66 protein-coding genes, 1 rRNA gene and 1 riboswitch are annotated in these 56,617 nt (G+C 39.1%); of the genes, 22 read left to right on the plus strand and 45 right to left on the minus strand.

The features are described 5' to 3' along the window. Positions 1-70 (minus strand): 16S ribosomal RNA (locus G6554_RS16845); the annotation flags it as partial. A 420-nt stretch (positions 71-490) separates the two neighbouring features. Here G6554_RS16845 and G6554_RS16850 point away from each other — a divergent pair. Continuing rightward, the gene (locus tag G6554_RS16850; RefSeq protein ID WP_166243931.1) at positions 491-1,312 is read left to right on the plus strand and encodes a YitT family protein; all 822 of its coding nucleotides are present in this window, start codon (positions 491-493) and stop codon (positions 1,310-1,312) included. 70 nt (positions 1,313-1,382) lie between these two features. Beyond that, positions 1,383-1,517 (plus strand): hypothetical protein, encoded by a 135-nt coding sequence (locus G6554_RS26075; protein WP_278187283.1) that lies wholly within the window; start codon positions 1,383-1,385, stop codon positions 1,515-1,517. 57 nt (positions 1,518-1,574) lie between these two features. On the opposite strand, the gene G6554_RS16855 is transcribed toward G6554_RS26075, so the two are convergent. From G6554_RS16855 to G6554_RS16880, 6 genes are all read right to left on the minus strand, one after another. Next, the gene (locus tag G6554_RS16855) at positions 1,575-2,345 is read right to left on the minus strand and encodes a class I SAM-dependent methyltransferase (protein ID WP_166243933.1); all 771 of its coding nucleotides are present in this window, start codon (positions 2,343-2,345) and stop codon (positions 1,575-1,577) included. A 108-nt stretch (positions 2,346-2,453) separates the two neighbouring features. Further along, complete coding sequence (locus G6554_RS16860) at positions 2,454-3,206, minus strand: exodeoxyribonuclease III (protein ID WP_166243935.1); 753 nt, start codon at positions 3,204-3,206, stop codon at positions 2,454-2,456. 129 nt (positions 3,207-3,335) lie between these two features. Continuing rightward, positions 3,336-4,121 carry a divergent polysaccharide deacetylase family protein gene (locus tag G6554_RS16865; protein WP_166243937.1) on the minus strand — a complete coding sequence of 262 codons (786 nt, stop codon included), beginning with the start codon at positions 4,119-4,121 and terminating at the stop codon, positions 3,336-3,338. Between the two features lie 99 nt (positions 4,122-4,220). Next, positions 4,221-4,637 carry a peptidylprolyl isomerase gene (locus tag G6554_RS16870; protein ID WP_166244034.1) on the minus strand — a complete coding sequence of 139 codons (417 nt, stop codon included), beginning with the start codon at positions 4,635-4,637 and terminating at the stop codon, positions 4,221-4,223. 271 nt (positions 4,638-4,908) lie between these two features. Beyond that, positions 4,909-5,352, minus strand: a complete 444-nt coding sequence (locus G6554_RS16875; RefSeq protein WP_242637890.1) for a CBO0543 family protein — start codon at positions 5,350-5,352, stop codon at positions 4,909-4,911. After that, a complete protein-coding gene (locus tag G6554_RS16880) occupies positions 5,285-6,391 on the minus strand; it encodes a DUF2515 family protein (RefSeq protein ID WP_166243939.1) in 1,107 nt (368 codons plus the stop codon). The genes G6554_RS16875 and G6554_RS16880 overlap by 68 nt, the downstream gene beginning before the upstream one ends. Positions 6,392-6,487: 96 nt before the next feature. Between G6554_RS16880 and shc the strand changes: the two genes are divergently transcribed. Further along, positions 6,488-8,356: a squalene--hopene cyclase gene (gene shc, locus G6554_RS16885; RefSeq protein WP_166244038.1), complete on the plus strand. Its 1,869-nt coding sequence runs from the start codon at positions 6,488-6,490 to the stop codon at positions 8,354-8,356. Between the two features lie 187 nt (positions 8,357-8,543). Here the strand turns inward: shc and G6554_RS16890 are convergent, their stop codons facing one another. Then, positions 8,544-9,044, minus strand: coding sequence for a mismatch-specific DNA-glycosylase (locus tag G6554_RS16890; protein ID WP_166243941.1), 501 nt, complete (start codon positions 9,042-9,044; stop codon positions 8,544-8,546). 109 nt (positions 9,045-9,153) lie between these two features. Between G6554_RS16890 and G6554_RS16895 the strand changes: the two genes are divergently transcribed. Genes G6554_RS16895 through G6554_RS16910 form a run of 4 tightly spaced genes read left to right on the plus strand, consistent with a single transcriptional unit; the run spans position 9,154 to position 11,514 of the window. After that, a complete protein-coding gene (locus G6554_RS16895; RefSeq protein ID WP_166243943.1) occupies positions 9,154-9,771 on the plus strand; it encodes a copper amine oxidase N-terminal domain-containing protein in 618 nt (205 codons plus the stop codon). A gap of 16 nt (positions 9,772-9,787) precedes the next feature. Beyond that, a complete protein-coding gene (locus G6554_RS16900; RefSeq protein WP_166243945.1) occupies positions 9,788-10,036 on the plus strand; it encodes a hypothetical protein in 249 nt (82 codons plus the stop codon). Next, positions 10,011-10,958 (plus strand): FAD:protein FMN transferase, encoded by a 948-nt coding sequence (locus G6554_RS16905; protein ID WP_347564324.1) that lies wholly within the window; start codon positions 10,011-10,013, stop codon positions 10,956-10,958. The genes G6554_RS16900 and G6554_RS16905 overlap by 26 nt, the downstream gene beginning before the upstream one ends. Further along, a complete protein-coding gene (locus G6554_RS16910) occupies positions 10,951-11,514 on the plus strand; it encodes a ferric reductase-like transmembrane domain-containing protein (protein ID WP_166243947.1) in 564 nt (187 codons plus the stop codon). The genes G6554_RS16905 and G6554_RS16910 overlap by 8 nt, the downstream gene beginning before the upstream one ends. A gap of 22 nt (positions 11,515-11,536) precedes the next feature. Here G6554_RS16910 and G6554_RS16915 read toward each other — a convergent pair whose 3' ends face one another. From G6554_RS16915 to G6554_RS17005, 19 genes are all read right to left on the minus strand, one after another. Next, positions 11,537-12,775 carry a sensor histidine kinase gene (locus G6554_RS16915; RefSeq protein WP_166243949.1) on the minus strand — a complete coding sequence of 413 codons (1,239 nt, stop codon included), beginning with the start codon at positions 12,773-12,775 and terminating at the stop codon, positions 11,537-11,539. Next, positions 12,768-13,445 carry a response regulator gene (locus G6554_RS16920; RefSeq protein ID WP_166243950.1) on the minus strand — a complete coding sequence of 226 codons (678 nt, stop codon included), beginning with the start codon at positions 13,443-13,445 and terminating at the stop codon, positions 12,768-12,770. The genes G6554_RS16915 and G6554_RS16920 overlap by 8 nt, the downstream gene beginning before the upstream one ends. A 90-nt stretch (positions 13,446-13,535) precedes the next feature. Beyond that, entirely contained in the window at positions 13,536-14,120 is a 585-nt protein-coding gene (locus G6554_RS16925) for a YitT family protein (RefSeq protein ID WP_166243952.1), read from the minus strand. A gap of 109 nt (positions 14,121-14,229) precedes the next feature. After that, on the minus strand, positions 14,230-14,658 hold the full coding sequence (locus G6554_RS16930; protein WP_166243953.1) for a cell wall hydrolase: 429 nt from the start codon (positions 14,656-14,658) through the stop codon (positions 14,230-14,232). 91 nt (positions 14,659-14,749) lie between these two features. Beyond that, entirely contained in the window at positions 14,750-15,163 is a 414-nt protein-coding gene (locus G6554_RS16935) for a hypothetical protein (protein WP_166243955.1), read from the minus strand. 46 nt (positions 15,164-15,209) lie between these two features. After that, the gene (locus G6554_RS16940) at positions 15,210-16,619 is read right to left on the minus strand and encodes a S1C family serine protease (protein WP_166243957.1); all 1,410 of its coding nucleotides are present in this window, start codon (positions 16,617-16,619) and stop codon (positions 15,210-15,212) included. Positions 16,620-16,767: 148 nt separating this feature from the next. Further along, complete coding sequence (locus G6554_RS16945; protein ID WP_242637891.1) at positions 16,768-18,192, minus strand: sensor histidine kinase; 1,425 nt, start codon at positions 18,190-18,192, stop codon at positions 16,768-16,770. After that, the gene (locus tag G6554_RS16950; protein WP_166243959.1) at positions 18,164-18,865 is read right to left on the minus strand and encodes a response regulator transcription factor; all 702 of its coding nucleotides are present in this window, start codon (positions 18,863-18,865) and stop codon (positions 18,164-18,166) included. The genes G6554_RS16945 and G6554_RS16950 overlap by 29 nt, the downstream gene beginning before the upstream one ends. Positions 18,866-19,050: 185 nt before the next feature. Then, a complete protein-coding gene (locus G6554_RS16955; RefSeq protein ID WP_166243961.1) occupies positions 19,051-20,043 on the minus strand; it encodes a phosphotriesterase family protein in 993 nt (330 codons plus the stop codon). A 67-nt stretch (positions 20,044-20,110) separates the two neighbouring features. After that, the gene (locus G6554_RS16960; RefSeq protein WP_166244044.1) at positions 20,111-21,085 is read right to left on the minus strand and encodes a zinc-binding dehydrogenase; all 975 of its coding nucleotides are present in this window, start codon (positions 21,083-21,085) and stop codon (positions 20,111-20,113) included. Between the two features lie 12 nt (positions 21,086-21,097). Next, positions 21,098-21,877: an enoyl-CoA hydratase/isomerase family protein gene (locus G6554_RS16965; protein ID WP_166243963.1), complete on the minus strand. Its 780-nt coding sequence runs from the start codon at positions 21,875-21,877 to the stop codon at positions 21,098-21,100. Positions 21,878-21,908: 31 nt separating this feature from the next. Beyond that, on the minus strand, positions 21,909-22,667 hold the full coding sequence (locus G6554_RS16970) for a 2-phosphosulfolactate phosphatase (RefSeq protein WP_166243965.1): 759 nt from the start codon (positions 22,665-22,667) through the stop codon (positions 21,909-21,911). A gap of 16 nt (positions 22,668-22,683) precedes the next feature. Continuing rightward, positions 22,684-23,760: a phosphotransferase family protein gene (locus G6554_RS16975; protein ID WP_166243967.1), complete on the minus strand. Its 1,077-nt coding sequence runs from the start codon at positions 23,758-23,760 to the stop codon at positions 22,684-22,686. A 42-nt stretch (positions 23,761-23,802) separates the two neighbouring features. Beyond that, a complete protein-coding gene (locus tag G6554_RS16980) occupies positions 23,803-24,204 on the minus strand; it encodes a thioesterase family protein (RefSeq protein WP_166243969.1) in 402 nt (133 codons plus the stop codon). Between the two features lie 111 nt (positions 24,205-24,315). Next, entirely contained in the window at positions 24,316-24,882 is a 567-nt protein-coding gene (locus G6554_RS16985; protein ID WP_166243971.1) for a TetR/AcrR family transcriptional regulator, read from the minus strand. 87 nt (positions 24,883-24,969) lie between these two features. Next, complete coding sequence (locus tag G6554_RS16990; RefSeq protein ID WP_166243973.1) at positions 24,970-26,583, minus strand: long-chain-fatty-acid--CoA ligase; 1,614 nt, start codon at positions 26,581-26,583, stop codon at positions 24,970-24,972. Between the two features lie 37 nt (positions 26,584-26,620). Further along, positions 26,621-27,373, minus strand: a complete 753-nt coding sequence (locus tag G6554_RS16995; RefSeq protein WP_166243975.1) for an SDR family NAD(P)-dependent oxidoreductase — start codon at positions 27,371-27,373, stop codon at positions 26,621-26,623. 173 nt (positions 27,374-27,546) lie between these two features. Continuing rightward, positions 27,547-27,741 (minus strand): hypothetical protein, encoded by a 195-nt coding sequence (locus G6554_RS17000; protein ID WP_166243977.1) that lies wholly within the window; start codon positions 27,739-27,741, stop codon positions 27,547-27,549. Positions 27,742-27,892: 151 nt separating this feature from the next. After that, complete coding sequence (locus G6554_RS17005) at positions 27,893-28,870, minus strand: alpha/beta hydrolase (RefSeq protein WP_242637892.1); 978 nt, start codon at positions 28,868-28,870, stop codon at positions 27,893-27,895. Positions 28,871-29,015: 145 nt separating this feature from the next. Between G6554_RS17005 and G6554_RS17010 the strand changes: the two genes are divergently transcribed. Beyond that, positions 29,016-29,897 (plus strand): VanW family protein, encoded by an 882-nt coding sequence (locus G6554_RS17010; protein ID WP_166243979.1) that lies wholly within the window; start codon positions 29,016-29,018, stop codon positions 29,895-29,897. Positions 29,898-29,975: 78 nt separating this feature from the next. Here the strand turns inward: G6554_RS17010 and G6554_RS17015 are convergent, their stop codons facing one another. Further along, complete coding sequence (locus G6554_RS17015) at positions 29,976-30,242, minus strand: hypothetical protein (RefSeq protein WP_166243981.1); 267 nt, start codon at positions 30,240-30,242, stop codon at positions 29,976-29,978. Between the two features lie 248 nt (positions 30,243-30,490). Here G6554_RS17015 and G6554_RS17020 point away from each other — a divergent pair, with 248 nt between their 5' ends. The 3 genes from G6554_RS17020 (at position 30,491) to G6554_RS17030 (ending at position 31,980) form a co-directional block, all read left to right on the plus strand. Beyond that, the gene (locus tag G6554_RS17020; protein ID WP_207343073.1) at positions 30,491-31,201 is read left to right on the plus strand and encodes a class I SAM-dependent methyltransferase; all 711 of its coding nucleotides are present in this window, start codon (positions 30,491-30,493) and stop codon (positions 31,199-31,201) included. A 172-nt stretch (positions 31,202-31,373) separates the two neighbouring features. Further along, positions 31,374-31,622 (plus strand): hypothetical protein, encoded by a 249-nt coding sequence (locus tag G6554_RS17025; RefSeq protein WP_166243983.1) that lies wholly within the window; start codon positions 31,374-31,376, stop codon positions 31,620-31,622. 106 nt (positions 31,623-31,728) lie between these two features. Continuing rightward, complete coding sequence (locus G6554_RS17030) at positions 31,729-31,980, plus strand: sigma-G-dependent sporulation-specific acid-soluble spore protein CsgA (protein WP_166243985.1); 252 nt, start codon at positions 31,729-31,731, stop codon at positions 31,978-31,980. A gap of 230 nt (positions 31,981-32,210) precedes the next feature. Here the strand turns inward: G6554_RS17030 and G6554_RS17035 are convergent, their stop codons facing one another. After that, positions 32,211-33,128: a YitT family protein gene (locus G6554_RS17035; protein WP_207343074.1), complete on the minus strand. Its 918-nt coding sequence runs from the start codon at positions 33,126-33,128 to the stop codon at positions 32,211-32,213. Between the two features lie 770 nt (positions 33,129-33,898). Continuing rightward, the gene (locus G6554_RS17040; protein ID WP_166243987.1) at positions 33,899-34,507 is read right to left on the minus strand and encodes a hypothetical protein; all 609 of its coding nucleotides are present in this window, start codon (positions 34,505-34,507) and stop codon (positions 33,899-33,901) included. A gap of 219 nt (positions 34,508-34,726) precedes the next feature. Between G6554_RS17040 and G6554_RS17045 the strand changes: the two genes are divergently transcribed. The 3 genes from G6554_RS17045 (at position 34,727) to G6554_RS17055 (ending at position 36,089) form a co-directional block, all read left to right on the plus strand. Next, positions 34,727-34,930, plus strand: coding sequence for a DUF1657 domain-containing protein (locus G6554_RS17045; protein ID WP_166243989.1), 204 nt, complete (start codon positions 34,727-34,729; stop codon positions 34,928-34,930). Positions 34,931-35,001: 71 nt separating this feature from the next. Continuing rightward, a complete protein-coding gene (locus G6554_RS17050; RefSeq protein WP_166243991.1) occupies positions 35,002-35,208 on the plus strand; it encodes a DUF1657 domain-containing protein in 207 nt (68 codons plus the stop codon). A 20-nt stretch (positions 35,209-35,228) separates the two neighbouring features. Beyond that, positions 35,229-36,089 carry a DUF421 domain-containing protein gene (locus tag G6554_RS17055; RefSeq protein ID WP_166243993.1) on the plus strand — a complete coding sequence of 287 codons (861 nt, stop codon included), beginning with the start codon at positions 35,229-35,231 and terminating at the stop codon, positions 36,087-36,089. Between the two features lie 49 nt (positions 36,090-36,138). Here the strand turns inward: G6554_RS17055 and G6554_RS17060 are convergent, their stop codons facing one another. The 3 genes from G6554_RS17060 to G6554_RS17070 form a co-directional block, all read right to left on the minus strand. Next, positions 36,139-37,119 (minus strand): DMT family transporter, encoded by a 981-nt coding sequence (locus tag G6554_RS17060; protein WP_166243995.1) that lies wholly within the window; start codon positions 37,117-37,119, stop codon positions 36,139-36,141. Positions 37,120-37,208: 89 nt separating this feature from the next. Continuing rightward, a complete protein-coding gene (locus tag G6554_RS17065; protein ID WP_166243997.1) occupies positions 37,209-38,438 on the minus strand; it encodes an MFS transporter in 1,230 nt (409 codons plus the stop codon). Between the two features lie 306 nt (positions 38,439-38,744). Further along, positions 38,745-39,377: a nitroreductase family protein gene (locus tag G6554_RS17070; protein ID WP_242637893.1), complete on the minus strand. Its 633-nt coding sequence runs from the start codon at positions 39,375-39,377 to the stop codon at positions 38,745-38,747. A 125-nt stretch (positions 39,378-39,502) separates the two neighbouring features. Here G6554_RS17070 and G6554_RS17075 point away from each other — a divergent pair, with 125 nt between their 5' ends. Continuing rightward, positions 39,503-39,862: a winged helix-turn-helix transcriptional regulator gene (locus G6554_RS17075; RefSeq protein WP_242637894.1), complete on the plus strand. Its 360-nt coding sequence runs from the start codon at positions 39,503-39,505 to the stop codon at positions 39,860-39,862. A gap of 140 nt (positions 39,863-40,002) precedes the next feature. Here the strand turns inward: G6554_RS17075 and G6554_RS17080 are convergent, their stop codons facing one another. Then, the gene (locus G6554_RS17080; protein WP_166243999.1) at positions 40,003-40,827 is read right to left on the minus strand and encodes a YitT family protein; all 825 of its coding nucleotides are present in this window, start codon (positions 40,825-40,827) and stop codon (positions 40,003-40,005) included. 172 nt (positions 40,828-40,999) lie between these two features. Then, positions 41,000-41,190: riboswitch (Lysine riboswitch) on the plus strand. A gap of 104 nt (positions 41,191-41,294) precedes the next feature. Here G6554_RS17080 and G6554_RS17085 point away from each other — a divergent pair. Then, positions 41,295-42,776 carry an amino acid permease gene (locus G6554_RS17085; RefSeq protein ID WP_278187284.1) on the plus strand — a complete coding sequence of 494 codons (1,482 nt, stop codon included), beginning with the start codon at positions 41,295-41,297 and terminating at the stop codon, positions 42,774-42,776. 71 nt (positions 42,777-42,847) lie between these two features. Here the strand turns inward: G6554_RS17085 and G6554_RS17090 are convergent, their stop codons facing one another. Beyond that, positions 42,848-43,066 (minus strand): helix-turn-helix domain-containing protein, encoded by a 219-nt coding sequence (locus G6554_RS17090; RefSeq protein WP_207343075.1) that lies wholly within the window; start codon positions 43,064-43,066, stop codon positions 42,848-42,850. A 161-nt stretch (positions 43,067-43,227) separates the two neighbouring features. Here G6554_RS17090 and G6554_RS17095 point away from each other — a divergent pair, with 161 nt between their 5' ends. Further along, the gene (locus G6554_RS17095; RefSeq protein ID WP_166243929.1) at positions 43,228-43,398 is read left to right on the plus strand and encodes a hypothetical protein; all 171 of its coding nucleotides are present in this window, start codon (positions 43,228-43,230) and stop codon (positions 43,396-43,398) included. A 65-nt stretch (positions 43,399-43,463) separates the two neighbouring features. Here G6554_RS17095 and asnS read toward each other — a convergent pair whose 3' ends face one another. Further along, positions 43,464-44,855, minus strand: a complete 1,392-nt coding sequence (gene asnS / locus G6554_RS17100; RefSeq protein WP_166244002.1) for an asparagine--tRNA ligase — start codon at positions 44,853-44,855, stop codon at positions 43,464-43,466. 341 nt (positions 44,856-45,196) lie between these two features. Between asnS and G6554_RS17105 the strand changes: the two genes are divergently transcribed. Both G6554_RS17105 and G6554_RS17110 read left to right on the plus strand, forming a co-directional pair. Next, complete coding sequence (locus G6554_RS17105) at positions 45,197-45,427, plus strand: hypothetical protein (protein ID WP_166244004.1); 231 nt, start codon at positions 45,197-45,199, stop codon at positions 45,425-45,427. Next, complete coding sequence (locus tag G6554_RS17110) at positions 45,417-45,581, plus strand: BA3454 family stress response protein (RefSeq protein WP_242692153.1); 165 nt, start codon at positions 45,417-45,419, stop codon at positions 45,579-45,581. The genes G6554_RS17105 and G6554_RS17110 overlap by 11 nt, the downstream gene beginning before the upstream one ends. A 115-nt stretch (positions 45,582-45,696) precedes the next feature. On the opposite strand, the gene helD is transcribed toward G6554_RS17110, so the two are convergent. The 3 genes from helD to G6554_RS17125 all read right to left on the minus strand — a co-directional run bounded on the left by helD (position 45,697) and on the right by G6554_RS17125 (position 49,121). Then, on the minus strand, positions 45,697-48,024 hold the full coding sequence (gene helD / locus G6554_RS17115; protein WP_166244008.1) for an RNA polymerase recycling motor HelD: 2,328 nt from the start codon (positions 48,022-48,024) through the stop codon (positions 45,697-45,699). 115 nt (positions 48,025-48,139) lie between these two features. Continuing rightward, complete coding sequence (locus tag G6554_RS17120) at positions 48,140-48,304, minus strand: hypothetical protein (RefSeq protein ID WP_166244010.1); 165 nt, start codon at positions 48,302-48,304, stop codon at positions 48,140-48,142. After that, the gene (locus tag G6554_RS17125; RefSeq protein ID WP_166244012.1) at positions 48,282-49,121 is read right to left on the minus strand and encodes a hypothetical protein; all 840 of its coding nucleotides are present in this window, start codon (positions 49,119-49,121) and stop codon (positions 48,282-48,284) included. The genes G6554_RS17120 and G6554_RS17125 overlap by 23 nt, the downstream gene beginning before the upstream one ends. 169 nt (positions 49,122-49,290) lie before the next feature. On the opposite strand from G6554_RS17125, the gene G6554_RS17130 reads away from it, so the two are divergent. Then, positions 49,291-49,824 (plus strand): YceI family protein, encoded by a 534-nt coding sequence (locus G6554_RS17130; protein ID WP_166244014.1) that lies wholly within the window; start codon positions 49,291-49,293, stop codon positions 49,822-49,824. 51 nt (positions 49,825-49,875) lie between these two features. Here the strand turns inward: G6554_RS17130 and G6554_RS17135 are convergent, their stop codons facing one another. The 5 genes from G6554_RS17135 to G6554_RS17155 form a co-directional block, all read right to left on the minus strand. Beyond that, positions 49,876-50,364 (minus strand): L,D-transpeptidase family protein, encoded by a 489-nt coding sequence (locus G6554_RS17135; protein WP_166244016.1) that lies wholly within the window; start codon positions 50,362-50,364, stop codon positions 49,876-49,878. A 23-nt stretch (positions 50,365-50,387) separates the two neighbouring features. Further along, a complete protein-coding gene (locus G6554_RS17140; protein ID WP_166244018.1) occupies positions 50,388-51,890 on the minus strand; it encodes an aminotransferase class V-fold PLP-dependent enzyme in 1,503 nt (500 codons plus the stop codon). A 443-nt stretch (positions 51,891-52,333) separates the two neighbouring features. Continuing rightward, positions 52,334-52,498 carry a hypothetical protein gene (locus G6554_RS17145; protein WP_166244020.1) on the minus strand — a complete coding sequence of 55 codons (165 nt, stop codon included), beginning with the start codon at positions 52,496-52,498 and terminating at the stop codon, positions 52,334-52,336. A gap of 396 nt (positions 52,499-52,894) precedes the next feature. Beyond that, positions 52,895-53,242, minus strand: coding sequence for a hypothetical protein (locus G6554_RS17150; protein ID WP_166244022.1), 348 nt, complete (start codon positions 53,240-53,242; stop codon positions 52,895-52,897). Between the two features lie 149 nt (positions 53,243-53,391). Beyond that, positions 53,392-54,216, minus strand: a complete 825-nt coding sequence (locus G6554_RS17155) for a DUF2935 domain-containing protein (RefSeq protein ID WP_166244024.1) — start codon at positions 54,214-54,216, stop codon at positions 53,392-53,394. Between the two features lie 249 nt (positions 54,217-54,465). On the opposite strand from G6554_RS17155, the gene G6554_RS17160 reads away from it, so the two are divergent. Next, positions 54,466-55,341 carry a MerR family transcriptional regulator gene (locus tag G6554_RS17160; protein WP_166244026.1) on the plus strand — a complete coding sequence of 292 codons (876 nt, stop codon included), beginning with the start codon at positions 54,466-54,468 and terminating at the stop codon, positions 55,339-55,341. Positions 55,342-55,446: 105 nt separating this feature from the next. After that, a complete protein-coding gene (locus G6554_RS17165) occupies positions 55,447-55,968 on the plus strand; it encodes a MerR family transcriptional regulator (protein WP_166244028.1) in 522 nt (173 codons plus the stop codon). A gap of 89 nt (positions 55,969-56,057) precedes the next feature. Here the strand turns inward: G6554_RS17165 and G6554_RS17170 are convergent, their stop codons facing one another. Next, positions 56,058-56,522: a GreA/GreB family elongation factor gene (locus G6554_RS17170; RefSeq protein WP_166244030.1), complete on the minus strand. Its 465-nt coding sequence runs from the start codon at positions 56,520-56,522 to the stop codon at positions 56,058-56,060. Positions 56,523-56,617: the final 95 nt, after the last annotated feature.

A 56,617-nucleotide genomic window follows, 5' to 3' on the forward strand; every position in this document is an offset into this window, starting at 1 on the left:
TCCGCTCGACTTGCATGTATTAGGCACGCCGCCAGCGTTCGTCCTGAGCCAGGATCAAACTCTCCAAGAAAGTTGATTAGCTCATTTGTTACGTTGGCATAGTTTCATATATATTGAAACTAAAAAAATTGTTTGTTGACGTTTTTGTTTGTTTAGTTTTCAAAGAACAAAACTGTATTTTATAATATTCTGTCTACTAATCTAGCAACATTTATTATAGTAACATAACATTTTTTCGATGTCAACTATATTGTTTAATTGTTTTAGTGAACTAAAACTAATATCTCAACAGCGACATTGACTATCATACTATCTTTTTATTCGTTCGTCAATCATGTAATTTAAAATCTTTATAAGCATTATAAACCTACCTTCCTTACCTTTTCTAAGCGTCACAAACATTTCGCTGGTCAATCTCTTTTTTTCCTTATACACTCTACATGGATACTTGACTTTTCAACCATCAATGGAACAATCGAGGTGCATGAAAGTGAAACAAACTGTTATACAAACTATTGCAGTAACTTTTTTTTCTATCGTTATGGCTTACGCACTCAATACCTTTCTTATTCCTCATCAAGTATTAACCGGAGGAATTGCCGGGGTAGCGATCATCTTACATAATTATTTACCTATAAATACCGGTTGGATCATCCTTGCTATTAATCTTCCATTATTTATCGTGGGTTATTATTATTTAGGGAAAAAATTTATGTTTTTAACCGTTTATTCTGTGATCCTCCTATCCGTTTCAATGAAGATTATTCCTGTCACCGCCTTTAACGATGACATTTTGCTATCAAGTGTGTTTGGCGGTGTTCTATTCGGATTGAGTGTTGGGGCAAATATCCGTGTGGGTGCATCAGCCGGAGGAGTGGATATTATTAGTTTAATTTTAGCCAAGAAAAAGGATATGTCTGTTGGCTTTATTATCACTTGCTTAAATTATTCAATTGTCCTAGTTTCCGCTCTCGTATTTGGGGTTGATAAGACACTTTATACTCTTTTTGCGATATTTGCTTCCGGAAAGGCCGTTGATACGGTTCATACGAACCACATGAAGTTAACAGTAACCATCGTGACAGAAAAATGGAGGGAAGTAAGTGAAGCCTTACTTCAATTGCATCCGCGTGGAATTACGATGACCGATGCCGAGGGGGTTTATTCCCATCACCCCAAAAAAGTTTTAACAACCGTTATAACAAAATATGAATTAGCGGAAACGAAAGAAACGATTAAGAAACATGACTCCGCGGCATTTGTCCATATTACAAGGGCAATAGAAGTAATGGGTAAATTTCGGAGAGATTAAAAGGTTTAGAACATTTTTTTCTAGGAAAAGCTACTGTAGTAAAACATTTTTGAAAGGAGTTGCTGCTACAGTGAGCATGTATTCACGGAAAAAAGAAGAGGATGATTTTGTTACTCCTTTGGAACAAGAGCAGGTAGATAATTCTAGTCAAAATGACAAAATAGCAGAGTTCGATGAATATGGGACTGCCCTAAACGATATTTAATAACCATAAAAAACAGATTGCCATATGAGAATCCCCTCAAATGGCAATCTGTTTTTTTTACCGTTTGATTGCTTTTAAAACAACAGCCTCTCCCTGAAAAGAATTCACTTGATCCGCCTCGAAAACAACTCTAAATTTATTTTTGATTTTCTCAGAGGCTCCTTTCATATATTCCGCTAATTTTTCCTTTTCGTCTTGTGATAGATTCATCCGATTACCCCATGGATCAAAACGGAAGGTCTTTTCGAAACGATGCCATTCAAAAATTTCAAAACCGGCTAGTTCTAGCATGCGAAGCCACTCACTTTTCTTCCAGGCGCGGAAATGACTATAATCCCGCCATTTTTCGATTGTATTATAAAATTGATCGAAATGATCTTCTTCTGGAACGACATTATCGTCGAGTAAAAATTGACCATCGGGTTTAAGAACACGATGTACTTCTTCAATGAACCTTTCTACATTAGGAAAATGATGCGGGGCAATCCTGCAGGTTACCATATCAAATGCTTCATTAGAAAATGGGAGATTCTCCGCATCCCCATGAACAAACTCAACATTTTGATGCCCGTTCCCTTTAATAAACTTTTCCGCAACAGCTAAAATTTCAGGTGTTAAATCAACAGCGGTTACCTTTTTTACATACGGTGCAAAGGCATTTGCAGTATGACCGCCACCGGTTGCAATATCCAGCAGCTTTTCTTCCCCATTAATCGAGGCCATTTCCAAGAGCTTCCCCAAGTCTTTTCCATCTTTATGAATGGTACTGGTTACATATGAATCAGCACTTTTTCCGAATTGCTTTTGTACATCCTTTTTAAAATCCATGTTTCATCCCCCCGAAATTCCTTTATACCATCATTGTATTGCACTAAGGTTATAAAGAAAATGACAGGTAATTTATGAATTTCAATAAGAAAAAGTTATCAAGCCAGTTTATTTAACTTCAAGCACGATCGGGCAATGGTCACTGCCCATCACATTGCAATGAATATCAGCAGATAGTAGGTTCTCACGTAATGCTTCAGACACGATAAAATAATCAATCCGCCAGCCGATATTCCGTTCACGGACCTTCATCATATAAGACCACCATGTATAGGCACCCTCTTGATTTGGATAAAAGTGGCGATAGCTATCCACAAATCCCGCAGAAAGTAAGTCTGTCATCTTTCCCCGTTCCTCATCTGTAAATCCAGAGTTCCCCACATTGGTTTTTGCATTCCTTAGGTCTATCTCTTGATGGGCAACATTTAAATCCCCGCAAAAAATAACAGGCTTTAGTTTATCTAATTCCTGCAAGTGTTCCAGAATTCGATTCTCCCATTCAAGTCGATAACCGATTCTAGCTAAATCTCTTTGTGAATTAGGGGTATAGACATTCACCAAAAAAAACTGGTCAAACTCTAAGGTAAGAATTCGGCCTTCCTCTTCACTCTCATCGGTTCCTACCCCATATCGAACAGAAAGCGGCTCCTTCTTGGTAAATACAGCCGTACCGGAGTAGCCCTTCTTTATCGCATAGTTCCAGTATTGGTGATATCCATCAAGCTCAAGACTAATTTGACCCTCTTGCAATTTTGTTTCCTGCACACAGAAGATATCTGCGTCAACATCCTGAAAATAATCTAAGAATCCTTTTTTCACACAAGCCCTAAGGCCATTTACATTCCAAGAAACTAGTTTCATTTTACTGCCTTCCCCCTTGCTCGTTACTATTTTTATATGTATGGATAGGAGACATTTTACCAGTTTGGGACTATAAGGGGAAGTAATCCGTTTAAATCATAAAATAAGACAGCCTTTACTGCCTTTTTCTCATAGAACCAGTTGTTTTTCAATCAATTTTTCAGCAAGTAGCTTTGAAACCGGGACAATTTTAATCTTTCGTTTTTGAAATTCATCCATTGATTGAAAAACGCCTACCGAACAAACCTTTCCAGTTACTCCTACATGACCAATGGCAATTCCTTGACCCATAAATTCTGCTATCCTTGCTAGTCTGGACATTTGTTTTCTGGTATATGCTGAGGAAGCGATGTCGTCTAAAAATACATCTCTTTTTAACAATGGGACTCCCATTTCCAATGCTAATTCGGGGAATTTACTTTCCGGACTTGTCCCACTATCAACGATATAAAGTCCCCTTTCCTTAGCCACCTCTACGATCACCCTGACGATTTTTTCATCATCAACTGCACGTGAGCCCATGTGATTATTAAGTCCAACAGCATAGGGAACACTTTTAATTGCCTCTTCTACTCGTTTCCTTACTTCTTTTGGAGGGAGATCAACAGTTATCGGCTTGGGCCCAAGCCATGACTTTTTGCCTTTTTTCGGTTCCATTGGTAAATGTATCATGACTTCGAAACCATTTTGATGTGCCCATTCAGCATGTGCTTTGGAATTCTGCGTAAAAGGCATAACTGCGGCTGTGATCGGAATATTTCCTTCTAAAAAATCCCGGACTCCTCCAGTACCGCCGCCAAAATCATCAATGATAATAGCGGCCTTCAGTTCTTTGGTTTCCTTTTTATCCTCCGCGGCATTTGTTTGGAGTGGTAATAATAAAAATGTGGAGAGGACTAGGGCAAACTTTTTCATATTTACCTCCAATAGTAAAGTGTGAAATTAACTTGCCCGTATTCATTTAGTTTGATTCTACACAAAGGGAGAGCTATTCATTAGCTCTCCCTGATTTTACTATTCTTCGTCAAATACCTTAACCTCGACCATTTTGTCGCCATTTCTCATTGCTTTTGCTGCTTCAAGTCCGGAAGTAACTTGACCAAAGACGGTATGAACACCGTTTAGGTGCGGTTGTGATTCGTGGACGATAAAGAACTGGCTTCCACCTGTGTCTTTACCCGCATGTGCCATTGATAATGCACCAGGGATATGTTTGTGTGGGTTCCCTTCCGTCTCACATTTGATTGTGTATCCAGGTCCACCAGTTCCACGGCCTTCAGGGCAGCCCCCTTGGCTTACAAAACCAGGAATAACACGGTGGAAGGTTAATCCATCGTAGAAACCTTTTTTAATCAATGTTTCAAAATTCTCTACAGTTCCCGGTGCTTCATTTGGAAATAAATCAAACTCAATTTTCTCGCCGTTCTCCATTAATATGTATCCTTTTTTCGCCACTTGAAAACACTCCTTTATGTAAAAATCATTTTTATCATACACTTTTCTCTAAAGAAAAGAAAGTTTAGACACCTCAAAAACTTCCTTTAACGAATCATATTCCCCGCATCATTGTGATATAATAGAGATACCCCTTCCGCACATTCGCTTGTTGCGGGACACTTAACCACTGTACGGACGGAAGGGGTCCTCTGTTGTCACTTTTGTGGCATCACGGAAGCCGGGGCTATTGCCCCGGCTTTTTGGTTTAACTATTTTGCTCCCCCCCCCTGTCAAAAAACAGTGTAATAATGGTTAAGAACAGCAAATACCCAAAAAATGTATACATATGATGCCACCTATCAGCATGGACAAACAACCCCAATACTTCTAATAATTTTTCAAAAATCGGCATCAACAAGCTGGCAAAAAGAATGATTCCCCCCTTCCCCCATTTATTTACCTGCGAAATAGCGCGTAAAAAGACCAGCACGAGTATCGGAAGGCCTATTAAGGTAAACGAAATATTGATCGAGAATATCTCAGGAAATGGCCTCTTCGGGAACTGGTAGAGTTCTTTACCGACAAAGTATAGATCTAAATAGGTTCCAAGCAAGGAAGCAAGCACGATACTTGCAAGATACTTAAAAGGTAATCGCTTTTTTTGCCAGGGTTGCAAGCTCGAGCCGTTCAAGTGTTTTACAGTATTCATATTTTATCTCCCCATCAATCATTTCATCGTCTTCTGTTAAATAATCGACAACTTGCCAATCTTCAAACCAATCCCCTTTTTCCGCTACATCCTGGCTAACATTTTTCCAGGCATTTTCGAGGGTTGGACTATAAATCTTTCGTGCTCCTTTCCTAAGCTGGCAGGTTTTTAAGCGAAGCTGATAGGGAAAACCAGGCATTCCTTCATTAACATTATTGAAGATATTCGGCCAGTAATCCTTTCTCGACCCCGTATGCGGCGTGCTTTTCGCCCACTCAAGCACCTGTTGGTGTATTTCCTTGTTTTTAAAAAGAATCGTATACAGTCGTTTTCCCAGTAAAATCCGCTCATGGAGTGATTCAAACTGGTGGAGTGTTTGTCCGCTAAGCTGGTTTTTCCCATATGGAAAAAGGATATGGTTAAAAGAAAGCCAGTCTTGGAGCATAAACTCAAATTTGTTTATGACCTCTTTTTGGTACTGTGGATTTTGTACCACTCGATTTTCGAGGTAGCTCTGTTCATTGATGACCATCGCAATGGTATGGATATAAGTGTCTTGATTTTGCCAAAACTGCTGCCAAATCGTTTCCATAAAGGTTGAAATATTTAAAGCAGTAAATAAGTGAAACAGTGGTTTTCGTTGCCGGATACTTTCCTCATAAAGCAAAAATTGCGGATAAACGTCTTGAAAAATAAGCCAGTTGCCACGCTCCAAAAAATGAAAAAATAAATTCCGATCTTTTTTTGTCATTAGTCTTGTAAGAAATTCACCCTTTAAATCAGTCATATTCCAGCCGCCGTTTCTTGATACCATATGCCCGAGAAAGGCCCATTGAATTTCCGAATGATGGAGGTAAAAGTCAAGATATGCCTTAGTTCTTGTTACATTGTTAAGATTATGTTCCCTTGTTTTGCTTCTAACCCTCTCAAGCAGCATTTCTTCACCTTTTGTTAATTGGATGGCTGATGGAGACTTTTTACTTTTTTTCTTTAGTTCTTCCGTTATACTTTGGAGCGGCGTTTTCACTCGATTTCGCATAAAAAAAATGGCACATTACCTCCCTTATGAATTCTCCTGCCCTAATGAGAATATGTATAGATGAGAATAGTTTATGGGAGAGGAATGAATGTGAATATGACTGCTGTGAAGGCTGGCATCGATTGGATCATAGGAATGCTTCGAAAAGATCAATCTCCCGACGGCTCATGGGACTATCCATTTGAAACAGGAATATCCACAGATGCCTATATGATCATTTTATTACGGACATTGGAAATAAATGATGAGGAATTAATTCAAGGACTGACGAAGAGGATTTTAAGCAGACAAGGGCAAAATGGTGCCTGGAAACTTTTTTATGATGAGGGAACCGGGAACCTGGCGGCAACAGTTGAGGCCTATTATGCGTTGTTATATTCGGGTTACTATCAGAAAGAAGATACCCCCATGCGGGCTGCAAAAAAATTTATCTTAGCAAATGGCGGTTTAGAGGAAGTTGGCATGTATACAAAGGTGATGCTTTCTTTAACCGGACAGTATAAATGGCCCTCTACTTCTCCGCTGCCTATTGAAGTCGTTCTCCTGCCATTACATTTTCCAATAAACTTTTATTCATTTTCAGTATTTGGCAGGGCCAATCTTGCCCCCATTATGATCATTGCCGATAAAAAATTTACGATGAAAACGGATCACAGTCCGGACCTGTCACATTTACACTTACATCGGAATGAGGTTGATCAATGGTCACGTTCCGACGAATACCGTTCGTTGTTTTCTTTTATCGAAGACGGGGTTACAAATTTACTAGGATTACCAGAACAGCTCCATAAGTTAGCCATTGATCGGGCCAAAAAGTATATGCTAGACCGGATTGAACCGGACGGAACATTCTATAGCTATTACAGCTGTACCTTTTTAATGATTTTTGCGCTTTTATCGCTCGGATATGAAAAAACGGATCCCGTTATAACAAAAGCTATTGAAGGGATAAAGTCGATGAAATGTGAAATTAAGGACTTACCCCATATGCAATATACAACAGCCAACCTGTGGAACACGGCGTTAATCGGCTTTGGTTTGCAAACAGCTGGGGTGGTACCTAATGATCCGATGGTTGTCAAGGCGAATCGCTACCTGCTCGAACGGCAGCATCATAAGTTTGGAGACTGGGTGATTCATAATCCGAAAACGATGCCAGGCGGATGGGGTTTCTCTGCTGTGAATACGATTCTCCCGGATGTGGATGACACGACCGCTGCGTTGAGGTCTATATCGAGGATCGCCCCCACTGAATTGCAAGCGTGGGAGCGCGCGATCACATGGGTTCTGTCGATGCAAAATGATGATGGCGGCTGGCCTGCCTTTGAAAGAAAGGCAAATTCTAAATTATTGCAGTTTCTTCCGATTGAAAAAGCAGAGTTTTTATTAGCTGATCCTTCCTGTGCCGATTTAACAGGCCGAACGCTCGAATTCTTCGGTCATTATACCAATTTATCGACTGAGCATACCGCCATAAAAAGAGGAATTCATTGGCTTTTGAAAGATCAGGAAAAGGACGGTTCCTGGTACGGGCGATGGGGAATCTGTTATATTTACGGGACCTGGGCAGCCATCACGGGGCTGTCGGCCGTTGGTGTTGCGGCGGATCACTCCTCTATCCAAAAAGCTGTTGATTGGTTGAGGAGGATTCAAAACAACGATGGAGGCTGGGGGGAATCTTGCCATAGTGATAGTAAAAAATCGTATGCTCCTCTGAAGGCAAGCACTTTAACACATACTGCCTGGGCCATTGATGCTCTGATTACCGTTTCAGAAAAACCGTCGCCGGAGATTGAAAAGGGGATTAACTATATAGCAGGAGCGCTTAAGAATGATGACTGGACGACTGATTATCCAAAGGGACAAGGGATGGCGGGTGGATTTTATATTCATTATCACGGCTATCGGTATATTTTCCCTTTGCTTGCTCTAGTACACTACCGTGAAAAATTTGAATCTAAATAAACATAAGGATGAAGGACTTATCTTTCATAAATTCCCCCGGTTTGTCCTTCATCCCCCTAATGAAGGACTTATCTTTCTTAAAATCCCCCGGTTTGTCCTTCATCACGCTTATGAAGGACTTATCTTTCTTAAACTCTCCCGGTTTGTCCTTCATCCTTTCGTGATTATTTAGGAAATAGCTATTTCCCTATATTAGCTCCCCCAACCGCGAATAGATCTCAACCATTTCCTGCAATTTCATCCGAACTAGCCCGCTTGATGACGGTGCGACAAAATCGATTACCCCTGGGACAACTGGCTCGTTCTGCTTCCCCCATGGAACCAGTTTGCGGCCGCTGTATTGCTGGTAGACACCCTTCCCCACGAAACAAACCACCTTAGGCTGATAGTGCTCGATTTTGTGCCTTAAAACCTCCCTCCCCTCCCTATACTCTTCCTTCGTAATTTCATCCGCTGCCTTCGTCGGTCTTGCCACAATATTAGTAAAACCATATCCAATTTCTAAAAGCTTCGTATCTTCAGCGGCCTCATATTTCCGCGGTGTTAACCCTGCTTCAAATAAAATCCGCCAAAAACGATTGTTTGGGTTGGCATAATGATGGCCCAGTTCACCCGAGCGGATGCTGGGATTAAAGCCAACAAACAAAATGGCTAAATCATTTTTTAAATGATCACTAATTGGTTCCATTAAAATTCTCCTTAAAACATTCTATTTTTTTATTTTACCCTAACGATTTCAGATTTTTTTCAGATTAGACGATTAAACTGCTTGTAAATGAACCAAGGAGGGATTTAATTTGAACAAATATTGGAAAAGGGTCATGATCATGCTTGGTATCGTGCTAACATTGTTATCTCTTGGTACAAATGCAATCGCTGATGATGGTCATGATGACGACGACGAAAAACATGAGTATTACCAAAAATTCAGTGAAGACGATGACGATGATGACGATGATTGGGAAGCACCCCAAAACCAAATCATCAACCAGCAGCAGACAGAATTTTGGAATATCTGGTCAAGGGAACCACAAAACAATCCAGATAACCCGTTGCCACTTGGGGAACCGGGCGAACTGACCGTCAGCTTGAACAATAACGAAACCACCATCTACGTTATTCCGCAAGAAGGCCAATTACTTGTTTCAGCCGAGAAGATAGCTGAAGTCTTGGGGGCGGAAAGTCAGCTCTATTCACAAAGTAAAATTTCCATACTAACGAAGGATGGGCTTGAATTAATTGTCAAAGCAGGATCAAATGCCGCATTTGAAAACAAGGTAAAAAACCCGATGCCCATTCAAGCAGCATTCTACGAAAAATCTGTTTATCTTCCTGTTTCCGTTGCGGCAAACGCCCTAGGTTATCGTGTTACATGGGATGGTAACAAGAAAGCAATAATTTTTCAATCTATCTAAAGGAGCGTGAATTAGAATGGCAAAGTCACAAAAACCAAAATGGGTAATTGGCCTAACAGGTACCGCCCTTACTGCGTTTGTCATCAGCCAAGTGGGTGCGCATGATCAGGCTCAGAACTCGCAGCCCTTAGAAACAACGATAACCAAATCCATGAGCAAACAGGAAAAAGAATTCGTACAACTGGATTGGTCGAATTATGACATTAATGGGATTCATTTTTCAAAAGGTGTTGAGCAAAGTGACCGAAAAACCCGAAGATCTTGATGGATTGGACACGCTATTGATCGCAGCCATGAATACAACTTTTTATTTTGCCGTTACTAGCTGTAAACTGTCAAATTGGAAAGAAGTCATGGAGGGGTGGGTTCGCCACGTTGAAAAAGAATGGTCACGTTTTCGAACTGGGAATGAACTGGGGCGATTAAACCAATTGAAAGTAGGAAGGACGATAACTTTGTCTCCGCCATTTATTGATATTATCCAACGAGCGGAGGAATATCGCCGGAAGACAAATGGCCTTTTTTCACCCTATTTACTACCACAAATGCAATTTCACGGCTATGAAAACTCCTTTCCTTTCGATACCAGCAGGCTCGTCGACAGTGAGATGCCGCCAGTTTATGAAAACGAGATCTCACCTTTTCAATTTAGTCCAAACACAAATTCAGTCACACGAATCACAGATGGTCTAGTCGATTTGGGTGGGATTGGAAAGGGATATACCGTTCAGGCCGCTGCCCAATGGTTAAGGCATGTTGGTGAGGCTTCAGCAGGGATGGTTGACGGGGGAGGTGATATTTCGGTATGGTCGGATGGCAGCAAGGAATGGACAATTGGTGTTTCTCATCCATACCACCAGGAAACGGAAATCGCCCAGCTCCGCTTGAAAAATGGAGGGATCGCTACCTCCAATGTGGTATATCGGAGCTGGAGCCAAGGAGATGAAAAGAAGCATCATATTATAGATGGAAGAACCGGTCTGCCCGCAGATAACCATTATATTCAGGCAACTGTTATTGCTGAAAATTGCCTTGATGCAGAGGTAGGCGCGAAACTGTGCTTGATTGAGAATGATTCAGATATTAAACACCAACTACGTAATCTAGATACCGCCTATTCCTTTCTGCTTGTCAATAATCAAGGAAAATTATTTGCTTTCGAAATGGAGGAACCTACCCATGAGTGATTTCTTTTCAGTTTGGACCTTAATTCGTGTGTCCGGTTTTTTAGCGTTTTATTTTATGACACTCTCGCTTGCAATCGGGCTGTTTAGTTCATTTTCAATCATGAAGAAAAAGAAAGCACGGTTCTTATCCTATCATCAGACAAGCGGCTGGTATGGGCTCTTAACTATTCTTTTTCATATCCTTTTAATCTGGCAGGATCAGTACGTTCCCTATTCCTTAAGGGAGCTATTCGTCCCTTTTATGGCAAAAAATGAACCATTGTTCTCCGGACTTGGAACCCTTTCGTTTTACTTATTTTTGATCGTAATTGGTTCCTCTGACTTTTTCATTAAAAAATTGGGAGTAAAAAAGTGGAAAAAGATTCACTTTGCTGTTATCCCTGCATGGATTTTTATGCTCGTTCACGGACTGGCAATTGGGACAGATTCATCAGAGCCTTGGGCATTATTGATTTACCTGTTATCCAGTTCCTTTATCCTCGTTCTGCTATTTATGAGGATAGTGGAGTCCATAATGCTTCACCAGCCCATAGGAAGAAATAACTCCCAAAAATAAAACGACAGCAACCGCTGCCGTTTTATTTGTTTACAGAGAAAATCACCGTAAGGATTGTTCCGCTTCCTATCGTGCTCTCTGCCTGAATGGTTCCACCATGGGCGTTAACAATCGTTTGAGCAATCGAAAGCCCCAGGCCCGAACCTCCCTTTCCCCTTGATAAATCCGCCCGATAAAAACGATCAAAAATATACGGTAGATCATTTCCTGCGATGCCGCAACCCGTGTCTTCTACGGCTAAGAATATTTTACAATTGATTGCCTTTAATGATAGGGTTACCTTTCCTTCCTTTGTGTAGCGAAAGGCATTATCTAGCAAAATATAAAGCAATTGCTGAATTTTCATCTCATCGCAGACTATATAAACATCCTTTTGAATCTTTTGATCAAATTGAATAGGATTAATCATTTTTCTTGAGAATCTAGTATAGACAGAGGCTGCTAACCTTGATAGATTGACTTCTTTCATTTCTAGCATCCATTCTTTTTTGTCACTCCTCGCTAACACGAGGAGATTGTTAATGAGATTGCTCATCAGCATTGCTTCTTTTTTAACATCCTCAAGGACTTCTTGTCCAAATATACTAAGACGGTCTTTTTCCTCTCGCATCAACAAATCCACTGAACTATAAAAAATACTGAGCGGCGTCCTCAATTCATGGGAGGCATCGGAAACAAACTTTTCTTGCTTAAGATAGGAATTTTTAATTGGTTTCATCGCTTGACCCGCAAAATAATAGCCAAGGAAAGCAAATAGCAGACTAAAGAACAAGGTTAGGATAAAAAGTGTCCAAGTAATATTTTGAATTAGGTGCTGTTCACTTGTGATATTCATGCCAATAACAACAAAGCCCCGTGAACCCCCATTACTCATGAGTGGTTTCTTCACAAGTAAGAGATGATTTTGTTTCCACTCAGTCCTCCATGTGAAGAACTCTCCTTTTGAAGAGATACCTTTTGCAACCCAACTTGAAAGGTCCCGGACTGTTTCCTCCCCGTATACAAGTTCATCCTGCTGATTAAATACAAAGTAGAATATTCTTCGATTCGGATCAAATTTCAGGCCATGATGATCCCTTTCATCAAGATCCTCGATAAAGTCCCATTTTTCTTTATTAAAATAAACTTGTAATTCATCTAGTTCCTTCTCATTGATTTCATGTGAAATCAATAGGTAAAGGACCCCGATAAAGAGGAGCAGTAAACAAAGGAGCGATAAGGTATAGAGCAGGGTTAACTTTGTTTTTAGTTGATTAAACATCGTAAGGTCTCACTTTATACCCGATTCCGCGCACATTTTGAATAAAGGAAGGTGCTCCAGGCTGGTCAATCTTTTTTCGTACCAATTTTACCAAAGCATCCAAGGCATTTTCCGATACTTCGGTATCATAGCCCCAAAGTCTTTCAAACAGCACTTCTCTTGTCATGACCTGATGATGATTTCGCATTAATATTTCAATGAACTGGTATTCCTTTTTCGTAAGTTCTATCAAGGAATCATTTCGTTTTAACTCATGAGTGTTTACATTGAGGGTAAATTCTCCGGCGGTTATCAACTCTTCGAGCGGTTTTTCTTTACGGCGGCCTATGGCCCGAATCCGTGCTAATAACTCTGTAAATTCGAAGGGTTTGACAATATAATCATCGGCCCCTGAATCAAGTCCTGAAATGATATCCTCATTGGCATCTTTAGCGGTGACAAATAATATTCCACTTTGAATTCCTTTTTCACGCAGCCGTTTACAAACCGAAAGCCCATTTTCTCCAGGCAGCATCCAGTCCAAAATAACCACGTCATATGTAAAGAAACGGGCATTGTCGTAAGCGTCCTTTCCATTTTGCACCCAATCCACCCGGTGAAACTCTCCTTGCAGTAAGTGGGTCACCAGCCTTCCGAGTTTAACATCGTCCTCAGCCAGTAATATGTTCACGTTCTCCCCCCCTTTTTTATAAAAATTCCTATTACTATTATCATAGCAAGCTTAACTGAAAAAGGAGTGAAAAAACGGTGAACATATCAGTTAGTCATGATATATTTCAATTTTATGAAAGGAAGTAATAATCGTAGCTAGCAGACCGACAATGGAAACTATTAGAAGTGAATATAATAGCCTTGGATCCTTCAGGAGCAAGATCCCGGTTAAGATGATGAATGCATCAATCACCACCATAATCACTCCCACATTCACCTTTGACCATTTTGCAAGTAATAAGGCAAGTAAATCCATGCCTCCGGGGCTTATATGATTTCGAAGCATGACACCAACCCCGATGCCAATCAACACAGCCCCAAAAATCACACTGCTGATAATCGGCAGTTGGACTATTCCATTTAATGGGAGTAGTAATTCGATCATCATTCCCGAAATAATCGCCCCAATCAACCCATTGAAAAAATAAACCGGATCTGATTTATAGGCAAACATGTATACTGGGATATTTAGCAGGATGAATGTTAAGCCTGCCTTAAAGCCCCATATGTAATTCAGAAGGAGGCTAATCCCAAATATTCCCCCATTGATTAAATGAAAGGGAAGGATAAAACCGTTAATGCCAACACCAATCATCGTGCTCCCAAATCCAATAATCGCTAATTTTCTCAACATCCCATCATTCCTTGTCCAAATTCTTTATTACTACGTATATGATAAAAGTCGGTGCTTCATTCGATAGGGAGGCATAAAAATAGGCCGCAAATGCAGCGACCTAAGAAAATTAAAAGGTATTAAAAACATTTGCGCATGTTTCGGCAGTTGGTTGATAAAAGCAGTGGCGTTTATGCCTCGCCACAAATGGCTGGTTATACCATGTTGCCGGACAATCGCCGGGTGGTTTGAAATACCATAAACTAAATTTCGCCGGCCAGAATCTTTGCCCATCAATTACTTTCCTTGCTAAACGCCTTTCTGATTCCCTGGGTCTTTGATAAAAGTATCCATGTGTTACTGCTTCAAAGGCATGTGGTTGATGAACCATTTGCGAAATGGTTCGCAATCCCTTAAAATCAGAACAGTTGGCGCGAATCCGATTTATTCCTACATTACCGACTAGAAGCATCCCCATTGTTCCTTCCCCTTCAGCTTCTGCCCTAAGTAATCGAGCCAACAGATCAACATCGGACTTCCTTGCCTTCACTACTGCCACTCATGTCACCTCCATACTTGCTGCCTTATATCTTATTCTAGACGTGGTAGGTGTTGACATAGAATTCGAAATATCACATTTTCATCACACTTTAATGAAGGTACTTTTTCCGGGATGCAAACCTTCTTCGATAGACAAACCTCCTCAAGTCGTCATCCTTTAAATTCCCATCATAAATTAAAAACAGTAACGAGCGAAACTCCGGATACATCTCCATGACGAAAAGGGCGAACTCTTTCCGTTCGCCCTTCAATTTCCGATTAAAATCCTCGCCACTCACAATTTCATTCAGCTTCTTTTCATAAAAAGCTTTTGTATCTTCCCATTTTACCTGCCGTTCTTTTAAAATATCACGGGCATATTCCGGTAATTGATCAATAACCTTGTCGATGTAGCCTTCTGACCACATCACCATTTTATCTTTTTCAGTAAGTTCAAAGACCATGCTCATCAGTTGAATGTCGTCTACCTCAGCACTTAATGCATACTTACCTACTTTATTCATTTTTTCACCTCAAGACCAAATTAGAATGGTCTTATTGTACCGCGAATCATGCTCCCTTATTATTAGTTAATTTAGCGGTTAACGTTACTTGTTTTCCGTCACGATACACATCAAATTTAATCGTGTCACCCGTTTTCACTTTTGTATATAAGAATTTTCTTAGTTCTGCTGAATTCGCAATCTCCGTTCCATTCATCGATACAATGACATCCTTGGGCTCGAAACCTGCTTTGGCTGCAGCAGAGTTGGGGTCAATGTTCATGACTAACACACCCTTTTTCACATTTTCGGGCATGTTTTGCCAATACATTTGCGGAACTTGGTCTAAGTCAGCAAGTCCTACCCCAAGATAGGGTCTATCCACTTTTCCACTCTTGATTAATTGGTTAACAATTGGGATAAAATCGTTACTTGGGATCGCAAATCCTAATCCCTCAACACCACTCTCGGAAATTTTCAAGCTGTTAATCCCAATGACCTGGCCTTGTGGGTTTATCAAGGCACCTCCGCTATTTCCAGGATTAATAGCAGCATCTGTCTGAATGACATTCGTATCCCAATTACCTGCGGATGTCGATACTGCAATGCTTCGGTCAACCGCACTGACAATTCCTTGTGTCACTGTTCTTGATAAATTTAGTCCCAGCGGATTTCCAATCGCATATACTTGGTCACCAGGACGGAGTGTGGACGAATCTCCGAAATCTGCCGTAGCTGTAACATATTTTGCATCGATTTTTAAAACAGCTAAATCCGTTAAGGCATCTGTTCCGACGACCTCAGCAGTTGTCTTTTGACCATCAAATAAGGAGATTTCGAGCTTTGACGCACCTTCGACCACATGGTTGTTGGTGACAATATAGGCAATGCTTCCACTTTTTTGAAAAATAACCCCGGATCCTGAACCGGATTCTACACTTTGTGAAGCACTACTATTCCCCCAAGGATCATTATTTTGCTGTTGCCTGAAATTGACAACCCCGACAATCGCTTTAGAAATTTTTTCTACGGTATCGGCAATTGAATTAGACGAGGCCATTGTCGGCTGAGCAGAAACTTGCTTGACAGGGGCTGCTGAATTACTTGTCACTTGGTTTTCGGTATTCTGATTAAAGTTTTTCATATAGTCGGTATGTGGAAGAACGGCTAATGTCAAAACAGATCCAATCACGCCTGCCGCTAAGGTTGAAACAAAACCCCGACCCTTCCATTTTTTTGTTTCCGGCTGAGTGGATAAACGAGTTTTTTCGTTAACAGGTGGGGCAACAACAACTTCCTCTGTCTCCACTCTTTCCTCTATCTCTTCAGATTCGGTTGACCTCGCCATGAAGGTAGCATCCACAGCAGTTGAATTTTCTTCCATCTGACTGTAATCTTGATTCCTGTTTGTGGTTTCTGTATTTTCTACTGAATCGGGTTGATTTTGTTCGAATTCATGATCATTTTTGAATTCCATCACAATCGATCTCCTTTAAGTTTGTTCTTTATCTTGTCTTTACTTTAACCGACAAATCTTAACAAATTATTAACAAACTTTAACGAGAGTAAGAAATATATGAATTAATTAAAAAAAAGCCGCAATTTTCTCTGCAGCTTCTGCCCATTTATTCTTCTTTTAAGCGAATCACAAATTTAGTCCCTTTTCCTGCTTCACTAAATACCTCAATTTCTCCCTGGTGGAGAACCACTAATTGTTTAACGATTGAAAGACCAAGTCCAAATTCACCGTAGGGATTGGTGGTTCTGGAAAGATCCGCTTTATAAAAACGGCGCCAGATGTTTTCAATCTCCTTAGCGTCAATGCCAATTCCGGTATCCTCCACCTCGATAATCGTCCAGTTGGGCTCCGTTTTTCCACGTAGCCAAATCGTTCCGTCAGAGGTAAATTGGATACTATTTTTCGTAATATTAATGAGGATTTGAACCAGACGGTCATAATCAGCGTTCACCATGATTTCTGGTGCGACTTCAACCTCGATCCGATTATTTTTCTCGTCAGCCAGGATACTCAATTGCTCTTGGATAACTTCGAGCACTTCCAAAAGCTGTATCTCTTCCTTAAATAATTGAATTTGATTGGAGCGGATTTTTTCATAGTCAAGATTTTCATTCACAAGACGAATCAATCTCTTGGCTTCCTGGCTTACTAATTGGATTCCCCGATCTTTGTCTTCCTCAGGAATCATATCATTTTTAAGCCCTTCAATCACACCGCTGATTGTCGTTAAAGGTGTCCTCATCTCATGGGAAACATCGGCCATAAACTGTCGTCTTCTATTTTCCAGACTTTCAATTTCAAGCATGGATGTATTGATTTTATCGACCATGTGATTAAAATCATTGGCTAATTCTCCAATCTCGTCAAAATCAGAGGAATTTACCTTCACATGATAATTCCCCTCAGAGACAAGTGATGTCGCTTCACGAAGTCGTGTTATCCGATGGACATGAATGCGTGACAAATACCAGCTTTGCAAAAAGGCAACTCCGAAGGCAATCAAAATGGTATAAAGCAAAAATTTATTGATTTCCTGAATAATCTTACTCGAACCGCTGATTGGGGAAGTTAAGAGCACTCCGCCAAAAAACTTACCATCATCTAAATAGGGAAGAACAACAAATGTAACTCCCCCTTGTCCAAAACTTTTATAATCACTTTTAACAATGATGGTTTGCCCTTTTTTCACAAAATTCCACTGTTTTTCAGGTAAATTTTTTATGGTCAGTCCACGTTTATTAATCAGATACACACCATCTTGATCAAATAAACTAAAACTGGTATTCCTCGCAGCCAATACATTGCTATATTGATTTAATATCTCGTCTGATGCAACCGGAGCCTCTTTTAAATCGGTTAAAATCGCTTTTCCAAAGGAAATCAGTTCCTCCGCTTTATTTTCATAAATTAAATTCTCCATATAATGGGTAAAAAGCATACTTAACAATAAAAAGGCAACAACAATGACACTAATGTGACTAAAAAATTGTTGATAAATATACTTAAACTTCATCGGTTTTGATGGAATCATCGAACTTATACCCTACCCCCCAAACAGTATGGAAGAAAGGCTGTGCTGTGGTCTCAACCTTTTTTCGGAGCCGCTTAATATGGACATCAACTGTTCGTTCGTCTCCGTAAAACTGATACCCCCACACCCTTTCAAGTAATTGCTCTCTTGAGAAAACCTGGCGAGGATGCTCAACCATGTAGTAGAGTAAATCAAATTCTTTAGGCGTTAAGTTTGAAATCTGTGTATCGTCTACAAAAACTTCTCTTGTCATTTTATTCACCTTAAAATGGTCTGTTTTAAGGTAATGGGCATCCTCTTTCGGTACTTGTGCCTGAACTCTTCTTGTGACTGCTTTTATCCTGGCCATAAGGGTAAGAGGACTAAATGGCTTCGTGACATAATCATCCGCGCCCATTTCCAGTCCGAGAACCTGATCCGATTCACTATCCTTAGCAGTTAACATAATAATCGGAACGGTAAACTTCTCTTCTCTAATTTTCCGACAAATCGAAACCCCATCCATTCCGGGTAGCATCCAGTCAACAATCAAGGCATCCCATGTACCGCTTTTAAAGCGGTTATAGCCTTCTACGCCATCGTTTACAAATACACCATCAATGCCTTCTTTAGCAAAAAACATTTCAATCATCGAACAAACGCTTTTATTATCTTCAATCACTAATATGTGCATTATTGCCATCTCCCCGTGCAAAAAGCTATTCTTCTCTCTAGTTTAAACGAATTTTCCTGTATATCAAACCACATGCCCGATTCTTTCAAATATATTAATCCTTTGTTCATAGTTTATTAATATTTAGAAATTCGCGCAAAGAAAAGGAAGCCTAAACAAATCAGGCCTCCCTTTAAGGAATTCTATTATACTTTTACAGATGCTCCGGCAAATAATGAAACCGCGTTTCCACCAAGCAATTTGTCAATTTGTTTTTCTGTTATACCTGATTCACGCAAGCTAGGCAGAATATGATCGAAAATATGAACGGGATTCCAGTTCTCCATGATTTTCATGACCTGCTCATTCATCACAGGTGGCCGGCCAAGCCAAACATTTACTGTGTCGTGGGCTAATAAAATTTGATCCTCGTAGCCTTGTTCCAATAATGACAATAAAGTTGTCACTCTCTGATGATCCAGAGGAGCGCCAACTAAAACCTGAATACCAAAGCGATCAAAGCCAATTCGAACCCCTTGATCCAGAACTATCTTATGGTATTCAGGATTAGTATTGCCGCACATGTGGCCGATGATAATCTTATTTGGATCAGCACCATGTTCAATTAACATACTTACCTGCTCAGGTCCCATCGTTCCTTCTTGTGTATGAGTAAGGATAACAATTCCTGTTTCTTTCTGAACTCTTGCTGCGGCACGAAAAAACATTTTTTCATATTCCGTGATTTCATTCTTACTTGATGCCAGTTTGATAATGCCAGGCTTGATCCCCGTTCCGGCAATACCTTCCGTAATTTCAGTCTTAAACATTTGATAGATATCTTCTTCGGCGGTTCCTAGTCCCTGTCTAAACTTGAAGTATGGAGGTGCCCCTTCCCCTTCATAGTAATATCCAGTTGCGCAAATAATTTGCAATCCAGTAGCTTCCGAGATTTTTTGTAATAATTGTGGATTTCGACCACATTCATTTGGGGTAGGGTCCACAACCGTTTGGACACCGTAGCTCTGCATCAGTCTTGCCACACCAATGGCCGCTTCTAAAACTTCATCTTCCTTATATGCACCAAGTGTAACATCTCCTTGAAATCCTGGGTACCCGAAAATAAAGTGCTCGTGTATAAGTGTTTTTCCGAGACGATCGACTGAAATAGGGCCTGTTACTGTTTCAACTGTTTTCATTGATTGGTTCCACCCTTTCGATAGGAAAAAAATAGTACGGTTCAATTGTTACACTTGATGTTTTCATCTATGGCTCTAAAATCAATTTCCCTTGCGTCTTTCGCGATTGTAATAATGTATGAACCATTGCTGCGTCCTTTAACGGGAACACACCGCCAACGGTAAGCTTCAATTTCCCCTCTCCGAGATATGAAAATAATTCTACTAAACTAGGCTGCAACAGCTCTGGTTTTCTCATAATTTGCGGCAGGAAGAAGCCGATGACGGATTGATTTCTTGCCATAAGTGTTCCTGGATAGAAACGGCTTTGTTCTCCGCTTGCCGCTCCAAAGATAACCAAGCGTCCAAATGTGGCAAGACATTTGACCGTTTTATTGAAGACATCTCCACCGACCATTTCAAGTGCAACATTTACCCCTCTGCCGCCTGTTGCATCAAGAACTTGCTGTTCCCAGTCAGGCTCGGTGTAATTGATAAGGACGTCCGCTCCCATTTCCTGGGCCAATGCCAATTTTTCATCAGAACTTGCAGTAGCAATAATTTTTCCCGCGCCAAACAATTTTGCAAGCTGAACGGCGATGGTGCCCACCCCACCTGCAGCGGCATGGATAAGGACACTTTCCCCTTTTTCCAAGCGGCCCATCGTTTTTAATATATGATAGGCACTTAAGCCTTGCAGCGGCAGGGCAACAGCCGTGTGAAAATCTAAATGTTCCGGAATTGGGATCACGGAACGTTCATCGGCTAGGGCAAATTCGGCATAGCCACCGGATTCGATTAACGTTACGATTCTTGTGCCAGGCTTGACTTTCGTCACTTGATCGCCCACTTCGACGACAACCCCGGCAATTTCGGCACCAGGAATAAAAGGCAGCGGCGTTTTCACCACATATTTCCCTTCCCTCCGTGCCGTGTCCGCATAGTTGACCCCTATTGCTTTAATTTCAATTACTACTTCGTGACCGGTAGGTACCGGCTTTTCCATATCAATCAACTGTAATACTTCCGGTCCACCGTATTCCTCTAATTGTACACCCTTCACTAAACTCATCTCCTATTTCCCTTTAAATGCTGGTTTTCTCTTTTCCTTAAATGCTGAAATGCCCTCTTGGTGGTCAGCTGTTTCCACCATTAAAGTCTGAATTAAACGTTCCTGTTCGAGGATTTCCTCAAGCGAAGAGGTAAACGATTGATCGATTAATTTCTTTTGCTTACCAAAAGCTTTGCCGGGTCCATGCGCTAATTTTAGGGCAAATTTCGTTGTTTCCTCTTGGAGCTTTTCCAATGGAACAAGATAATTGATTACCCCTAAATGATAGAGGCGCTCAGCAGGAATCGGCTCTGCCGTAAAGAAGAATTGTTTTGCTAAGTGCGGGCCAATCAGTCTTGGCAGTAAATAGGAACCACCACCATCTGAAATTAAGCCGACTTGCGAAAAGCTAAGAGCAAATTTACTATCGTCTGCAGCAACAATTAAATCACAAGCTATAGCTAAATTAAATCCAGCCCCCGCTGCAAACCCGTGAACAGCGGCAATAATTGGCTTTTCAGTTTCTTTCATTAACAAAATTAATTCATTGAGTTTTCCGATGTGTTCATACACTTGAGCACCTTTTGCCTGCCCCATCGTTTTAACGTCACCACCGGCACTAAATGCACGCCCGGACCCAGACAACACAATGACCTGAATATCTTCATCCTTTTGAGCATTATGAAGAGCATCTTTCAATCCTAAAATCATCTCTGGGCTAAAGGCATTCAAGCTTTCCGGGCGGTTTAATGTTAAAGACAGGACTGGACCTAATTTTTCAACCAATAAATGTTCCTGTGTCATTTTCATCTTCCTTTCGTCTTCCATTTTTTATTTACACAAAGTTTTCATAAGATGTAGGAGAACAGGATGATTCCATAACTACTTTTCCCTCACATAAAATAGGCACAATCGAGGTAACTCCCTTGGAAGCCGCCAGTTTTAAGTCGTTGTCCTGATTATATCTGTCTAATAGTTTTCCAACATAGGAATCCCGTAGAATTTCATAAGCATCCTGTTGGCCACGATAAAAATACATGGCAGACTTCGCGGCATCTGTTAAGTCATATTCGCCATTTTTCAGCAAGCAATCTATGAAATGACCGGCGCCGAAGAAATCTTCCAAACTCGTTTCACCAGAGTTTCCCGAACAAATAACTAGAATGGTTTGGTCTTCAGGAAGGTTTTTAAGAGCATTGGCAACGGCCGGGTTATTCAATAGTGATGCGATATAAACCTTTTTTGCCGAAGCAGATTTTCGTAAGGCAACCGTCCCGTTCGTTGTTGATAAAATCAATGTCTTCCCGTTGATTGACTCCTTAATCAGGGTGGGACTAGGATAGACAAAACCGTCTATTGGTTTTGCATCGAGCTCACCGGCAAGTACATATTCACCTGTTTGAAACGCTGCCGCTAGTTCCATAGCTTCCCTGCTATGTAAAACAGGAATAACTTCCTTAGCCCCATCCTTTAACGCCGAAACAATCGTGGTTGTTGCCAGAAGAACATCTAAGATAACTGCGTGTTTTTTCCCATCAGCGATTTTCTCCTCTTTGATGTCTTCCTTCTTCATAAGAAGATGAATTTTCTTCATCCGAACCAGATCCCCTTTACTGCTTTTCATCAGCAATACTAGCTGCATGTAAAATTAAATTTTTTACAAAATGATTGAAATTAGCAAACCGAGTATCATTCGTTTGCCCTTTTTTATAGCGATAATAGATTTGTTGGCCTATGACAGCCAGTTTAAAATAAGCAAAGGTTAAGTAGAAATTAAAATTGGTGACATCCCGACCACTTTTTTTTGCATAGCGCTCGATAAATTCATTCCTTGTAAAGAAGCCTTCATGTACAGCTGTAACCGAAGACTTTCCCAAGCCGTTAATTAAAGCTTCTGAATCATCCCCGTGATTCCAATAACTCATTGCCACGCCAAGGTCTGCTAACGGGTCGCCAACGGTCGTCATTTCCCAATCAAATAGCCCAACCATTTCTGTTAACTTTTCATTAAACATCGCATTATTAAATTTATAATCATAATGAATGATTGTTGACTCGTGGTGCTTAGGTGTATGTTCCACAAGCCATTTTTTCAATGAATCGACAACCGCAATATCATCGGTCTTCGCTCTCTCATAGCGCCCAATCCAGCCATGGACCTGCCTCTCCATAAATCCCTCTGGCTTGCTTATTTCCCCAAGTCTAGTCTGTTTATAGTCTAGGGCATGTAATTCCACTAGTTTTTCAACCATCACTTCGGAAAGATGTCGGCACAGTTCTTTCGTGACTTGAACCTCTTTTGGGAAGGATGTATCGATCACAACACCATTTTTTCTTTCCATCACTAAGAAGGGGCTGCCGACGATTGCCTGATTTTCCGTAAACAAGAATGGTTCTGGCGCAACAGAAAAAATAGGGTTTAACTCTGAGAGAATTTTAAATTCCCTTCCCATATCATGGGCTTTCGGTGCTACTGGCCCAAGAGGGGGGCGTCTTAATACAGCCTCCCAGTCACCCATCTTTAGTTGGTAGGTTAAATTTGAATGCCCGGCAGAAAATTGTAAGACTTCAAGCGGATCCCCCGGCAAAGATTTGACATTTTCCCGTAAGTACGTTTCCAAACCAAGAACATCCAATTCCTCACCTTTTCGAACTGGGATCGTATCCATATTCATTTGGCGGCGCATGTCTTGCCTCCCCCTTTAGAAGATTCCGATTACTAAAAGTGGTTATGAAAGAACTAAATAATCCTTTAATTCCTCTTTTAACAATTCAGGTATTTGTTCACTTTTTTGTGTTTCAAAATCGAAATAAACCATAATCGCATTCCCTTTAGCGATGAGCTCATTTGTCTGGGTTGAGACGATATCATGCTCAAGCTGAAAGCTCTTTGTGCCAATTTTCGAAACATAGGTTTTAATCGTTAATTCCTGACCGAAATACCCTTGACTGATAAAATCACATTTGGTGGAGGCCAAAATAAAATTCCAATTTTCAATATTCATTTTAAAACCTAACTGTTCAATAAAACGGATTCGTGCCTCTTCCAAATAAATAAAATAGCTTGTGTTATTTATATGACCGAGCGCATCCGTTTCGCCAAAACGTACTGTTACTTTTGTTTCATGCACAACCACTTCACCTCAATTGTTTGGACGTGACGATTTTAATACTAACCGGTTGGTATTTACCTGAAAAAAAGAGAGGGGTATTTCCACAATGCCCCTCTTTACATTTTTTCGTCAGTCACCTTGAATTCCCTTTAAAATCATTTCGACAAAAATTTCAGCTACCTCTCGATCAGAGCAGATTCCGTTTGGATTGAACCACTGGTAACTCCAATTCGTGATTCCCAAAATTCCGAACGTGATGATCGAGGTATTTAAATCATGACGGAATTCACCATTTTCAATTCCCTTCTTGATTACATCCTCAATATTTAATCGAAACTGGTCCCGTTTGGAATGAATGAGCACTGTGTGTTCCTCATTTAAATTTTTCAATTCCCGAAAAAATATTTTTGCGGCAGCACCCGTCGTTTTGATATCGGAAAGAAGCATAAAGACAATTTCAAATAATTTTTCTTTACAGGACTTTGATGGGTCCTTAAAAATCCTGTCCTGGTGGACAAGTAATTCATCAATGTACCCTAAATGGATATCCATTAACAATTCTTCTTTACTTGAAAAATAATAGTAAAAAGTTCCTTTCGTTACACCGAGTGAATCCACTATATCTTGAATCGATGTCTCACTAAACCCCTTTTTTTCAAATAAGCGGATGCTTTGTTCCGTTATTTTCCCTCTCACTGTTCTGTCCTCACAATCTGTTAAATGGTCTGGTGAAAATTATATCATATCATTACCCTCTCCTTTAATCTTCAATCTAAAGGATCACTAATTCTTTAGAGATTCTTCCCTTAACGCCCGCCTGAGGATTTTCCCAACACCGGTTTTTGGTAATTGATCACGAAATTCAACAATATGCGGTACTTTATAAGCCGCCATATTTTGCTTACAATAGTGGATGATTTCCTGCTCTGTTGCACTTTTTCCAGCCTTTAAGACAACAACTGCTTTCACATCCTCTCCTCTGTACGGATCTGGAACACCAATACAAACGGCCTCCTGGACTGCCGGATGTTCGTATAAAACCTCTTCAATATCACGCGGATAAATATTGAAGCCGCTGGCAATAATTAAATCCTTTTTACGGTCAACAATATAGAGGTAGCCATCTTCATCCATTTTTGCAATGTCACCAGTGTAGAGCCAGCCATCACGAAGTGTATTTGCCGTCTCCTCCGGCAAATTCCAATACCCCTTCATAATCTGCGGCCCCTTAATGATTACTTCACCAAGTTCACCAACAGAAACCTCTTTTGTACCCGTTGCTACATCCACTATTTTATATTCCGTGGATGGCATCCCAATACCGACACTTCCTGGTTTCCGCTCCGCAAATGGAGGATTACAGTGTGTCGTAGGAGAAGCTTCCGATAACCCGTAGCCCTCTAATATTTTCGAACCTGTTTTCCGTTCAAAGCTGCGAAGCAGTTCTACCGGCATCGGTGCTGATCCGCTGTTACACGTCTTTATACTATTAATGCCATACTGCTCCGCATGAGGGTGGCTGGTAATGGCGACATACATGGTTGGCACCCCAGGAAAAGTCGTTGGCTGTTCATTTTTTATCGTATTCAATACCTCTTCTAAATCAAATCGCGGCAGCATAATCGATTCAGCACCAATATAGATAGATAGATTCATACAAGAGGTCATCCCAAACACATGGAAGAGCGGAATAACAGTTAAACATTTCTCCTGGCCAAATTTCAAATCATCTTTAAAAAACTCATGACACTGGATCACATTTGCCAGAATATTGCGGTGAGTTAACATCGCCCCTTTTGATCTTCCAGTTGTACCGCCTGTGTATTGAAGGACTGCCACATCATGCTCTGGTTCGAATTCAACTGGACGAGTTTTTCCATTTCCTTCAGTCAAAAAGCGATCAAAGCTCCGGTCCGGTTTGAAATCTTGACCAGTGGCTTGGAGGCTGACGACGATAATATTTTTCAAATTTGTTAGTGGCTGAACGGCTTTTACTCGTGGATAAAGGGCATCGAGGACCACAATTGTTTCGGCACCTGAATCCCCTAGAATATATTCAAGCTCCCGTTCAACTGACATCGGATTCACTTGGGTTACGATCCCCCCGGCTGACAGTATTCCGTAGTATGCAATGACGTATTGAGGACAATTAGGCAGCATAATCGCCACCCGGTCCCCCTTTTGAACCTGATTTTGCTGCAAAGCAGATGTAAAGGCGAACGCCAGTGATTGTAATTGTTCATAAGTAATCTTTTTTCCATAAAAAGATAAGGCATCTTTAGCAGGGTAAGTTGTGGCTGTTTCTTGAAGAATTTGTCCTAATGGTTTATTTGGAATGGTTACATTTGTTTCAATTGTTTCAGGATAATGCTCCAGCCATGCTCTCTTTTCACTCATAATTTCCCCTCCAAAATGTATGGTTCTAAACCATTCTCTAAAATGTTAGTCCGCCCCCATCAACGGAAAGAGTTGCTCCAGTGATAAACGAGGCTTCTTCAGATGCTAAAAATAAAACAGCATTGGCTACTTCATTGGGTGTGCCAATTCTCCCCAATGCATTGGCACGTGAAATAATCGGCCATTTTCGTTCGTTTTGTTTCCAGTTATCGATAATTTTCGTATCAATGACCCCGGGTGCAATCGCATTCACCCGAATATTGTGTTTCCCATATTCAAGAGCAGCATTTTGCGTTAACACAACCACTCCCGCTTTTGAGGCATTGTAAGCGGAAACATATTTCTGCCCTTTTAATCCCAACAAACTTGAGGTATTAATAATGGCCCCACCACCCGATTTGATTAATTCAGGGACAGCATACTTAATTCCTAGGAAAACACCCTTTAAGTTAATGTCGACGACACGATCCCATTCTTCCTCCAACAAATCAACACTTCTTACTTCGCTATTACCGATTCCAGCATTGTTGAACATGATATGTAAGCCGCCATAGGTTTCTGTAGTCTTGTTAATTAGTTCTATTATCTGTTTTGAGTCCGATACGTCTGTTTTCACAAAAATTGCCTCTCCACCACTCTCTTGTATGAGGCTGACTGTTTCTTCTCCGGTAACAGAATCAACATCGGCAACTGTCACACATGCACCTTCCGATGCAAAACGAATGGCGGCTGCACGGCCAATTCCACCCCCTCCACCAGTTACTATGGAGGTTTTACCACTCAATTTCATAACCATCATCCCTCTTTCATAATAGTCAATCATCTAAGGCCTTTTACAATCCAAACTATACTGACCAGTTAGTATGTAATATGTACAATTATACCTCTTAGACTTACATATTCCTACCTTTTTCTAAATATTCTAATAAATTTTTATTTCCTTTACCAGACTGTTTCTATAGTCTAAAATCTTCTGGTCGATTTTTTCTGTTTATTCATTATTTCATACGATTTTTCAATAATATCTGTTAAGACGTCACCTTTATAAATTCTGCCAAGCTTAATTCCTTGTTGATAATACTCGACAATTTCATCTAGCATTAGGGAGGTTTCTTTCGTAATTCTTACATTTAATTGAATTCTTTCATTTTCAGACATGATTAGATACCCCTATCTACTTATTAGCATAGTGCTAGCAAGTAACTATTTATTTGTTATTTATTGCTACTATACTATAATTCTACATTTTTTTCATTCGAAAAATAAAAAATTGGCTATCGTGTCGACAGCCAATTTTATGAACCGTTTATTAGAGGATTACCTTCATCTTAGGAAGATTTATTACAAAGTAATTTTGAAGCCAAGTCTCGAGCAGCTGGACTAACTCCGGATGAATAGGCAAGTTTCCTTCCGCTATAATATCTTTTTTCGCTGTTAATATTGTGGAGGGGATTGTTTCCATTTTACATGCATGCCCCATATTTTCGACAATATGATACTGGGCATCGCCCTTTACATACATTGGCAAATCTTTCAATACTTCTGGATTTGCCTGTATATCCCTTGCTCCTGTAATGGCAAGGACAGGACAGGTAACCTTTGCCAAATCCTCTCTCACATTATAGCTAAAATGTTCCCGCAACCACTTTGCATTTATTTTGACAAAACTCATCCTTATGACATCACTGGTGGAGTTTACTATCTTTTCAATTGATTTTTGCGCTTGTTTTTCTATCTTTTTGTGCGCCCCTACTAAGCGAAGGAACATGCCTTGAAATCCTTTGGCATTCAAAATGTCTTGTGTGCCAATATCTCTTTGCCTTTTCATTGCTTCACTTAGATTTTCCACAGCCCCGGCCAGCAGGATTAGCCCTCCTAGTTCTTCCCTTGCAGCTAATGCCGTTCCAATCATTGCTCCTTCACTATGACCTAAAACAATGACCTTTTTATGATCCACCTCGGGAAGGCTTTTTAAAAATTGAACGGCGGCCTGTGCGTCATCGACTAAATCCCATAATCCAGTTGTTAAATAATCTCCTTCACTACCTGCCACGCCGCGTTTATCATATCTCAAATTAATAAAGCCAATAGATGTTAAAAACTCGGCTAATTGGCGGTACAGCTTCACATCCAGTTTCTTATTAACTTTGCCATTTCGATCCAATTTTCCTGTCCCAGGGATGATAAGAATAGCTGGCAATTTTTCGGACCGAACCTCTGGTTGACTAAGAGTCCCCTTAAGTGCAACTTTGCTTTGAATCATTACTTCTTTTTCGATCGATTTCATTTAATATCCCCCTTATTGTTCAATCTCTCCTCTTTAATAATTGTAAAGGGCAAATTGGAAAATTTTAAAAAGTAATTTGTTCTTAAGAATGGTACATGAAATGGTAAATTACTTCAAATATTAGAACGAGGAGGGGTGCGAACAGATGATTTTACCTTGGATTTTCGGACTATTACTTACGGCTCAACAAATACATACTCCAGATCATTTAGTCATTACAAAAGACGGCACCAATGTCACCTATATCGATCGTATGGATTTTTCTTTTCCATATACAGATTTGCCGATTATCGATTCCAACAAGTTCAATCAATTATTAGACCAGCTAGACAAACAATTTTCCACAGCGCCTACTGATGCTAGCCTAGATTCAGCTGGTAATATCCTATCGGAACAAGTTGGTTACCAGGTCCATCGTCAAGCCTTTACTGAACAATTCTATGCTTATTTTTTTTCACATAGACAGGGAAAATTAGAAATTCCCATGCAGCCCGTTTATCCAAAAGTGGATAGCGAGTTACTCGGGGATATTCGAAGCATGCGGATTGGACGATATGTCACCACTTTTAATTCTAGCAATAAAAAACGCACTACTAATATTAAATTGGCAACGGCGGCCATTAACAATTATGTCGTCTTTCCGGGCGAAACATTTTCATTTAACAAAGTGGTCGGGAAACGGACGGCTACAAAAGGGTATTTAAAGGCTAAAGTAATTGTTAGAGGTGAATTTTCAGAAGACATTGGCGGCGGAATATGTCAGGTATCCTCAACCCTTTTTAATGCAGTAGATAATGCCGGGCTAAAGATTGTCCAGCGGTTCTCCCATAGTAGAAAGGTTCCCTATATTCCCCCTGGCAGGGATGCAACTGTAAGCTGGTACGGACCCGATTTTGTATTTAAAAATATATATTCCCAACCGGTATTAATTCGGGCAAATACGCTTGGAAATATGCTAGTTATTAAACTGTATTCTTCAGAAAGTATACAGTACATACCAAGAAGAATTCCCGAAGCACCTTATTAAGAAATGCACTAGGGCGCTAGAGCTAGATACTTCTCATATACTTATCGTTAAAAAAAAGTCCGCGATTGCGGACTTTTTCTAACGATCATTTTGTAAGGCGCTTTCCATTAATTCCTCAGAGAATTCGGTCAGGGCGGCATTGTTCATCAAATTAAGATTTGTCTTTGGTGAAAAGTTTTTGACTACATTTTGAAAAGGAAGTGCAATATCTTTACGCTTCCCTTTTGTCGCGCCAAAAACGGCGGCACTAACGCCAATGCCTAAGAGTGATGCCCATAAAGCACCCTTGCTTTTTCGTTTAGGTGCAAACAACTTGAAAAACGGCTGCTTTCTTATGCTTTTCATTTCAGCACTCCTTTTGTTTATGGTATGGAGGTTGTCATAACCCTTCCATTAGCTTAATTTGTGCATCTTGATGAAGAATATGTTTAGGAAACCATGCATACATTGTAAATTGTTGGATGAGGACTTTTTGTCTTTTTGTTTACATAATAATATTATATTAACCACCGCTTAAGTGTTTTATTTTCAGGAAAGCACCTATTTCCGCTTTATTACATACAATGCAAAAAAGTAGATTTGAGGTGGTGTCTATGGGAGGTCTAACCTATTTTGATTTCTTGGCGAAGTTTGGCGTTGGCGGTGCCCATCCTGGTGGTATACTATTGACGCAAAATATTCTTTCAAGTGAAAATATCTCCAAAAACTCCCATGTTTTAGATGCAGGCTGCGGCACAGGACAAACAGCGGCATATTTGCACCAACAATATAAAGCGAAAGTCTGTGGATTGGAAATAAATCCAATCATGGTCGAAAAAGCGAGAGACCGCTTTCAGACACTACAACTTCCCATCCAATTAATCCACGGATCAATTGAAGAAATTCCATTTGACGATCATACCTTTGATTTTATCTTATCTGAGTCTGTTTTAGCATTTGTTGATAAACCTAAGGCCCTTAGGGAATTTCATCGCGTACTAAAAAAAGGCGGCCGTTTAATTGCCAACGAAATGACGATTAACAAGAAACTTAATCCGCAAGAAGAAGCAGAAATAATGAACTTTTACGCAGTTGATTCCTTATTAATGGAAGAAGATTGGAACCGCTTATTACAAGAAGTTGGTTTTCAAAACATTGAAATTAAGGCACAAAACCCAGCTCTCAGTAATGGGAACCATGCCCCGGAATTTAATTTTTCAAAAGATTTTGAACCTGAGCTTTTTCATATCTTGAATGAGCATGGAAATATTGTCTTGAAATATCAGGATATTTTAAGCTATCGGGTCATCACTGTGTCAAAATAATCGAAAGCCCTTTTTTCTGTGGGAAAAAGGGCCTTTTCATTAGGAAACCTCCATACATACTATGCCAAATAAATTTCCTTTTAATATGGACAAGGCTTGGGTTATAGCCTTTACATTCCACCAATTCCTTACATATTTTATAGCAAGTCCATTTTTAAAGGAGGAAGTTGAAGTGCAGTTAAATTATGAACAGGCACGTCATTTAGAAGGTAAAATGATTCAGTATAAAAATGAGTCTGGAGAATTGGTGGTTGGGAGAGTAGCTAAGGTCAAAAAGGAAGGCCTCGAAATTGAAGAGTTTTCTTCTTCCCACTCTTCTGATGGTTTCGGATTTGGCTTTTGGGGACCACGGCCATTTTTTAGACCTCCTGTTTTTGTCCCGTTCGTTGGATTTGGTTTTGCTCCGTTCTTCTTTTTCTAAGCAAAAATTGGGTAAGTACTTTGTACTTACTCATTTTTTTATTACAACTTTCATGTATATTTGTACCATCACATCAAAAAATAAAGGCTGAAAGGATGATGTGAAAATGGATCAGACTCTGAGATATTTAAGAGAAACATTATCAAATTATACAGAAGATTATGCAGAGGGTCGGCATCTATACATGAAACTATCGGAGGGCGCTTATGCATCGGAAGCTTCCTTTGTACGAGATTTAGGTCAGAAAGAAATATATTTTTTAAATCGGATGCTGCCTAAAGAAATTAATTACGCAAAAGAAGAACAAGATGAGAAGAGAGCACATGAACTTAATGAGGTTTTTGAGCTGCTATTTTAAAGAATTGAAAAAGATGGCAGAATTCTCTGTCATCTTTTTTGGAAATATCTTATTATTCGCAAAACTATTTCCTAGGTAAGCGCAGAGTCCGACAAAACACGATTCGCCCAAATGACTCTATTCCCTATTAAACGACACAATCTACAGAAAACTAACAATCATTAACCAGGATTTTTTCATCAAATTGCCTAATACCGACAATTGTTTTAGTTCGTCATTTTATACTATTTCTAATGAATGTCTTTTTTCTTAAACCGTCCACCACGAACTTCAGCGATATCAGCAACCGCTAAAAAGGCGCTATCATCACTTTCGGTAACAATTTCCTTTAATTTTGCTTCCTCAAGACGATTGATGACACAAAAGATAACTTTTTTATCGTCACCTGAATAGGCTCCCTCGCCATTAATGTAAGTAACACCACGGCCTAAGCGATTCATAATGGCATCACCAATTTGTCTGGCATTATCGCTAATGATCCACACCGATTTGGATTCATCAAGTCCAGTAATCGTAACGTCAATCGTTTTGTAAGCAACAAAATAAGCAATGAGCGAATACATCGCCCGATCCCATGAAAACACAAACCCGGCACAACCAAGGATGAAGAGATTAAAGAACATAATAATTTCCCCGACTGAAAAAGGAAGTTTATTATTAAAGAGAATGGCTAGTATTTCAGTACCATCAAGTGAACCCCCGTACCTAATGACCAGACCAACCCCAATGCCAAGAACAATTCCCCCAAAAACAGTAGCAAGAAGGATATCTTGAGTAAACGCCGGAACCGGATGAAGCAGCGTGGTACCAATTGAAAGAATAATGATGCCATATAGAGTGGATAAAGCGAAGGTCTTTCCAATCTGTTTGTAGCCAATAAAGAAAAAAGGAATATTTAAAATGAAAAGGAAAATACCTAGTTTCCATCCGGTTAGATAAGAAAGCATAATGGAAATACCTGTAATCCCGCCATCAATAACATTATTCGGAACGAGGAAGATTTCAAGCCCCACGGACATTAAAATGGCACCTATGGTGATTAACAATATTCGTTGAAAGATTTTTCTTTTAGTCAATCGACGATGTTGAATATTTGCCAATATGGCTTCTTGCTGCTCGGTTAAACTCATTTCTTGAAATTCTGTCATTATCTTGCCCCTTTCAAAAGTAATTTCCTATATTTATTATAACGAAATGAAAGTGTTATTAATATTTATATGCTTTTTTTAACTAATTAAAAAGAAGCTACCTCATTTTTGAAGTAACTCCTTAATTGGGATTAACACCTTAGGGGACCCAACCATGGCATCAGACAATTTGTTTTCAGATTTTCGTTTCCTTTAGTTTACGTTTCAATCCTATGGAAACTTTGAAAACTCAGCCGATGTGTGTTTGTTCCGTTGAAGGAATTAATTCGCATGTTTAATGGAATTCAAATCCCTAAAAGAAACAAATTTTCGGATTGTCACCGTTAAGACTCTTTATTCAACCTATTTGGATTGCAGGCTTCTTGGCAATGGATTTTTAATAAGGTTTTCAGTTATGAATACATTGATAAAAAGATTCTTTGATCAAATGTACTAACCTATAAATCCTTAACTTGTTCCTTTGATATGAATTCCTTGGAATTTCATTAGAATTCAACTATGAAAGGTTTTGGTTTTAGATTTAGACCTTTACAAAATGAATCTTCATCGCTCCACCTTCCAAGTGATGGTTGGAATAACCTTACAAATACTCGTTCACAAACGGAACGAACACGTATGGTTGAGCCTCCTAAGATGTTAACTTTTGATTATCTTTTACACTTTTAGTATATCACGGAATCTTTTAAATTTATCAGAAACTTATGACAAAGTGGTGAACTTTTGGAGAAATTAGGAAAAAACCTTCTTTCTGTAAAAAGATGACTTTCGATTTAATCAACAATTGGATTTTCGAAATTATCATGTACAGGGAGCTTAAGCATTTTAATTTTCGCTTCGATTCGATATTTATTTTCAGAAAGTTTATCATTAAATGGAAGGACGATGTTTCTGCCGTCTGTCATCTCAAACTTATATTGAAAGAATCCTGTAGTCCCCTGGTGGTTTCGATAAATAATTTGTACATTAGACATGTCATTCCACTTATATTCTTTTTCCGCAAAGCCTGTCAACCCATTATAGTGAATCCCCTTTTCGTCCATATAATAATAATTGGTCATGCTTAACATAAATGCTGGTAGGCTGACAAGAAGGAAAAGGCCAGTTTTCCATTGCATTTTGCCACCTTCCCACCGCTGTCTAAAAAAAATCAGATATATGGTCATTATAACTGAGATATAGAGCATCCCCCCCATGAAAGTTATGTAGGCAGAAAACGGTGTTGCAAAGAACCAATAGGATCGCGAAAAATAAATCACACTCTGATAGGATGCAACAATGACAAAAGGTGCAAAAAAGCTGCTAATAAATAATATGATCGTATATGCGACTAATTTAACTGAATATTCCTCATCGACCTTTTTTCTTCTTACTAAAATCATTAATAGCCCTCCTAGCATTTATCACTATTCATTACTATTATTTTATTTGATGATTAGTAATTATAGAAACATTCGGAATAAATTCAATACGATAAATAACATTTTTCGAGATAAATGGAAAATGTTTCACTTTAAAAAGGAAGAAAACCATACATAAGCAAAACTTTAATCCACATACTATTTTTGTAAATCAAAATTATAACGAAAGAAGGATCATCCATGACTGTAGGAACACAAGTAAAACAAGCATTAGCCGGGTTAAAAAGTGCACAGGCCAGCTTTGAAACCTTTGCACTTGCAACCGATAACCAAAACGCCAAACAACTTTATCAACAGGCAGCCCAGCAAACGCAAACAGTTCTAGACAGCCTTGAACCACGCCTTCAAGAAATCATGGCTGAAGAACCTCAGTACAATCAATAAATGGGATTCGGTTGGCATTCTGCCAGCCCCTTTTTCATTTTTAGAATTAGTTAAGAAAGGAAGTAACCATTTTGACAATCGCTTCAAATGTCAAACAATGTCTTTCCACTATAAAGGGAATTGAATCCCAACTGTCCTCATTGGCATTAGATTCACTCGATGAGGAAGCAAAGGCAGTATTTCATGAAACAAGTTTACTCATAGGGGATGTAAAAAAGGATCTGCAATACCGGGTTTTAGAACTTGAACGCCATGAACCACAATATAAAGGTTCCTAATATTTCGAGGTGAGAAGCATATGCCAGGTTGGATATTTATCATATTTCGCTCGATCATTTTCCTGCTGCTCTTATTTATTACTACAAAAATTCTTGGAAAAAAACAAATTTCTGAGCTCTCCTTTTTTGAGTATGTTGCAGGTATTACGATTGGAAGTATTGCCGGCGAGGTAGTTACTGGTCTTGAGGCAAACGTATATCACGGGATATTAGCAATAGCCGTATTTGGCTTTTCTACTTTTTTATCTAATTATTTATCGATAAAGAGTAAAAAGTTCAGTGATTTCGTGGAGGGTAAAGGGACTGTTGTCATCCAAGATGGGAAAATCTTAGAAAATAATTTAAAAAAGGAAAAGTATACAATTGACGAATTATCAGCCCTACTCCGTCAAAAGAATATCTTTAAAGTTGCAGACGTTGAATTTGCTGTATTGGAACCACGCGGCAATTTAAGTGCATTATTGAAAAAAGAAAACCAACCATTAACACCCAAAGATTTGCAAATGAAAATGCCCAACGAAAAAGAGCCGCAAACAATTATTATGGATGGGAATATCGTAGACGAAGCACTTAGATGTGCGGGAAAGGGCAGAGGTTGGCTTTACACCGAGTTAGAGAAACTTGGAGTGACCCTTGATAATGTATTTCTCGGTCAAGTGGATTCTTATGGAGATATTACTGTTGACCTTTATGATGATAAAATTAAAGTACCTGCCCCCGCTGTCCGTCCATTATTACTGGCAACCTTAAAAAAAACACAGGCAGACTTAGAAATATTTTCTCTTGAAACAGATTGTCAAAAATCAAAAGCTATGTATAAGAAAAATGCGGCGATCTTGCAGGAAACGATTGATAAATTATCTCCCTATCTATATGGCTGAAATAGACATGAAAAAATCCTTATCAATCCAATTGATAAGGATTCATTGTTCACAGCCCCTTCGATGTACTCACTTCTTGTATTTTTTGCTTCGCTACTTTGTTCGAATAATAGCTGTGCAGGACCATTCCAGCCATGACCAATGCCATGCCAGCCCAAGATAGGGCTGAAGGCATTAATGATGTCAAGAGGAGTAATTCTCCGATTACTGCGAATAACACTTCCATCGATTGGGTTGCCTCCACAGCAGCAAGCTTTTGCATATCCCCTCTTACAAGATCTGTCGCATGAAAGAAGAGAATGGTTGCAATGACCCCTGAAGATATGGCAACCAGTGCAGATTGGCCGATTTGTCCTAAACTAGGAGGGCCTTCATACAGAAGCCCATAAATGGATAAAATGATCCAGAAGGGCATGCTCGCCAGTGTCATTCCTAATACGCGTTGAAAAACGTCCAGGCGCCCACCACATACATCCATCATTTTACGATTACCTAATGGATAAGCAAACGAGGCTACAACAACCGGTAATACTCCTAAGGATAAGGCAATTACCGACAAATGATTAGCTTGTTCTACCTGCATCAAAATAATACCAAGTAAAATGATCAAAGACATCCCTAATCCCCTAAAGGGAATTTTCCCCCTTATTCGGCTTGGGCCGTTATCTGTCATCACCGTTTCATAGAAAAACGGCGCAAGCAGTGAACCGGAGATTATGGTAATCTGCCATGTGGCAGCAATCAACCAGCCAGGGGCATATGCTGCCGAAAAGCAAATCGGCGCATAAAATAATCCGAAGCCAATCGAACTCCACACTAACCAGGCACCTGGCTGCTGTTTCATTTCCTGGAGCAAAGGTTTTAAATTCTTCCTCACGATCACGATTATGAATAAAAAGGGAACCATAAAGAAATACCTTAATGAGGCACTCCAAATCCAACTTCCCCCCGCAAGCTCCATTGATCGATTTAAGATAAAGGTAAAGGCAAAAAAGAAGGCAGCAAAGATGCCTGTTATAATGGGCCGCATGGTTTCTACTCTCCTTTTTAATATGGATATAGTGTTATTTTCCATAAAAAAAAGGAAACCTTCAAGTGGTTTCCCAAAATTCACAATGATTAGTCTATCTTTTCTCCTACATGTAGGAATAGATATTTTCTTCCCATCAGTGCAACCGTAAAAGAACAAAGGAAAAGCCCTGTCGCCACCAAAAAAGTAATCCTTACACCAAAGGTCTCAGTGATCCAGCCCATCACAAGCGACGAAATTCCAAAGGCAGCGAATATTAATGTCCCTCTTGCAGAATAGACTTTAGCTAAAAGTTGTTCTTTTGCACTTCTTTGGATAATCGTTGTCTCCGCCACGTCACGAGCCATCTGCGGCATGCCAAATATAAAGGAAACAAGTAAAGCAAACCATGGAATTGAGGTGGTCCCGAATAAAAACGTAATAGAAATTAAGCAGAATGTAGACCATAGAATCGTTTTTCCTAAATTCTTTTCAATGAGAACAGAAAAGCGGTAAATCAAAAGCCCGCCGAATAACATTCCCGCAAAGAAGGAGCCATTAATAAACCCCCACCAGCCCTCCCCTTTATTTAGCGCTTCAGCTACAAAGACAAACAATATGGCAGCAATCCAAACTCCATTAGCAAACGTTTCAAGGATATTCATGAAACTGATTGTCCGCAACTGCTTTGAATGCCAAATAATCCGCCAACCCTCTTTTAACGATTCCATTCGCGTTTGTTCTTCAATTGTCTGATGATTCGCAACATGTTTGATTAACCACATACATACTGTCGCTAGTAGGTATAAGCTAAAGGTTAACCATAGAATTTTCCCAGCCCCCATTGCGACTAATAGGATGCTGCCAAAAGGCCAGGCAATCAGTTGAACGATTTGATCGGAAATGGACAATATACTATTGATTTGGACCAATTTACTCTCTTCAACCATACTTGGAACAAGTGCGTTTCGAGCTGGAGAAGCCCAACCGTCTAAAAAAGAAATAAAACAGATGAGCACATAAATCCAAAATAGCCCGTCACTTTCAAAATGAAGAGCAAATAAGCACAAAACAAACAGCAACAACGTCTTACCACTTTGCGAATAAACTAAAATCGACTTAAGTTTATATTTATTGATGACCAACGGAGCCAATATTCCGCTAATTAAAGCCGAAATGGTAGTAAAAAAAGGAACAAGTGACATATACGTTACGGATCCGGTGGCATCAAAGATCAACTTGATTAAACAGACCACATATAAAATATCACCAAGATTAGCAAACATTTGCCCAAACCAAAGAAACCGGAAAGAAGCTCGTTTTCCGAAAAAAATGGACATCGTACACCCTCACTTTTTATTTATTTTTTTTATTAAAAAGTAAGGTTTATTTACATTGGACATCCTCCATTACAACCCCGTTTCATTTCTATTTAGTATAGCAGATTTAGTGAATTTTTTGTTAATTCCCTCCAGAAATTCATGTAATCTTTATCTATGTATAACATAGGGTATTTCAGTTATGTTACTAACCAAATTTCTGATGTTTATCCAAACAATATTGTGTGAAAGATTTTTGAAAAATATATAAACAATGAATAAACGATCCCCAAGCTTGATATATTCTATCAGGCTTGGGGTTTTTGCTTATCTGTACTCGATTAATACATCTTCTAATGGTAAGCGTGTTGTCTTAAATGCAGGTGCAGCGGCTTTGCCTAAGGAAATCAGAACAATGGGAAAATACCGATCTTCGACGGCAAATTTCTCCTTGAATTGCGCTTTATCAAAGCCACCCATAGGAACTGTATCGTAGCCTCTGTCTTTTGCAATGAGCATGATCTGCATAGAAATCAGTCCTGCATCAAATGCAGCAATATTTTTCCGGGCTTCTTCCGGTGCAAACGGGTACGTTTTATTTGTGCTTTCGATTAATCGCGTCATATTTGCTTCATCCATAAACCCTGCTTCATAAGCACCTCTGTATACTTTTTCCACACTCTTATACATCTCTTTATCACCTAGCACGGCAATAACGGCTGATGCCGTTTCAACCTGTTCTTGGTTGTTAGCAATGGCCCGTAGCTCTTTCTTGGCTTCCTGATCCTGAATCACAATAAATCTCCATGGCTGAAGATTACTCGAGGATGGTGCAAGTGTTGCTTCCTTAAGAATATTTTTAATTTCCTCTTGTGAGATTATATATGATGAATCGTATTTTCTAACGGAGTGGCGTTCATTGATTAGTTCAGATAAACTCTTTGACATTACTGTTTGCATGGTGGACAAATCCTCCTAGTGTAATTTAACTTACTATTAGTAAGTTAAATTACATCTTACTATTAGTAAGTACCTACCGTCAAGTAAAACAATTATGGTATGATAAAAGTAAAAATGAGGTATGAATGATGGGTGAACATAAACAACAAACTGAAGTTAATTGCACAGAAAAAGAAATACAGCATACATGTACGAATTTCCACAAGGCGATAGAATTTATCGGCAAACGCTGGATGGGTGCTGTTATTTATGCTTTATTGGCAGGGCCAAAACGATACCATGAAATTATTTCCTCTATACCAGGAATTTCTGATCGACTTTTAACCGAACGGCTGCGTGACCTCGAAAATGAAGGATTGATTATCAAAAATGTCATTACTACATCCCCCAAAAAAGTGGAATATGAGTTAACACCAATTGGAAAAGAACTTGAGGAAGTTATTACGATCCTGATAAAATGGGTGAAAAAACGCGAGGATACTTAGGGAGAAAAAGTTAATAGTTTTAAAATAATTGTTCGCATTTCAACGGGTTCTACTTCGATGTATTCCCCTAGAATCCACCGGAACATCGAAGTAGTCGGGTTCTACCATTTTTATAGCGAAATCTCTGCATAGAGTCTTAATTAAGAAGGACTCGGCCTGTGGAACAGCCCCATTACCTCAATAGTCTCTGTAATGTTTACAAAAGCCGCGGGATCCACTTCCGTAATTAGGTTTTTCACTTCATTTAATTCGTACCTTGAGATAACGGTAATTAGCACATTCCGTTGGTTATTGGAATAACCGCCGACACCGTCCATGATGGTCAACCCTCTATATAAGTTTGTCAGCAAATGTTCTCTCATTTCTTGACCTTTTTCCGTAATAATCATTAAGGTTAATTTTGCATGGTCGGTATAAATGGCATCCACCACTTTACCAGTCACATATATAGATACTAATGTATTAAGCGCCGAATCCCAATTAAATAAAAACCCGCTAATCACAATGACAACGGCGTTCATTCCCGAAAGCAAGGTGCCAATAGGAAAATCTCTTTTCCGTGATACTATCATCCCGATGATGTCGAACCCCCCTGTTGAACCAGAGGAACGAAACACGATTCCTACCCCAATCCCTGTTAAAGCACCGCCAAAAATGGACGATAAGATTGTGTCTTTTGCAATTTCATGCACAGGAACCAAATATAGTCCTACCGAGATAATAAACACGGAAAAGATTGAATTCATGATAAACTTTTTCCCAAGCATTTTGTACCCAATAATTAATAATGGAAAATTTAATAGGAAATTTGCCAAACCTGTATTGATGGGAGAAATCATGCCAATCATCATTGAAATCCCGCTAAGCCCGCTGCTTAACACCTGATGCGGAATTAAGAAAAGATTGAATCCAAATACGACGATGAGCGACCCTAGTATTAAACCAAGAAACTGCAATTTTTTCATCTCCTGCCTGCCACTTGTCTTTTATAAAATAATACCGATTCTCCGGAGCGATGTAAATTTAATAGTTTTTTACAATAACATTCAATTATCTGTAAATTTTACCATTGACATTTTAAATAAAATATTTATACTATATAAATATATTAACTTCATAGTAAAATCCTCATCAAACCGATGAGGTAGAGGTCGCGGTTTTTATCAGTAATGCGGACGAGGTGCAGAGACACCCTTGACTCCGTTTGAAAGGAAAAGCTGCCGAAGTGTGTTTTTCATCTCTGGAAAATCATGCTGGGGCTGTCTCCAAAAAGGAACAGAACTGTCACGTATAGTCCTACCAGCTATTCGTGTTGAGCTATCTTTCGGAAGGTATGATGCGGGGTATTGATAATGCCATCGATTCTACTTCGATGGCATTTTTTATTCCAAAACTCCTTCTCGAAAAAGTAAAAGAAAAAGGAGTCATGATTATGCAAACAGCTAGATCCTTAGAAGAACAAATCTATTCGGGTGAACAATCCCTGGAAAAGGAAACAACCGAACTGAAACGAAGCTTAAAATCACGGCACCTCACGATGATTTCCCTTGGCGGAACAATTGGTACCGGGCTTTTCCTTGCAAGCGGCGGGGCTATTCATTCTGCCGGACCTGGTGGTGCTATACTTTCCTACCTTATCATTGGGGTCATGGTATACTTTTTAATGCAAAGCTTAGCTGAAATGGGCGCCTATATGCCTGTTGCCGGAAGCTTTAGCACGTATGCCACTAAATTCGTTGATCCTGCACTGGGCTTTGCGCTTGGCTGGAATTACTGGTACAACTGGGCCATTACCATTGCCGCCGAATTAGCTGCGGTCACCATGATTATGAAATTCTGGTTTCCAAATACGCCATCATTAATTTGGAGCAGCCTCTTTTTGGTGATGATGTTCCTATTAAATTATCTTTCTGTAAAAGGATTTGGGGAAGCTGAATATTGGTTCTCTCTTATTAAAGTAGTAACTGTTATCATCTTTATTATTACTGGGACATTAATGATCTTTGGTATTATGGGAGATCACGCGGTAGGATTTAAGAATTTCACGATTGGCGACGCCCCGTTCCACGGCGGATTTATGGCCATGCTCGGAATCTTTATGGCAGCTGGATTCTCTTTTCAAGGAACAGAGCTTTTAGGGGTTGCTGCTGGTGAAACGGAAGATCCCGGAAAAGCTATTCCACTTGCTGTCAAAACAGTCTTTTGGCGGATCCTTTTATTTTACGTACTTGCCATCTTAGTCATTGGACTATTAATCCCTTTTACCAATGGCAACTTAGCAAATGGTGATGTCTCTGTCAGTCCATTTACGCTTGTTTTTCAAAAAGCGGGCATTGCCTTTGCTGCTTCTGTCATGAATGCCGTTATTTTAACTGCGGTATTGTCTGCTGGGAATTCCGGGATGTATGCTTCAACACGTATGCTCTGGGATTTGGCACGTCAAGGGAAAGCGCCAAAATTTCTTGGTAAATTAAATAAAAAAGGTGTACCTGTCAATGCGTTAATTGCGACAACATTGGTCGGAACATTAGCTTTTCTTGCTTCATTCTTCGGCGATGGAACTGTGTATGTATGGCTCTTAAACGCTTCAGGTATGTCAGGCTTTATTGCCTGGCTCGGGATCGCCATTTGCCACTACCGTTTCCGCAGAGCGTTTGTAGCACAAGGGTTGGATATGAACTTATTACCGTTTAAATCTAAATTCTTCCCATTTGGACCAATCTTCGCCTTTCTAGTCTGTGGATTTGTTGTTTTAGGACAAAACTATTCAGCTTTCATGGGTGACCAAATTGATTGGAACGGGGTATTAGTATCTTACATCGGCCTGCCACTATTCCTTATTTTATGGCTTGGCTATAAATTCACGAAGAAAACCAAGCTAATCCCATTAAAGAAATGTGATTTAACAAATTAATTCACTAAGAATGAGCACAAAAAAACAGACCCTAGCCGGTCTGTTTTTTGTATCGTGCGATATAGGACACACTATTCTTCCTCAGATGCCCACACATATAAATCTTCAATCTGACAATTCAATTCTTTGGAAATAGTCATCGCCGTATTTAAGTTCATTACCTTCTTAGATATGTAGCCGTCGAGTTGACTCCTAGGAATATTTGTATTCTTTTCTAAACCATCCAAATCCATTCCGTTCTTAGATAATAAATCCTTGAGGTTACTTTTTCTTGCTTTATAATTAGTCAAAATGACACCTCGCTTTTGTAAAGCATACCATAGTTTGCTTATAATGGAAAGGTAATGGCATTTTGTTTTTCCATTGGCGGCTCTCAAATCCCGATAAGTAACATTATGTGACTTTCATTTTGTGGTATACTTAAGAAGGAATAGTAAAGGGGTGTTGTAATTTGAAAAACTCAAATAACCGCTACATGAATGGCCAAACTGTAAATATTAAAGAAACAGGTGAGGCGGTCACCATTTTGAAATGGCAATATGTAAAAAATATGAAAAGATATTCTTATATCGTAAAAGAGCACCCGGGTACATTTTATTTTGAAGAAGAGCTGCAGGACTAATAAATAAAAAATGGCATCAAAAAAGAAGACTCATTCAATGAATGGGTCTTCTTTTTCTTTACCAACTAAAACTCTGCATTACCTGGTGTTCTTGGGAATGGGATGACGTCCCTAATGTTTGACATACCGGTTAAGTACATTATTAAGCGTTCAAAACCAATTCCATAACCTGAATGTTTTGTACCGCCGTATTTTCTTAACTCCAAATACCACCAATAGTCTTCCTCATTCATACCAAGCTCATTGATTTTTCCAGCAAGAATATCTTCCCGTTCCTCACGTTGGCTGCCACCGATTAATTCACCGATACCAGGTACAAGTAAATCCATTGCCGCAACTGTTTTTTGATCTTCATTTAATCTCATATAGAAGGCTTTAATTTCTTTTGGATAATCCGTAACAAATACTGGACGTTTGAAGATCCTTTCGCATAAATAACGTTCATGCTCAGTTTGGAGATCTACTCCCCATTCCACAGGATAGGTAAACGTTTCACCCGACTCTTGTAACATCTTAATAGCTTCCGTATACGTCACACGGCCAAAGTTTGCAGTATGGGCATTATTCAAACGGTCTAACAAACCCTTTTCAATAAAGCTGTTAAAGAAATTCATCTCCTCAGGAGCTTGTTCCGTAACATAGCCAATTACGTATTTCACCATTTCTTCAGCTAAATCCATAATATCAGGCAGTTCAGCAAAGGCAAGCTCTGGCTCTATCATCCAAAACTCGGCTGCATGCCGGGCTGTATTTGAATTCTCCGCTCTAAATGTTGGTCCAAATGTATACACATTACGGAACGCTAACGCAAAAGACTCTGCAGAGAGTTGCCCACTAACGGTTAAATTGGTTTCTTTGTTAAAGAAATCCTTTGTTGAATCCGTTTTACCTTCATCATTTTTAGGGAGATTGTCCATATCAAGGGTAGTAATCCGGAACATTTCCCCTGCACCCTCTGTATCGCTTCCTGTAATGATAGGGGAATGCACATAGACATACCCTTTTTCCTGGAAAAATTTATGAATAGCAAATGAAGCAAGTGATCTCACACGGAATACAGCTGAAAACGTATTGGTTCTTGGGCGCAGATGCGCTATTGTTCTTAAATATTCAAAGGAATGCTTCTTTTTTTGTAATGGATAGTCCGCATTGGAGGATCCTTCTATCACAATCTCTGTCGCTTTAATTTCAAACGGTTGCTTCGCTTGTGGAGTATGAATAAAATCCCCCTCCACTTTTATCGATGAGCTAATTGGAAGCTTAGCAATATCTTTGAAGTTCGCCAATTGTTCATCGAAAACAATTTGCACTCCTTTAAAAAAACTGCCGTCATTTAATTCAATGAATCCAAAGGTTTTAGAGTCGCGAATCGTCCGAATCCATCCGGACAACTGTACCTTTTGATCAATATAACTATCTGTATTTCTGTACAAATCCTTGATTAAGGCCTGTTTCATGAGTATTCCTCCTAAATCATATGTATAAGCTTTAGTTAATAGTCAGTAGGATTAAATCGATTCCGCTTGTCATATGTAGACAACTAAAAAAACTCCCCTCCCAATTGGGACGAAAGGTACTATTAACAGACTATCATCGTTTTTCTTATAATCCCTTCAATATTATATAAAACATTATACCAAATAAGCAATATACAACAAAATTTCTATTACAATAGGAGAATCTAAAGCTTATCTCACTTTTCTGAATACTTTTGATAACTTCCAGAAATTTAGCAGGATTTTTCTGATAGTCGTCGAATTTAATAACAAATAATCGATTCTTGATTGGGGGTTACTTTGTGGACAAGGTTACATGTATTGCCTATCTTTTATACAAGTCATCTAAGAATCAAGACATCAAGGAAAAAGCGATCGAATTATTGAATGGCGATGTATCACTTCGCGATTTAAAGAGAAATGTCTCATTTCAAGCCCAGCTAGTCATTACAGAATCATTACTGAAAAAGAACAAAATAGATAAACATCAAGTACAATTATTCGCAGAGGAATTCATGGTGGTTGAAGTATAAAGTAAAGAAAGGTGATTATATGGTACAGGTGGAAGTTACAATAACCTTCGAAGGAAAATACTATTTAACAAATGTCATTACCCATCGAGAAACTTCTGAAGAAGAAATATTACGCCTTGCCTTTGAACAGGTCAAGAAGCAATGGAAAAAATAGAAAAACGCAAGATGCCTAGTGCTGAACAATTCTCAAAGTCAACCATATGTTTTATTTTTCAACCTAAAAAGGCTGTAGAATTCATAAAGTTTTCTACAGCCTTTTTATTATGGTTTTAGGTTAGCTCATAAGCCTCCCTTGACACGGAATCCATGAGCGGACTAATCCCTTCTGTTGCAAACATATGGAGTTCATGCATCGCACGCGTACAAACCGTATAGAATAATTTTCGCTCATTTTCACGCTTATACTGCGAACAATCATACAATATGACTGCATCAAATTCAATCCCTTTTGCCAGATAGGAAGGTATCACGAGATAGCCCTTTTCATAGGAAACAGTCCCCTTTTCGATTAAATGAACAGGCACTTCATTTTTTAATGCTTCAAATACCGCCTTACTCTCTCCGGCAGTTCTACAAATAACCGCAATCGTGCGATGTCCTTCATCCTTCAATGCCTTCATTTTCGCGAGGATCGCATTATTCAACTTAGTGGATTCTACCTTCTCTATTACCGGCTTCCTTCCCTTCCGATTAAAGGGTTCTATTTTTTCGCCGCCGTCAATCAATCCACTTGCAAATTCGACAATTTCCCTTGTGGAACGATAGGTCTTTGTTAACACGAACGATTCAACCTCTTCCTCGCTAACGTTTAAATCCGTTAGGACTGTTTCGGAACCCGTTGCACCCGAAAAAATCGCTTGATTAAAGTCCCCAAGCAAAGTCATTTTGCTATACGGAAAAAGCCTTTGGATAAAAGCAAATTGGAAGGGTGAATAATCTTGCGCCTCATCAATGAAAATATGGCGAATCGCCGTGTTCGATTTCCGACCCTCAATTAAATCCTGTAAGTATACAAACGGTGTCGCATCTTCATAGGGAATAACTCTATTGTGGAAATTATCCACTGTTAACGTGCAAATCTTTGGCCAAATTAGCGGAAGATCTTTATCTATTATGTTATCTTGCTCAAATAATTGCAGATACACTTGAGTCATATCAATAAATCTCAAATTCTTTACTCTTACAAATAGTGGCTTAAATTTTTCTTTCACAACCATTTCCGCAAGAAACTTTTGTTCCTGCTCGAAATCATCAAATGAATTTTCCGAAAATCGATTTTTCTCTTGGAGCTTTTTAAAGGCCTCCATATAATCTTCTTTTTCAAGAAATTGGATTTCTTCCTCCACCCAGCTCCGTGTACGTTCCCGTTTCACAGCACGCCTTAATTCTTTTAGCAACCAATCCCTGACGAGTTGGATCCTGTTAGGGATGGAATAGTTTTTTTCGAGGGAATAAAAATAATCATGAATTTCCTTTTTCGAAATGATGGCATCTCCCCGGAAGGATAAATCCCGAAATAATAAACCTTTAATGGATAAGTTTGATGCATAGCGATCAATCATTTTTTTAAAGTTTAGACTTGACTTAAAACGGATTCCATCCACCCTTATTTGATCGTCAACTTTATTTTTCCCACTTAGCAAATACTCCATTTGTGTAAAGGGATCCTCGACATCAAATGCTTTTCCCAACCTGTGATTTAGGTATTCCTGAAAAGTAGATTGCTGCATATTTTCCTCGCCAAGTTCAGGTAAAACCGTTGCAACATAACTATTAAATAAAGGATTCGGCGAGAACAGCATAATGTTTTCTGCATTCAATGTTCCTCGGTACCGATAGAGCAGGTAAGCGACACGCTGAAGTGCCGCAGAGGTTTTACCGCTTCCTGCAGCCCCTTGGACGAAAAGAAATTTGCTGTGCTCATTTCGAATGATCTCGTTTTGCTCCCGCTGAATCGTAGCAACAATACTTTTCATTTGGGTGCTGGCATTGTTACCTAGTACTTCTTGAAGCATTTCGTCCCCTATGGTTACCCCGGTATCAAACATTCCCAAAATTTCTGAATTCCTAATAATAAATTGACGCTTTAATGTCATTTCCCCTTCGATTGCTCCTTCCTCAGGGGTACGATATTGCGCCGGGCCTGGGGAATAATCATAGTAAAGACTGGATATTGGTGCCCGCCAGTCATAGATTAAGAAATTTTCATCCTGTTCATCCATAAAGGAGGCGATTCCTAAATAAACCTGTTCGGGGGATTTTTCGCCGTTTTCATGAAAATCAATTCGTCCGAAATAGGGGGAATATTTTAACCTGTCGAGAGTTTTAAGATGCTGACCCAATTGATTATGAGTTCGTTCCCGTTCAGAGAGTAGTTCAGCTTGCTGCTTTATACTCGCAGCTGTTTCAATCATATCGTCTGGTTCATCTGTATTTACGGTTACGTCTTCCCAAAAGGTTTTTCGTAGTTCAAGCACATCTGAGCGAACCTTACCGGTATTTTGCTTAAGAGATTTTATCTTTCGATCAATTTCCTTGCCAACTGAACAGACTCTTTCTTGTTCCGCAAGCCAGTCTTTATTCTGTAAATCGCTCATGCAACCACTCTCCAGATTAAATTTAACTCCACCTTCTTGACAATCAAACGCATTTATGATAATGTTATAATAGGTATTTTAAATAATTTTTCTAAAAATTTTTTTATGCCAAATGTTATATTATCACATTTTTTTCTATTTTCAATAAGCTATTTCTATAAACAAAAAGCAAACGCCACCCGTGGCGTTTTTTTATTGACTGTTCTAGCTCCAGCCCATACGCTGCTGAGCAGGGCGCCTGCGCTTTTCTTATTGTATCAGCCTCCATCTCTTTCTCCATATACCCACTCCCTGTATTGCCCATACACATAGACCATGACAATCCTTATTAATAAATATTCAAAAAAGCGCAGTTTATTTTTTAAAAGCTTAATCCTCTGAAAAAAATAATTTAATCCTGTTCCCAATATTATTACTTTAAGCTTCGTAGAAACATTATTATGGTTCTTCAATGAGATCGCAGTAAAGGCAGATATTGTAATGGAATATAGCGGAGATAAAATAAAATGTTCCCTCCATGAATGGTATCTGCCCATTCCAAATCGGAATTTTCGTATGATCGCCAACATAAAAAATAAATTTGTCTCTGTTACCATAATCAATAAAAAAAAGGATGCAAACTGAACCAGTTGATTTTTCTTACGAAGGCAGCTGTACCAGAAATCACACCATTTGAAATAAAAAGGAAGGAGAATAAAGGTATAAATGGTTTTCCACCAATTGTGTTTGTAAACCCTCAGCCACAAAAAAAGCATCTCTATTAACGAAAAATAAATACTGCTGAATATTTTAGCCACCCAGCCTGACTTGGAAAGGGTTAAGAACACTGCGGTAAAGGGAATAAAAATCGCTTGCGATAATACCGCCCCAAATACATTGTCCAAAATGGGCTTTTTTAATACCTTCGGCTTGTAGATATAGGCATTAAAAAGGTTTAAAACAAAGTACTCAAAAAGGTAGGCAAATCCCATCGTGGAAACAAGCAAAATAAACGTTTCCTTTCTATTTTTATTTCGGTAAAAGGTTAAGCCCATTAAAAAGATATGGATTAAAAATAAAATAAAAAAGGGAATTCTATTGCGCTTAGGAATCTTCATTTAACCCCCCCTTTCCACAGGATGCTTTATAGGTAGTATTTGAAAAAAACAAAAAAAAAATTAATAAAAAAGAATTGACAATATAGTGGCAAACAACATATAATTTACCTTGAAATAAGTTATTATTAATTCGAGATAAATATTTTCAAAACAACTGGAGGAAAATAAAATGACAAAAACAAAATGGGCACTTGATCCAGCACACAGCAGTGTAGATTTTTCAGTTCGTCACATGATGATTGCAAACGTGAAAGGTACATTTAACACCTTTAATGCAACAATTGAAGCAGATCCTGCTGATTTAACAACTGCAAACATTGAATTTTCAGTTGAAACTGAAAGTGTAGATACTCGCAGCAAAGACCGTGATGGTCACCTAGTATCTGCAGATTTCTTTGATGTTGAAAATCACCCGAATATGACATTCAAAGCTACAAACATCGAAAAAACAGATGAGGGCGAGTACAATGTGACAGGTGATTTAACCCTACGCGGTGTTACAAAACAAGAAACTTTCGCGGTTATTTTTGAAGGTCAAGGAAAAGATCCATGGGGCAATGAAAAGGCAGGTTTTAGTGCACAAGGAACTATAAACCGTTCAGACTATGGATTAGTTTGGAATGCTGCACTTGAAACAGGCGGCGTTCTTGTTGGCGACAAAGTAAAAATCAATTTACAGATCCAAGCAGCTAAAGCTGAGTAATTTTTTATCAAGAATGAGGCTTCTCCAAACGGAGAAGCCTCTTTTTTGCTATTATGGGTGAATCTTTACGCTTGTTCCATTGGGAACCATACCTGCGAGCTGCAGGACATCCCGATTATACATTCGCACACAGCCATGAGAAACCGCCTTTCCAATTGAACTAGGGTCATTCGTCCCATGAATCCCGTAGCTTTGTTTTGACAAGGATAGCCACAATACACCAAATGGACCACCGGGATTGTACTGCCGATTCACTATGACAAAATCCCCTGATGGCGTATGTGTTAGCATCTTGCCAACGGCAATCGGATAAATCTTTGCCAGCTTTCCATTATGATAAAGTGTAAGTTTCTTCTTTCCTACCGATATTTGAATACTATAAGGTATTGAACTGGGCTCCGGAAGCCCAGGAATTTTAATCTTTTGGCCGACATGCAAATGCCCAATCCCGGGATTGGCGGCATAAAGGTGTTGCAAACTAACTCGAAAATCTCCCGAAATGGTACCAAGTGTTTCACCAGATTTAACTGTATAAATCATGCTTTTCCCACCTATTCAAAGTATCATTCAAATCGGAATAATGGTGACATATCTTCGCGGATGTGATTTATATAAAAATAATCATTACTTGCCGAATCATAGAGATAATCCTTTTTCCATTCGTCAATATTTAGTGTTATTTCCTTAATTGCCTTGACAAACAATAATATCTCTTCGTTTGTCATGATGGGATGAACCGAGAATCGCACCCAGCCCGGTTTGTTCGACAAATCCCCAAGATTAATTTTTTCCGTAATCTGCTTAGAAGCCTCTTGGTCGATCTTAAAAAGGTAATGCCCGTACGTTCCGGCACAGGAACATCCACCCCTAACTTGGATCCCGAAACGATCATTAAGTAACCTGACGACTAAATTATAATGAATATCATCAATATAGAATGAAACAATCCCAAGACGATCTTTTATATGTCCATTTAATATATGCACACCTGGAATATCTTCCAAGTTTGAGAGTAAAAGTGTAACCTGGTCTCTCTCTCTGTTGATGATATTTTCCACACCCATTTGCTCCTTCAAATTTAGGCATAGCGCCGTGCGAATGGCTTGAAGAATACCAGGTGTCCCTCCATCCTCCCGTAACTCAATAGCCTTATAATATTGGTGCTCCCCCCAAGGATTTGTCCAAGTTACCGTCCCTCCACCGGGGTGGTCTGGGATCTTGTTCGTATAAATCCTCGAATCAAAGACCAAAACTCCGCTCGTTCCCGGGCCCCCTAAAAATTTATGTGGGGAGAAAAAGACGGCATCTAGTTTTTCGAGTGGATCCTTGGGATGCATATCCATTTTTACATATGGTGCAGATGCTGCGAAATCAACAAAACAAAGTCCTCCATGTTGATGCATGAGTCTTGCTAATTGATAATAGGGGGTTTGGATTCCGGTTACATTAGAACACGCAGTGAATGAACCAATTTTCAAGGGTCGGTCCTTATAAAAATTTAGGAGCTGCACCAGGTGATGTACATCCACCCTTCCATCTGCATCAGGATCTATAAGCACTACATCCGCTAACGTCTCTAGCCAGGATGTTTGATTCGAATGATGCTCCATATGAGTCAAAAAAATAACGGGCCGGGCCTTTTCAGGTAGCCGAAGGCGATCTTTCCATTGTTCATGCACGCGAAGTCCTAATATCCGCTGCAGCTTATTAATAACAGATGTCATCCCAAAGCCATCAAGAATCACAACGTCATGCGGGTCCGCATTTACATGTTCTTTAATGATCGTTTTTGATTGCCTATAAATGCCCGTCATCATTAAACTGGTAATATTTGATTCTGTATGCGTATTCGCCATATAGGGCCCGAATACCTCAGAAATTTTTTGTTCGATTGGTCGATATAGTCGCCCGCTTGCCGTCCAATCCGCATAGATTATGGTCTTCTTTCCAAAGGGAGCCTCAAATTCCTGGTTCATTCCAATCACATGTGAGCGAAACGTTTGAAAATATTCCTCAAGATGATCTGGGATACGAATGGTTTTCCTTCCAATAGTAGCAGTAATCATTAGTTTCCACCTCACAATTAAGTCTTGTTACTCACTATATGCAGGACACTTTTATGCTGTTTCACTTTGCTTTTATCAAAAGGATGTTTTAATTTTTTGAGGGTGTGTGAATTTTTTGTGATTTAGAACGTGGATTATAATTGAATAACCAATAATGTTTAAATAAGAGGAGATTTTCCGGTTAATTCCATAACGGAGATTGTTTCGGGGTAAATAAGTGGAGGTTTTCCGGTTATGAAAAGAAAAATCCACTATTTTTACGTTTTTTGATTCAATAGGCGGAATTCCTCCGTCTATTGAATCAATTTTCAGTGCTATTTCCTTAATAAGCGAAATTTCTCTGCTTATTTATCAGACTTCCTTTAGCATCTAATGATCTTGTACAGCTTACGTGCGGTTTCGTGAATAATAATTGATGAGGAGAAAATGCTAAAATCAACATTTTAAGGTCCAAAATTATTGGGTCCGAAGGGATTTTCTGGTGGATATTCCTCTAACTTATCAGCTGTTCTTTCATCTGGTGAAGTCGCCCCAGATTTTTTATCAAAATAAATGGCTATTCCAGCTAATATAATGATAGGTGTAAATATATAAATCCAAATCATCATAACACCTCCAAACTAACCAACGAATTACTAATATTATATTACAAACTTAACTTTTTTTTACAATTTTTTAACTTTACTACCCTTCTACTTCAATTGATATTATTCATCTATATTTTTCTTTTTCGTATTAAATTTTTTTTCAACGGGAAACCACCTTCCCCTAACATTTACCTAATCTTATTTATTCCATACTAGTTAATTAATTTCCTTCTTGAAAAGACCTTAACCGTTCTTTAGTTCTCCAATAAGTTGAAATCCTATATAATATTATTAATAACTTATTAAACGTTGCGAATTATTAAAAAGAGGGGAAAAAATAAAAGGCTATCGAAAGTTTTCGACAGCCTGAAGGCCATTGATAAAATGATTGGTTTTTTTGCCTAATGAATAAGGTTCTTAGTAAGTGGTAATCCGGGCGGTTTCCTTTTTAGTTACTTCATCAATTTTTTGAATAAACATTTGAAAAACTCTTCTTTTTTCCTCAAGGTCCTTTATGTATTCCTTCAGCTGGTTATAGCTTTCTTCAAACGGCTTATGGTACATTTCACGAATTTTTTCAATGATTTCCTCGTTTACTGTCGATTGAATCACCTGTTTTGTGATTCCATATTTATAGGAGTACACTTTCAATTCCTGTGCCACTTCATCATATTCGTTCGCAATTTCAGTCAAGACTAATGAAATATCGTCCTTCCACTCATCAAGTGATTTTTGTAAATACGATTTTGCTAATGTTTCTTCCATGTAAACACCCGCCCTATTAGTCTAGATTATATTAACACTATTATAACGGTGTTTGATTACATAGAGATTTCGGACAGTTTACAGAATATTATCAAACATAATAGAACTGTGACAATCCTTTCGAAATGGCGGCACAGTTCTATTTTTTTTTAACTAAAAGAGGGTTTCCTTAATGAACAATTTGTACTCTCTGCATGAAGCTCTGGCGCAAATTCGGCTAATTTCTTGATGAAATAGCAGGTTTCCGGAAAGTGATGTTCTAAAAATCTTAAGGTAGTCTTATTAAGTATTCGTTCTCCATTGTACTTTTCAACGACAGACCGGATATACAAATTCATTTCAATGACGGTTCTGCCGACTTCCAATGCCAATTCTTTTTGCCGCGGGAATCCCTGCTCGGTAAATCGTAAAAATCCCTTTATGTGATGATTCTGAAGGATAAACATCTGGAACTTTTGCGCATAGGCATTTGTTTGCCTGTCAACCGCTAATTCTATTGGGTCTATTAAATTCCTTAATAAAATAATATGCCCTAATTGATCCTCAAGCCATAAATCCAACAGTTCATCGAGTTTAAGCGGCACAGGTTGTTGTCCATTAGACTGGTAAGACAAAAGCCGCAAATACTCTTGATTTTCATTTAATGTACCATTCAAGTAAGTTGGTGATAAATTTAGGTTAATCTGATTTTTAATCCGTAAATTTTGCAAATGCCCTTCAAAAAGGAAATACTCATAGGCAACTGAATATGCCCGTTTCGCAAATGCAGTCATTTGAGTTGACGAGAAACCTAATGCGGGATTCATTTGCCGAAGTTGATTGAGCACGGTTCCAAATGATTGAATGAAACTTTTAGCCGCCGTGATTTCCTTTTCTTCTTCCACCGACAAATGATCACGAACGAAGATAGCATGATCCTGCAAGATTTCCAACCAAAATAAATGCTCCTCCCACACACTAATAGTCGTTGCCATCCCATCCCTCCTTATAAGAGCATATTCATTCAAACATAAATCTTGTTATGACAAACAGAAAATAACATAAAAAAATGATTACCCTAATCCGGAGTAACTGCGCATATTGCAAGAATATGTTGTTATTTCGTGATTTCAGTCTTGTTTTGAGAGCTTTTGTCATGGAGCAGGAAAAACAACTACTAGATGGTGAATAATTATGAAAAGAAGATTTATTTCCTAGAGATTAGTAGAGAGGAATGATGAAGTTTGAAGACTTATACATTAAAAGAAGTTTCTAAAAAAATAAATGTTCCACCGGGAATGATTCGCCAATGGGAAAAAGATTATGTTGATTTCCTTGATATTTCACGTTCCAAACAGGGAGCGCGAATTTATACAGACATGGAAATTGAACAATTGTTAGAAATTAAACAAATGGCCGACAAAAAGGTCAGCAAGGAAATGATCCGGCAATGGCTACATAAAAGGCAGGAGCCCGTTGAAGAAGAACTCTCCCCTGTGCCTGAAGTCTCCTTAGAAATCGTTTCTGAAGAAATGATTACCCCTGTGTCAATTGAAGAAAGCGCCCTTAAAAATACCGAGCTCTTTTTCGAAGCAATGGAATCCTATAAAAAAACGTTCTTAAGTGAAGTAAAGGAAGAAATCCGCAGTGTCGTCCGGAAAGAGGTTTTAGAAGAAGTAAAAAAGGAAATCACAAAAGGCACTTATTATACAGTGAAATCCATTTCCGACTCGATTTATAAATCCACTGAAAACACAAAAGCAGAAATTCATCTGTTAGCGGAGAATCTTGAAAGGTCTTCAGAGGTCACAGCTGATTCTTTGCAGTACCTTGCCAATAATATAGCAAATGTTTCTCATGAAACCACTGAAGAGATCTTTTCACTGTCCAAACAGCTATCGGAGACCACTGAAGAAATATCTCATTATGTGGATGTAACCAATAATGAAATCTCCAATCTTTCAGAAGTGATTTCACAAGACCGTGAATTCTTTATTGAAGAGCGTAATCAATACCGACATGAAGTGACACAAAGAGAAGCAGCCTTTCAGCAAATGTTGACCAGTTTTCGTGATGTCGCAGCTGCAAAAGAGAAGAAATGGTGGAAATTTTGGTCTTAACCAGAAAGGTTACTATTATATAAAGCTCCTTTAATTTCTTGTGCGTTTTACTTTGCATATCGTCACTCGTGGATTACGGTTATTTAATCATTAGGGGGATTCGACATGAATACAAGTGAAGTAGCAAAATTATTAGGGGTATCTGCTAGTACAGTTCAGCGCTGGGTAAAACAGCTTGAGCTGCCAATGGAAAAAAATGAGCGGGGACATTATCACTTTAGCCGCGAGGATATTCATCTATTAAAAGAAATTCATGATCAACTTCAAAAGGGAACCTTATTGCATGAAATAACCCCAGTCAATGAGAAAAAAAGTGTCAGAAGAGGTGCTGTGAAATCAGTCGAAAATGATCAAGCATTTGAAAAATTAACCGCAAAAGTGAGCGAAATGGAAATAAAACTGAATGACAAGGCAGATTCAGTTGCTTCCTATCAACTCCTTCAGCATCGCCGTGAAATTGAGGAATTGCAGGATCAAATAAAATTATTAACCCAACAACTTGACCTACTTCAAAACCAGGTCAAAGAGCTAAACGATCCTATACAAACTGAAAAACCTATCCTGTTGGATTCAAGCAAAGTCAAAAGAAAAAGGAAAAATTTCGTCAGTTCCATTTTTGGCTTTTGAAAGACTTCTACAAAAGGCAAAATAAAGACCGACCGTATTGGATACAGTCGGTCTTTACGAATGATTTCAATGAATATGGTTACAAGTACTTACGCTTCTTTATACTGCCCTTCCATTTCAAATAAATCCCCAACAAAGGAAATATTCCTAATTGTTACTTGGAGATCTCCGGTAGGTATTTTAAGTGAAAGCTGCTCACCGTGTTTCCTTAGAAGTAGTTGTCTGCCAACCGGAGATAAAAAGGAAATAAAGCCGCTATCCGGGTTTGATTGTTCTGGCAGGCAGATGACAAAGTCTTCTGTTTCTTGATCCTCCTCAAAGAGTACCGTCACCTTTGTACCGATAAAAACTTTGGGAAACACTGAAGGTGGACCCTTTTTGCTCGCTTTTGATAGTAATTCTTCCACCTCTAAAACATACAGGTTAAAAAAGTGTTTAATCCGTTCTTGGATTGGTGTTGAAGATAAATAAAGATTGGTTAAATCCTTGATATTTTCATCCAAGTACACCAATTGCTGAGCATAAAATTCACGTGTCTGGTTTCTATGGTTCATAATACGTAACCTCCAAGCTAGGGTCAAACACCCGGCAAACCTCCATGAATTGATTCATCCTTAACTCCTCCTAAATAAAAAAATGAGACCTCCCA

The sequence above is a fragment of the Bacillus sp. MM2020_4 genome, from assembly GCF_011250555.1.
Lineage (GTDB): Bacteria > Bacillota > Bacilli > Bacillales > Cytobacillaceae > Neobacillus.

Coding starts and splice junctions, on each gene's coding strand:
- G6554_RS17075 (WP_242637894.1), top strand. CDS start 39,503: ATGATGGGTGAACATAAACAACAAACTGAAGTTAATTGCACAGAAAAA.
- G6554_RS16995 (WP_166243975.1), bottom strand. CDS start 27,373: ATGAAATTGAGTGGTAAAACCTCCATAGTAACTGGTGGAGGGGGTGGA.
- G6554_RS17130 (WP_166244014.1), top strand. CDS start 49,291: ATGACAAAAACAAAATGGGCACTTGATCCAGCACACAGCAGTGTAGAT.
- shc (WP_166244038.1), top strand. CDS start 6,488: ATGACTGCTGTGAAGGCTGGCATCGATTGGATCATAGGAATGCTTCGA.
- G6554_RS17045 (WP_166243989.1), top strand. CDS start 34,727: ATGACTGTAGGAACACAAGTAAAACAAGCATTAGCCGGGTTAAAAAGT.
- G6554_RS17040 (WP_166243987.1), bottom strand. CDS start 34,507: ATGATTTTAGTAAGAAGAAAAAAGGTCGATGAGGAATATTCAGTTAAA.
- G6554_RS17065 (WP_166243997.1), bottom strand. CDS start 38,438: ATGTCCATTTTTTTCGGAAAACGAGCTTCTTTCCGGTTTCTTTGGTTT.
- G6554_RS16865 (WP_166243937.1), bottom strand. CDS start 4,121: ATGAAAAAGTTTGCCCTAGTCCTCTCCACATTTTTATTATTACCACTC.
- G6554_RS17120 (WP_166244010.1), bottom strand. CDS start 48,304: ATGGAGAAAGAGATGGAGGCTGATACAATAAGAAAAGCGCAGGCGCCC.
- G6554_RS17145 (WP_166244020.1), bottom strand. CDS start 52,498: ATGATGATTTGGATTTATATATTTACACCTATCATTATATTAGCTGGA.
- G6554_RS16975 (WP_166243967.1), bottom strand. CDS start 23,760: ATGCGCCGCCAAATGAATATGGATACGATCCCAGTTCGAAAAGGTGAG.
- G6554_RS16990 (WP_166243973.1), bottom strand. CDS start 26,583: ATGAGTGAAAAGAGAGCATGGCTGGAGCATTATCCTGAAACAATTGAA.
- G6554_RS17135 (WP_166244016.1), bottom strand. CDS start 50,364: ATGATTTATACAGTTAAATCTGGTGAAACACTTGGTACCATTTCGGGA.
- G6554_RS17085 (WP_278187284.1), top strand. CDS start 41,295: ATGCAAACAGCTAGATCCTTAGAAGAACAAATCTATTCGGGTGAACAA.
- G6554_RS17070 (WP_242637893.1), bottom strand. CDS start 39,377: ATGCAAACAGTAATGTCAAAGAGTTTATCTGAACTAATCAATGAACGC.
- G6554_RS16860 (WP_166243935.1), bottom strand. CDS start 3,206: ATGAAACTAGTTTCTTGGAATGTAAATGGCCTTAGGGCTTGTGTGAAA.
- G6554_RS16965 (WP_166243963.1), bottom strand. CDS start 21,877: ATGACACAGGAACATTTATTGGTTGAAAAATTAGGTCCAGTCCTGTCT.
- asnS (WP_166244002.1), bottom strand. CDS start 44,855: ATGAAACAGGCCTTAATCAAGGATTTGTACAGAAATACAGATAGTTAT.
- G6554_RS17010 (WP_166243979.1), top strand. CDS start 29,016: ATGATTTTACCTTGGATTTTCGGACTATTACTTACGGCTCAACAAATA.
- G6554_RS17165 (WP_166244028.1), top strand. CDS start 55,447: ATGAATACAAGTGAAGTAGCAAAATTATTAGGGGTATCTGCTAGTACA.
- G6554_RS16945 (WP_242637891.1), bottom strand. CDS start 18,192: ATGATTCCATCAAAACCGATGAAGTTTAAGTATATTTATCAACAATTT.
- G6554_RS17080 (WP_166243999.1), bottom strand. CDS start 40,827: ATGAAAAAATTGCAGTTTCTTGGTTTAATACTAGGGTCGCTCATCGTC.
- G6554_RS16935 (WP_166243955.1), bottom strand. CDS start 15,163: ATGAATAAAGTAGGTAAGTATGCATTAAGTGCTGAGGTAGACGACATT.
- G6554_RS16870 (WP_166244034.1), bottom strand. CDS start 4,637: ATGGAGAACGGCGAGAAAATTGAGTTTGATTTATTTCCAAATGAAGCA.
- G6554_RS16955 (WP_166243961.1), bottom strand. CDS start 20,043: ATGAAAACAGTTGAAACAGTAACAGGCCCTATTTCAGTCGATCGTCTC.
- helD (WP_166244008.1), bottom strand. CDS start 48,024: ATGAGCGATTTACAGAATAAAGACTGGCTTGCGGAACAAGAAAGAGTC.
- G6554_RS16970 (WP_166243965.1), bottom strand. CDS start 22,667: ATGAAGAAAATTCATCTTCTTATGAAGAAGGAAGACATCAAAGAGGAG.
- G6554_RS17030 (WP_166243985.1), top strand. CDS start 31,729: ATGGATCAGACTCTGAGATATTTAAGAGAAACATTATCAAATTATACA.
- G6554_RS16940 (WP_166243957.1), bottom strand. CDS start 16,619: ATGGAATTCAAAAATGATCATGAATTCGAACAAAATCAACCCGATTCA.
- G6554_RS16875 (WP_242637890.1), bottom strand. CDS start 5,352: ATGAATACTGTAAAACACTTGAACGGCTCGAGCTTGCAACCCTGGCAA.
- G6554_RS17005 (WP_242637892.1), bottom strand. CDS start 28,870: ATGAAATCGATCGAAAAAGAAGTAATGATTCAAAGCAAAGTTGCACTT.
- G6554_RS16915 (WP_166243949.1), bottom strand. CDS start 12,775: ATGTTTAATCAACTAAAAACAAAGTTAACCCTGCTCTATACCTTATCG.
- G6554_RS16910 (WP_166243947.1), top strand. CDS start 10,951: ATGAGTGATTTCTTTTCAGTTTGGACCTTAATTCGTGTGTCCGGTTTT.
- G6554_RS17035 (WP_207343074.1), bottom strand. CDS start 33,128: ATGACAGAATTTCAAGAAATGAGTTTAACCGAGCAGCAAGAAGCCATA.
- G6554_RS17125 (WP_166244012.1), bottom strand. CDS start 49,121: ATGAAGATTCCTAAGCGCAATAGAATTCCCTTTTTTATTTTATTTTTA.
- G6554_RS17140 (WP_166244018.1), bottom strand. CDS start 51,890: ATGATTACTGCTACTATTGGAAGGAAAACCATTCGTATCCCAGATCAT.
- G6554_RS16925 (WP_166243952.1), bottom strand. CDS start 14,120: ATGTTGAGAAAATTAGCGATTATTGGATTTGGGAGCACGATGATTGGT.
- G6554_RS17000 (WP_166243977.1), bottom strand. CDS start 27,741: ATGTCTGAAAATGAAAGAATTCAATTAAATGTAAGAATTACGAAAGAA.
- G6554_RS16900 (WP_166243945.1), top strand. CDS start 9,788: ATGGCAAAGTCACAAAAACCAAAATGGGTAATTGGCCTAACAGGTACC.
- G6554_RS17020 (WP_207343073.1), top strand. CDS start 30,491: ATGGGAGGTCTAACCTATTTTGATTTCTTGGCGAAGTTTGGCGTTGGC.
- G6554_RS17055 (WP_166243993.1), top strand. CDS start 35,229: ATGCCAGGTTGGATATTTATCATATTTCGCTCGATCATTTTCCTGCTG.
- G6554_RS17015 (WP_166243981.1), bottom strand. CDS start 30,242: ATGAAAAGCATAAGAAAGCAGCCGTTTTTCAAGTTGTTTGCACCTAAA.
- G6554_RS16880 (WP_166243939.1), bottom strand. CDS start 6,391: ATGCGAAATCGAGTGAAAACGCCGCTCCAAAGTATAACGGAAGAACTA.
- G6554_RS17155 (WP_166244024.1), bottom strand. CDS start 54,216: ATGGCAACGACTATTAGTGTGTGGGAGGAGCATTTATTTTGGTTGGAA.
- G6554_RS17170 (WP_166244030.1), bottom strand. CDS start 56,522: ATGAACCATAGAAACCAGACACGTGAATTTTATGCTCAGCAATTGGTG.
- G6554_RS17150 (WP_166244022.1), bottom strand. CDS start 53,242: ATGGAAGAAACATTAGCAAAATCGTATTTACAAAAATCACTTGATGAG.
- G6554_RS16890 (WP_166243941.1), bottom strand. CDS start 9,044: ATGGAACCAATTAGTGATCATTTAAAAAATGATTTAGCCATTTTGTTT.
- G6554_RS16855 (WP_166243933.1), bottom strand. CDS start 2,345: ATGGATTTTAAAAAGGATGTACAAAAGCAATTCGGAAAAAGTGCTGAT.
- G6554_RS16950 (WP_166243959.1), bottom strand. CDS start 18,865: ATGCACATATTAGTGATTGAAGATAATAAAAGCGTTTGTTCGATGATT.
- G6554_RS17060 (WP_166243995.1), bottom strand. CDS start 37,119: ATGCGGCCCATTATAACAGGCATCTTTGCTGCCTTCTTTTTTGCCTTT.